The following is a 54901-nucleotide window of genomic DNA, read 5'->3' as shown; positions in this document are numbered from 1 at the left end:
TCTTCGAAATGATCGAGGATGACGTCCTCGCGATGGAGAAACGGTCGTTAGACGATTTTCTCGGACGGGCAGAAGTCGCCCGCATCTTCGGGCTGAGGGCCGAACTCACGCGCTTCCAACGCACGCTCGGCGCTATGGCCGAACTGGTCAGAAAACTCGTCCGCGGGCATTTCCCCTGCATCAGCGCCGAAGTGAGGCCGTACTTTAACGATGTCGCGGATCACGTCGATCGGGTGCAGTCAATGGTCGACGGCCTCCTTCAGGTCCTGTCTACAGTCTTTGAGGCCAGCAGCCTTTTGGAAGCACAAAGGATCGGGGTGATCACCCGTCAGCTTGCCGCTTGGGCGGCAATACTCGCAGTCCCGACGGCGATCGCTGGAATATACGGCATGAACTTCAAGCATATGCCGGAACTGGACACGGCCTACGGATACTTCGTCGTACTCGGGGTGATGGCGATATCCTGCCTTTTCCTGTTTGTGCGCTTCAAGATGGCCAAGTGGCTGTGAATACCGCGTCTCGCAAAACTCGCCGTCATCCGACCGGTCACAGCGCGCCCGACGCCGGGGCGGGCTCAATACGACACCAAGCATAGGTGCAGCCGTGACATCCCAAGTGACCGACGTTCTAGAAACAGTGCAGTCCTTCGTCGCCAAGGGCTACAACCGCGAGTACCGCGTCAAAGACGGCAATCTCGTCGATCTCGATCTCGGATCAACACTGGACCCTTGCGCCCTTCGCATCGACGCGGCGTTACGCCTCGAAAGCGGGAGTGACGCAGAAGACGCCTCCAACATCTACGCGATCACCGATCCAGCGACAGGGCACAAGGGCCTGTTGATCGACGCGTTCGACGTATTCGACGAAATGTGTCACCGCGACCTCTCTGAGCGCCTCGTAGCGCATCGGGAAACAGTCCCGCAGGTGACCAGGATGTGCCGAGCAAGCACGGACTGCGCAAAGTCTACAAGAGCGAGTTTGACCGCGATCCCGAGCGTTACGTTGTGCGGCAGGGCTTTCCAGACTTCCCAGCATGCCCCTTCGGCGGAGCCTTCAGCATTCTCGGCTTCGATACCGCCGAGCGGTCATATGTCTGGCTCGTCACAAGCATCATCCGAGATTCACGGCTGATTAGAATTCCTTATCAGGGAGAGGACGTCATCAGCGATGAATAGCAGGATCAGCGAGCCCCTGTGGTCCCCTCCCGAAGAGGTCGCGGACCAGTCTACCGGATATTTGTATTATCGAAACATAACGAGGTGATTTATGGATTGGAATAAAGACCATATTCGGGAAACTATGCTTTCGCTGGAAACTGCAGCCTTGCATAGCGCTCGCGACAATTATCTGGATTATGTCTCCACCGCTCGGCTCGATCGGAGCGAACCGATCGAAAACGACGAACTAGCTCAGGCCGAGGTCGCAAGCGACTTCGCCGAAGCGCTCGATGACACGCTCCATGACTATGCTGATAAACTCGAAAAACTCAGGACGATCGATTTCGGTCCCAAGTTGGCCGTCAACGAAGGCGCAGTCGTCAAGCTGTCTGGCCGCCACTTTGTGATCGCGGTGTCAACGAGCAAGTTCACCTGTCAGGGGCGTGAGCTCATGGGCATTTCCACGATGGCGCCGATCTTCGAAGCAATCGAGGGTGCCCGAGCCGGGGAGACCGTGCAGTTCAACGGACGGGATCTCACAGTAGAAGACGTAGAATAAGGCACCCCACCGCCGCCCACACTAATGCCGAACGTCCTGGGTCTTTCCTTGCATGCATATCATCGTATCGAGAGATCCCGTGATCATCGGCGTGCTCGGACAACGGGCGCCGGCCTTGGCCTGGTTTGGGGGACTCGGCTGCCTGCGTGTGACGGCCAGCACCGCCAGGATGATGAGCAACGCCGCCGCATAAAGGAACAAGCCGCCTGGACCTACGATAGCCATCGCCGCTCCCCCGATGAGGGGGCCCGCGGCTGTCCCGATCCCGTTGAGTAGCAGAAGCCCGCGCGCGGTGCCCAGTAGCCGACTGGCCGGAAGATCGTCGTTCGCGACCGCGAGGCACAACGAATAGATCGGTATGCCAAAGCCACCAAAAAGAGCACCCGCCGCGAGGAGCAGGGGCAGAGGTGCTTCCGCGGCCATCGCTACGCCGACGGCAGCCGCCGCGGACGCCAGTGCCGCACCGGCGATGACAAGATTTCGGGACACTCGATCCGAAAGCCAGCCGAGTGGCCACTGCAACGCCAGCGTTCCACCAAGAACCGCAGCCATGAAGGCGGATATGCCGCCCACATCGAGTCCGATCCTCTGGCCAAAGTTTGGGCCCATGCCCCAGAAACCGCCGATAGCCAGGCCGGCCAGGAACGCGCCAGCAGCAGCGAGGGGCGATGCGAGGACGAGGTCCCTGAATACGACCCGCTCCTGTTCGACCTGGGCCGGCGGATGACTGGGCAGCAAGGTGATCGGAACCACAGCCGCCGATATCAAGAGCGACACGATGAGGAACAGTGTCACGTCGGCGGGCGGTGCGATGTTGAGTAGCGCCTGCCCGATTGCCCATGAGCCCATCGAGACGACTCCGAATATCGACAGGAGTTGCCCGCGCGTGGATTGCACTGCGTGCGCGTTGAGCCAGCTCTCCGTTGCGAGGATCATGCCTGCATAGGCGAAGCCGGTAATCAGGCGAAGCGGCATCCAGGCGATCGGCTCCACGAACGCCACATGGAAAAGTGCGGTCATCGAAGCGATGGCCGCAAAGCCGGCGAAGGTTCTCTAAAGGGAGAGAGAACGGGTCTGGTGTCAGCGCTGCTGTTGGTAGAGAGTGGTGCATCAATGCCAGTTCAAGTTTAGCAACCGAAGGTGTTTTAAACGTGGGACATACTGAGTTTCTTGTCGTCGGTAACGGGCGAGGTTTCTCGAACATTGAAGATGCCATTGAAAAACTTGAGAATCTTTCAATGATCTTCAAAGGTCGCTGGCAGAGTAATCAGCTTCAGCAAGCTGGCAAGGCAAGTGAAGAAGCAATGATCTGCTTCGATCATGTTATCGGTGAGCTGATGCGCATTCGGGATAGCCGCAAAGTTGACCCGAACTATTCAAGCTCGAATTTCGCGAATTCCATGGCGGCAGTTTCTGGTCGATCAAAACCGAATGCATCTCCATCCGACGTTGCCTGCATCACTGCGGCTCCGGGAAATGCAATTCTTCCTGCATCAGCGTTGATTACCGACATCAGCCTTGAAAAAGCGCTGAACAAGGTGAAGCATCGCCACCCCTCCGCAATGAATTTCAGAATTGATGCCGATAGGCATATCTTTGTCTTCTGTGCGCTAAGCACGAATGGCTCGCTGGAAAGTATCGTAGAGTTGGATGTTCTATCCTTCTGCGAAAAGTGTCGGGACGCGGCGAAGGCCATCTAATAAGTCTCGAGTTGCAGTTCACGGCTTGGTATCCCGCCACTGAAGCCCATACACCGTTCCCCTGCCTACTGCCTTTTCGGCCGTGATGGGCAGCCCAAGCTTCTTCTTCAGGGCGCCGGAGATCGAGCCGCGGACGGTATGGGCCAGCCATCCGGTGGCCTCGACCATCTCGGCGACCGTCGCGCCCTGGGGACGCTGGAGCATGGCGATGATCTGCGCCTGCTTAGTGCCGACGCGAATGGCGACGGGCTTTGGCGCGTCGGTCTCCCCGGTCGTTGGCACGGCTTCCGCGTCCTTCTGCGGCTTCCCCTTGCGCGCACTGGAAACGGCGCTGGCCGCCACGGGCTCGATCCCGATGGCTTGCAGCCCGGCCTCAGTCGCGATCAGCGTGGTGCCGTGGCCGTCGCCGGTTTCACGCCACATCGGCTCGCCGCGCCGCAGGTTGGCCTCGACCTCTTCCAGCCAGCCGCGGGTGATCATCGCGGTGACCGCCTTCTGGGCGGCGGCGCCATGCAGGCCCTCGGGCAGTGGCATGGCGAGATTGCAGGGGCGGGTCGCGGCGCGGCTGAGGACGACGGTTTGGGTGTCGGTGAGTTTGGGCATCTTGGCCTCCTGTCATGGAATGGGGTGTCGTGGATGATCAGTCGCTCTCGGCCATTGCAGCGGCGACGGCGAAATGCTGAACCCAGCCGGTCAGATATGGCAGGCCTGCAGGGATCCCCTCGTCGCGCTCAAGCTGGCGCGAGATGCGCCATTCCTGCCATGTGCGGATCGAGGATTTGATCGCGGTTTCGCTGTCGATATTGCAGCCCACCATGTTGCCGACCACATCGTCGGCGAAATGGCGGCCCATGCGGCCGTCGAGAAAGTCGCGAATGCCAATCATCTCGTCCTCGCTGTTGGCGCGGATGGCGGTGGCGATCAGGGTTGAGGCCAGCACCCAGACCTCAACACTGCGGCGGTCGCGCTGCGGGCAAGTGGTCAGGGTGCCGAAGAAGCCGTGGTCAGGGTTGCGGCTGGGCAGGATGGGGTGCGTCATGGCGGTGGTCCTTTGGGTAAGTTGCATCGTTTTGCTGTGACAACCATCGCTCCGGCCCGCCGATTATCGTAGGCAATTCAGAGCAATATCATTGCTTTATGATCGCACCCGCTTGGCTCAGGCGATTCGATCCGGATCAGTCAGCGCCGCCTGTTCCGCCTCGTGGCGCTGGGCGGCGTCGGGCGGGTCGCGGCGGGCATTGACGATGGCGACGAACAGCGCGCGGGCGATGGCGGCGACCTCGTCTGCCCCGGCGCTGGTCAGGTTGGCGTCGTGGATCGCGATTGCCTCACCTAGATCGGTCAGAGCATAGAGCGTTGCAAACTCGGCCTCGGTCGGATCGCAGGTCTCGGTATCGAGATCATGTTCGGACACCGCCACGCTGCGGCAAAAGCGCAGATCAAACCCGATGGCGCATTCGCGGCGGGCCAGATCGGCGAGGGTTTCGCCCTCGGAAAGGCAATTGGGGATCATGGGGTCGCTCCTTCGGGGGCGTGGGTTTCGCGGTCGAGTTCGATCCACCCGCCGTCCTGCCAGATATACAGGTGGCAGAACTGGCAGGTCGGGCGCGGCAGGATCACGGGGTCGCGGGGCCTCTCAAACGCCGCGATCCCCTCGGCGCTGACCTGCCGGATCTCAATGGCCGCGAGGATGTCTTCGGGCGTCCAAGGCGCCAGCGAGGGCAGCATGTGTTCGGGGTAGCCGTCATAATGGCTGTAAACATGCGCCCATTCTCCGGGGCCCACTTCGATGGCGATCTGGGCGCGCGTGCTCATGATGCAGCCCTCAGTTCAGTTTTGACACGGCCTGCGCGGCGTCCGGCCTCGAATGCCTCCTCCAGCGCGGCGCGGATCGCCCAGACAGCGACATCGTGGAAATCAAGCCGGTCCCAGTTGCGGGTCTCCAGCGTCTCGAGGCGAAACTGGCGCTGGGCGATCTCAAGGATCAGGGCATCGCGCTGGGCGTTGGGGTCGGTTTTGGTGCAGCGTGGCATGGTTTTGCTCCTTGTAGCTTAGGGGCGCGCAGGCTCAGATCAGCCCGTGCTGCTTCAGGACCGGGACGACATCCGCCAGCTCGATGGTCAGGCAGTCGATTCCGACCCGGCCGGCCATCTCGAAGACCTCGGCATTCAGGCTCTGGTCATTGAGGTGGCGCTGCAGCGTGGCGGTGCTCATGGCCTGAACGAAGCGTGCGCGGTCGATGAAGATGCGGGTCGTGTCGGAGGGGATTGCGATGGTCATTGTCTTGTCTCCTTGCGGTGGCTTTGGGGATGCGATGCACCCGTTTTCCTGTCCACAGAGTCGCTCTTTCGGGAAGTGTAATCAACTGAATAAGCAGATCATTTCCGTTTAATTACAATGTCTTGAGGAAAAACACGGCGCTATGGAAGGCATGTCCGAACGCGCCTATTCCGCCCATTCCGGCCTGTCGCGCGGGGCGGTGCAGAAGGCGCGCAAGAACGGTCGGCTGGTGCTGTTTGGCGATGGATCGATCAACGCAGCCGCCTCGGATGCGCGGCGTGGGGTAATGACCGATCCCGATCAGCAGATGCGCTCGCGCGGCGGGTATGGCGCGGGTCCTGATGGTCCGGGGATGGGCGGCAGCGGCGTATCCGGCCCCGGCGACAGCACGTCCTACCTCAAAGCCCGCACGGCGCTGACCGTCTACCAGGCGCAGGAACGGCAGCTCTCGATCCAGCGCAAGAAAGGCGTACTGATCGACCGCGCGCGGGCCGAAACGCTGGTATTTCGCCTTGCGCGGCAAGAACGCGACACATGGGTCACCTGGCCCACCCGCGTGGCGGCGCTGATGGCAGCGCAATTATCCGCAGAGATGGAGAAGGCATCAGGGGTGCCCGTGACAATCGAGACTGCGAACCTGCAAAGGGTGCTGGAAACCCATGTCCGAGAGCAGCTCGACGCCTTGGCCGACCTCCGGGTCTCGCTTGAATGAAGGAGAACACAACAACGACCTGACCGAGGGTCTGGATCTCGGCTTTGACGGGGCCGAGGATGTGCTGCGCGCTTGGCGGCGTGGCATGCGGCCCGATGCTGATCTGACCGTTTCGGAATGGGCGGACGCGCATCGCTGGCTATCCTCCCGCGCAGCAGCTGAACCCGGGCGCTATCGCACGGCCCGCGCGCCCTACCTGCGCGCGATTATGGATGCACTCTCTCCCAGCCACCCGGCGCAGCGGATCAGCTTCATGAAAGCCGCACAGGTCGGCGCGACCGAGGCTGGCAACAACTGGATTGGCTTCGTGATCCACCACGCGCCGGGGCCGATGCTGGCGGTGCTGCCCACGGTCGAGATGGCGAAGCGCACGTCGCGAGGCCGGATCGACCCACTGATCGAAGACAGCCCGGCCCTGAAGGAACGCGTCAGCCCTGCCCGCTCGCGTGATGCTGGCAACTCGATGCTGTCCAAGGAATTCCCCGGCGGCATTCTGGTGCTGACCGGCGCGAACTCGGCCACTGGCCTGCGCTCGATGCCCGCCCGCTATGTGTTTCTGGATGAGGTCGATGCCTATCCGGCCTCTGCCGACGAAGAGGGCGACCCGGTCACGCTGGCCGAGGCAAGGACCACCACCTTCGCGCATCGGCGCAAGGTGTTCATGGTCTCGACGCCTACGGTGCGGGGGCTGTCGCGCATCGAGCGGGAGTTCGAGGCCAGCGACCAGCGGCGCTACTTCGTGCCCTGCCCCCATTGCGGTCACAGGCAGTGGCTGCAGTTCGAGAGGCTGCGCTGGGGCAAGGGAAAGCCCGAGACGGCCATGTATCACTGCGAAGGCTGCGAGAAGCCCATCGCCGAGCACCACAAGACGCAGATGCTGGCCAATGGCGAATGGCGGGCGACTGCGGTCTCGGCCAATCCACATGCCATCGGCTTCCACCTCTCGGCCCTCTATTCGCCGATCGGCTGGAAGAGCTGGGAGCAGATCGCACGGGACTGGCTGGCCGCCCAAGGCTCGGACGAGATGCTGCGTGCTGCGCGCAACACGCTGCTGGGCGAGACCTGGATCGAGAGCGGCGAAGCGCCGGAATGGCAGCGCCTCGCGGATCGGCGCTTTGCTTTCCCGGCGCAGATCCCCGCATGCGGGCTGTTCCTGACGGCTGGCGCCGATGTGCAGAAGGACCGGATCGAGGTCGATATCTGGGCCTGGGGCCGGGGTATGACCAGCTGGCTCGTGGATCACATCGTCATTCCGGGTGGACCGGATGACCCGGCGTGCTGGGATAGGCTGACCGCGCTGCTGGGGCAGACATGGGTCCATGAGCACGGCGCGGTCATGACGCTGGCGAAGCTCGCCATCGACACCGGCTACGAGTCCGCCGCAGTCTATGCATGGGCCCGCAAGCAGGGCATCGCGCAGGTGGCGCCCGTGAAGGGCCTCGAGGGGTTCAACCGCGCCACACCCGCGTCGGGCCCGACATATGTCGACGCGACGGTGAATGGTCGCAAATTGAAACGCGGCGCGCGGCTTTGGACGGTGGCCACGGCCACGTTCAAGGCGGAGACCTATCGGCACCTGCGGATCGAGCGGCCGTCGGAACAGGACACGCCCGTCCCTGCTGGTACGATCCACCTGCCCGACTGGGCCGACACTGAATGGCTCAAGCAGCTTGTGGCCGAGCAGCTGGTCACGATCCGCGACAAGCGTGGCTATGCCCGACAGGAATGGCAGAAGATGCGCGAGCGCAACGAGGCGCTCGACGCCCGCGTCTATGCGCGCGCGGCGGCGTGGATCCTCGGCGCGGACCGTTTCGACGAGCGCATGTGGCAGCAGCTGGAGAAACAGGCGGGGGTGGAAACTGCCGCTGTGCCTATGGATGCCGCGCCGGAGAAACCGACAGCCCCGCAAGCCGGGCAAGTAACCGCCCCAAGGCGGCGCGGCTGGAAGATCAGCACGCCGCGATACATGGAATGAGCAAACCGCGATGACCCTCGACCAACTGAAATCCCGCCACAGCGCGCTGCTGGCCGCGCGCTACAGCGGTACGCGGTCGGTCAGCTATGACGGCAAGACCGTGAATTACGGCTCGGACGCGGAACTGGCCGCAGCAATCGGCGATATTGAGCGCCGCATCGCCAAGCTGGAACGTGGCGCTGGGCGGGTGCTGCGTCCGTACGCTGTGAAGGATCTGTGATGGGCGGCGCAATGAACTGGCGGCAGCGCCTCGGGGCCTTCATCGGTGGGTTCGACGCCGGCCAGCACCACCGGCGCCTGCGCGGGTTCCGCGCGACGCGCGCGCATGTCAACGCGCTGATTGCAGCCGCTGGTCCCGACATCACCGCCCGCGCCCGCTGGCTTGTGCGCAACAACGGCTATGCGGTGAATGCGGTCGAAAGCTGGGCCGCCAACACCGTCGGCGACGGGATCAAGCCGATCTCGAAAATCGTGGATGCCGCGCGCAAGGAAGAGCTGCAGCGCCTCTGGCTCGCCTGGACCGACGATGCAGACGCGGAGGGACTCACCGATTTCTACGGGCTCCAGCGCCGCGCCGCCCGTGAGGTGTTCATGGCAGGCGAGGTGTTCTTCCGGATCCGGATGCGCCGCCCGGGCGATGGGCTGAGCGTGCCCCTGCAACTGCAGATGCTGCCGGCCGAGATGCTGCCGTTGGAACAGACCGGGACGGCAGCGAACGGCAACGTCATCCGTCAGGGCATCGAATTCGACCGGATCGGCCGCCGCGTCGCCTATCACTTCCTGCGCCGCCATCCAGGCGACAGCACCGATCCGGGGCTGGCGGGCGAGATCGTCCGCGTTCCCGCCGCGGAAGTGATCCATGTCATCGACCCGGTCGAGGGCGGCCAGCTGCGCGGGGTGTCGAAACTGGCCCCCGCCATCGTGAAACTGTTCCTGCTCGATCAGTACGACGATGCCGAGCTCGACCGCAAAAAGGTCGCGGCGATGTATGCGATGTTCGTGACCTCGCCCGCGCCGGAGAACCCCCTTGCCCCGCCCGAGGACGAGGACGGACCAGCCGGTGTCGAAATAAGCCCCGGCCAGGTCGTGCGGCTGGACCCCGGTGAGGATGTCACCGTGGGCCAACCTGCCGACAGCGGCGCGACCTATGAGCCGTTCCAGTACCGGACGCTGCTGCAGATATCTGCCGCGCTGGGCATCCCCTACCCCTACATCGCCAATGACATGGTGAAGGGCAACTTCTCCAACTCGCGCCTTGCCCTGATCGAGTTCCGCCGCCGCGTCTCGGCTTGGCAGCATTCGGTCATGGTTTTTCAACTCTGCCGACCCGTCTATGCGCGCTGGATGGATGCGGCGGTGCTGTCAGGTGCCCTTATCCTGCCCGGCTACGAGGCCAACCGATCTAGGCTGCTCACCGCCGATTGGCTCCCCACGAAATGGGACTGGGTCGATCCGCTCAAGGACGCCAATGCCGAGATCGCACAGATCGAAGCAGGCCTGAAGTCCCGCACACAAGCCATCGCCGAGCGCGGCTATGACGCCGAACAGGTCGACCGCGAGATTGCGGCGGAACGGACGCGCGAGCGGTTGCTCGGCCTCGACTTCCGTCGGCCGGGCTCACCCGCGCAAGGCGTGCAGGCAGTGCCGCAGGGCGAGGACCAAGCAGATGCAATTGACGACGCGGAAGACCACCCCCGCAAAGACGAGGACCAACCCTGATGCTCCATGCCCGTATTGCCGCGCGCGCTTTCAACACGCCGCTGCTGGTTGAACCCTCCAAGGCCACGGCATTTCTATCCGGGCTCGGGCGGCGCATCTTGGGGCGGCGGGTCGAGTTGGCGGACAGTGGTGACGGGTTTGAAAACACCGTCCCCCTGCCGGCGCGCGCCAGCATTCTAGCAGGTGGCTTGACCGAGAGCTTTCGCCAGCACGGCGACGCACCCTACCCGGTCGTGGACAGGATTGCGGTGATCGAGATTTCTGGCGTGCTGATCCATCGCGGTGGCTGGATCGGCCAATCCTCAGGCCAGACCAGCTATGAGGGGATCGCCGCGCAGATCGAGGCGGCGGCTGAAGACCCTGCTGTGCGCGGCCTTGCATTGGAAATTGACAGTTTCGGGGGCGAAGTGGCGGGTGTCTTTGACCTCGCAGATCACATTCGTGCCATCCGGGGCAGCAAGCCAGTCTGGGCTTTCGTCGCCGAACACGCCTTCTCGGCAGGCTATGCCCTCGCGTCCCAGGCCGATCGTATCCTGCTACCGCGCACCGGCGCGCTGGGCAGCATCGGCGTGGTGGTACTGCATGCCGACTTGAGCGGCCAGTTGGATCAGGACGGGGTGCGCGTCACGCTGGTGCATTCAGGTCAGCACAAAGTCGATGGGAATCCCTACCAGCCCCTGCCCGAAGCCGTGCGCGACGACATCCAGCGCGAGATCGATGTGTTGCGGTTTCTTTTCGCGGAAACCGTGGCCGCCGGGCGCGCTGGGCGGCTTAGCCAGGAGGCAGCTCTGGCGACCGAAGCTGCGACCTTCCGCGGGGTCGATGCCGTCGCCGCAGGCCTTGCCGATGAGGTCACCGATCTGGCCCGGGGCTTTGCCGCGTTCCGCCAGATGCTGACACGCACTCCGATCCTTTCGCCCACGCGCAGCCATCGCGTGGCAGCAACTAAATCCCGCACGTCAACCCACCCCAGACAGGAGGTAATCATGGCCACCGAGAATGACCCCGACGACAGCCCGCAAGATACCGAGATCGGTGTAACCGATACTGAAGATGGTGAAACCGACGCCGCCGATGACGTACCTGCTACTCCGGTCCCGGCCCCCACTGCACCTGACGCTCCAGCTGCTGCGGCACCGGCCCCAGAGCAGACCGCCACGCAGACCAACAATCTGGCCGAGCTCTCGGTGCAGCTGCGCGAGGCGGCGGCGGAAATCACAGAGATCGCGGCACAGGCGGGCCGCCTTGGGATCACCATCGACGCGGCCAAAGCGCTGCGCGACGGCACCGCACCCGAGGCCTTGCGCAAACTGGTGCTGGAGCGCGCCAGCGCAGCTGCGGACGCCCGAGATATCGTCGCCGCACCGCCGTCGTTGGTCCTGCCGCTGGCAAAGGAAAGCCCGATCGTTGCAGCTGCGAAACGCGCAGCCGCTTCACCGCGCGGTTGATACCTCCGACCAGCCAACTGGACTGCCCTCTCTCCCCCGCCGCATCGGCGGGGGATTTCCATTGACCCCTGACACAGGAACCCCGCCATGACCGTGCTTTATCAACCCGCCACAATGGGCGATGTCCTCAAATACGAGGTCAACCCGAACTTCACCCGCGAGACCGTCACATTGCTGGCCGGGACAGCCTATCCGGTCGGCTCGGTCTTGGGCCGCATCACCGCCAGTGGCAAATACAAGCTGGCCACCAGCGGTGGCAGCGACGGCGCGCAGACCGCAGGCGCCGTCCTGCTTTACGCTGTCGATGCCACACTTGCAGATGCAGTCGGCATTGTCGTCGCACGCGGCCCCTCGATAGTGTCGCGCGCGAGCCTCGCCTATGACGCCACCGTCGATGATGCGCCCAAGATCACCACCAAGCTGGGCCAGCTCGCGGCCATCGGCATTATCGCGCGCGATACGGCCTGATCTGGCCGCGCATTCTTCCTTCCTGCCCATCCCCTGTTTCCCCTGGAGTACCCCATGACCATCACGCGCAACCCGTTTGACGCGGGCGGCTATTCGCTCGCCGAGATGACGCAGGCCATCAACATCCTGCCCAACCTCTACACCCGGCTGGGCCAGATCGGCCTCTTCCGCTTCGAAGGCGTCAGCCAGCGTTCCATCGTGATCGAACAGCGCGAGGGGGTTCTGAGCCTCCTGCCCTCGGTCCCGCTCGGCGCGCCTGCCACCGTCGGCAATCGCGAGGCGCGCTCGATGCGCAGCTTCGCCCTGCCGTGGATCCCGCATGACGATGTGATCCTGCCTGCCGATATTCAGGGGATGCCCGCGCTGGGCCTGTCCGACGCCGCCGATCCGCTGGTCGAGGTGATGAACCGCAAGCTCACGCTGATGCGCCGCAAGCACGCCCAGACCCGCGAATACATGGAGATGAATGCGCTGCGCGGCATCGTGAAGGATGGCGCGGGCACGACGCTTTACAACTACTTCACCGAGTTTGGGCTGGAGATGATCTCAGTCGACTTCGTCTTCGGCACCGCTGGCACCAATGTGCAAGGCAAGGTCCGCACAGTCCTGCGCGCCATCGAGGACAACCTCAAGGGCGAGACCATGACCACCGCACATGCGCTGGTCAGTTCCGAATTCTTCGACAAGCTGATCAGCCACCCCAAGACCGAGGACGCCTACAAGTTCTTCTCGGCCACCGGCGGCCAGCCCCTGCGCGAGGACATGCGCCGCGCCTTCCCTTTTGCGGGGATCCTGTTTGAGGAATACAACGGCTCGGTCACCCTCTCGAACGGCACGTCGGAACGGCTGATCCCCACCGGCGAGGGCATCGCGTTTCCGATGGGCACCTTCGACACCTTCACCACATATGGCGGGCCCGCGAACCTCTTGGAAACCGCCAACACCATCGGACTGCCGCTTTATGCGCGCCAGATGATGGACGCCAAGGGCCGCTGGATCGATCTCATGACCGAGGCCTCGATCTTGCCGGTGAACAAGCGTCCGCGCCTCGCGATCCGCCTGCACAGCGGCAACTAACGCCGATGTCGGTCTTTGCTACCGCCATCGACAACCTTTTTGCCGATCCCAACATCGCCCGCGATGCGACCTACATCGCGGACGGTGGCGCGCCCCAGCTCATCCGCGTGGTCCTGCGCCGCGCGGATGACATCACGGACTTCGGGGCTGCGCGCGTCTGGTCGGAAACCACGCGCATCGACCTGCGCGTGGTCGAAGTCCCCAACCCGCGCCCCGGTGATCGGATCGAGATCAATGGGGAGGCTTTCGTCATTCAGGGCGAGCCGGTTCGTGACCGTGAGCGGCTCGTCTGGACCTTGGATTTGCGCCCCGCATGAAACTGAACATCGAGTTCAACCCCGACATTGTCGCCCTGATGAAGGCCGAAGTCGCCGCCGGGGAAAAGGCAGTGTCGGCGGCCATGCGCGAGGCAGGCACTTCCCTCAAATCCGCTTGGCGCGGCCAGATCACCGGCGCGGGGCTTGGCACGAGGCTGGGCAACTCAATCCGCCTCGCCAGCTTCCCCAAATCCGGCGACAGCCTGAACGCGGCGGCACTCGTCTGGTCAAATGCCCCGGTCATCATCGGCGCGCATGACACCGGGCCGCTCATCCGGTCCAGGGACGGGTTCTGGCTGGCCATCCCCACCCCGGCCGCCGGGAAAAGCACCAAAGGCGGCCGGATCACCCCCGGCGAATGGGAACGCCGCACCGGGTTGCGCCTGCGATTTGTCTACCGCCGACGCGGGCCCAGCATGTTGGTGGCCGAGGGGCGGCTAAATTCTAAAGGCCGAGCCGTGGCGTCCAGGTCGAAAACCGGGCGTGGTGTGGCGACCGTGCCAATTTTCCTGCTGGTGCCGCAGGTCAAGTTGCGGAAGCGGCTGGATCTGGCGCGAGATGCAGAGCGGGCGGTTGACGGTGTGCCCGGTTTGATCGTGGCGAAGTGGGTGGAGGGAAATTGAACTGAAAGCCGTTACGCCGGCCAACATGTTGACCACGTTCTGACTTGTGAGCAGCAAGAAACTGCAGGGTCAAATCAGTTCCTTCGTGCGTTTCGACTGTTCATTCCCGGCGGTTAAAGGGATTGTGTAGGTTCTAGCGGAGACCAGCACGATGGAAATCACTCAGCAACAGGCTCTCAGGAATAATGTCGTCTACGACATGTTCGTAGATTCCGCTGATCAGAATTACGTGGTCGCAAGGTGGTGCTTCCAGCAGAACTTGGCTCTGGATTTTCTGTGGAATGCGACCCATTGCCTAGAAAAGATGATGAAGGCTGTGCTGCTACTCAACGGTCGATCAGGCTTGAAGCCAGCATCGGGTCAGCCGCCATACGGGCACGATCTTGAGCGTCTTTTTCCTGAGGTATCCACACTAGCTGGTGATCTCTTGCCTGATCTACTGATTAGGCCGAGCGAGATAGATATGCATTGGCGCGTCGAGTCGACACAGCAGTTTATCGCCAGAATTTCATCAAATGGCGACGCTAACAATCGCTACCAGATCTATGGATTTGTGCTGCATGGCGAAGACCTGTACAAATTCGACCGCGTCCTCTACGCCATTCGCCGCCTATGCTGTCCGCTCGATTATTATCTCTTTGGCAATGTCCGCCATGGTCAACCTCGCTTCACTTTCCGGGATCAGCTTTCCCGGCAGGCGGACTACATGCCGCATATGGCCGGTTCGCGTTTCGCGAAACTCACGAACAGCAAGTCATCGCCCGAGCTGCGACACGCAGCACTCAATCACAATCTGATTTTTGCGCCTGACTACGACCACGGGGACCTTCAATGTGGCAGTTCCGCCCTGAATCCAGTCCTCGGCCGTCGCATTCTTTTGGCTGATGAACAGGGCGCGACTGGAGAGCGTGCGGCCGAAGTGGTTGCGTTGGCTAATTGGGTCATTGAAAGCATATCTCTGCCAAAGAGTGTTCGTGACCAACTCAGGGATGCTCGGGATAGGCTTGCGGCACGTGTGTAACGCGTCTCTCCGATCTGTCGGTGCAAAAGATCAACTTTGATCGTAAGAAGATTTTTTATCGTATGATGGATTTTGTCCATTTTCCTCAATGACTGCATCGAGTTTCGCTCCGTGCCCATCGGGGCGCCGTTCCCATTTATTCAGTTCTGAAACCTAGACAGCGACCGCCTTGATTGCGTCGCAATACTTTGAACACAGCAAGCTACGGTAGCCGAGCCTTTCAACTTGGAACAAAAGTGACAACCACTCGCGAATCCGTCCTCGCCGCGCTGCGCGCGCGGCTTCAGCCGCTGGCCGCCCTCACTTTGCGAGACGAGGTGCTGCCAGAGCGGATCCCAGCGGCTGGGCTGATCATCTTACGTGATGGCCAGCCGGGCGAGCCGGAGGTGACGCTGTCGCCTCTTCGCTACCATTACCAGCACCGCGCTGAGCTGGAGGTCGTCGTTCAGGCCCCGAATGGCCGGGCCAGCGCTTTTGATACCCTGATCGCCAGTATCGGCACCGCGCTGGAAACCGACCGCACACTTGGCGGCCTTTGCGATTGGGTCGAACCCGACGCCCCGGCCTCGGTTGACCTGCCCATCGAGGGCGCGGCAGCGCTGAAGGCGGCGGTGATCACCGTCGTGTTGCACTACACCACCACCGGCCCTCTGGCCTGACACCCCCAACATCGAGGAGACCCCCATGGCACGTGCGCAAGGCGCGCGGGCGCAGATGGCGCTTGCTTATGAGACGGTTTACGGCACCCCGCCAGTCAGTGGGTTCCGGCTGATGCCCTTCGCCCGGGCGACACTCGGGTCAGAACAGCCGTTGCTGGAATCCGAACTGCTGGGCTATGGCCGCGATCCGCTAGCCCCGATCAAGGATGCGGTTACAGCTGACGGCGAGGTGGTGATCCCTATCGATGTCGAGGCCTTCGGGTTCTGGCTGAAGGCGGCCTTCGGCCAGCCAGTCACCACCGGCACCACGCCGAAGACCCACACCTTCCAGTCGGGCAACTGGATACTGCCCAGCATGGCCATCGAAACTGCCATGCCGGAGGTGCCGCGGTTCGCGATGTATTCCGGCTGTGTGCTGGATCAGTTGTCGTGGCAGATGCAGCGATCCGGCCTGCTGACAGCGACAGCCCGCCTCGTTGCCCAAGGCGAAACCATCGCAGCCGCCACTGCCGCTGGGACGCCCACCGCGCTGAGCCTGCAGCGCTTTGGCCATTTCAACGGCACGGTGAAGCGCAACGGCACCGCGCTGGGCAACGTCGTCTCGGCCGAGATCACCTATTCCAACAACCTCGACCGGATCGAGACCATCCGGGGCGATGGCCGCATCGATGGCGCTGATCCGACCATGGCAGCGCTGACCGGCCGGATCGAGGTGCGGTTCTCGGACAGCACTCTGGTGACCCAAGCCATCGACGGCAGCCCCTGTGAGTTGGAGTTCGTCTACAGCCTCAGCGCCAACGCCAGCTTCACGTTCACAGCGCATGCCGTCTATCTGCCGATCCCGCGCATCGAGATCGCCGGGCCGCAGGGCGTGCAGGCGAGCTTCGACTGGCAGGCCGCGAAGGCCACCAGCCCCGCCCGGATGTGCACCGCCGTCCTCGTCAACACCCTTGCAGGATACTGATCATGATCCGACTGAACCTGACCGCCACGCCCGAATGGCTGGACCTGGCCCCCGGCCTGCGCCTGCTGGTCGGCCCCCTGACCACCGCGCTGATGGTGTCCGCCCGCGCCGATCTGGCGGTGGAAACACTCCCCGAAGGTGCGACCCAAGAGGAAATGGCGCTGGCCATGGCCAAGTCTGTCGCCCGGCACGCGGTGCTGGATTGGGAGGGTGTTGGCGACGGCGCGGGCAACATCATCCCAGTGTCGCCCGAGGGCATCGACGCCCTCCTCGAAATCTGGCCGGTCTTCGAGGCTTTCCAGACGCAGTATGTCGCGCGCGGTCTGCTGCTGGACGCGGAAAAAAACGTCTCCGCGCCCTCGCCGACTGGTCCTTCGGCGGGGGCGACCGGTATTGCGCGGCCTGCACACCCTGCGAGGGCCGCGGGGGCATCTGCCCCGACTGCCCCGCAAGACTGAACCGGCCAAAGACGCAGGAGGGTTGGCAGGTCTGGGACCTGGTCGGCCGTCTTGGTGGGCAATTGCGCGTCATCCCCGGCGCGGTGCTCGGCTGGGACATGGGCGCGGCGCTGGCGATGGCCCGTGCCCTTGGGATCGACGCCTTGATCGCCGCCGAACTGCTGCCCGAGATCGAGGCGGTGATGGTGCGCAAACTGAACGAACAGATGGAAGGGGGCCGCGATGGCTGAAAAAAGGGTCAGCGTTCGTCTGGTCGCCGAAGGCGGCCGCCAGGTCCGCGCCGAGTTGGAAGGTGTCGGAGAGGCTGGCGCAAAAGGCCTCGGCCGCCTGTCACGCGAGATGGAATTGGCCAACACCCGCCTTGCCGGTTTTGCACGCCGGGCCGGGATTGCCATGTCTGCTGCCGCCGCCGCTGCCACGGCCTCGCTCGGCCTGATCGTCCGTTCCACTGCCGAGAGTGCCGCGCAAATCCGGCAGTTCGCGCAGGTCGCCAATGCCACGCCGGAAGCCCTGCAGCGCTGGTCGGCCGGGGCGCGGACGGTCGGGATCGAACAGGAAAAGCTCGCCGATATCTTGAAGGACGTGAACGACCGGGTCGGGGATTTCCTCCAGACCGGCGGCGGGCCGATGGCGGATTTCTTCGAGAGCGTCGCCCCGCGCGTGGGTGTAACGGCCGACCAGTTCGCCCGTCTCTCGGGGCCGGAAGCCCTGCAACTCTATGTCGACACGCTTGAACGCGCTGGCCTTAGCCAGCAGGAGATGACCTTCCATCTCGAAGCCATGGCCTCGGACGCCACGCGCCTCCTGCCGCTCCTGCGCAATGGTGGGGCCGAGATGGCGCGGCTGGGCGACCAGGCCTCCGACCTCGGCGCGGTGCTGGACACGGATGCCATCGAGGCCCTTCGGCGCACCCAAGTTGCTCTTGGCACCATGTCGCTGGTATTCGAGGGCCTGCGCAACCGGATCGCCGTCGCTGTGGCACCCTCTGTCGAGGCGCTGGCCAACGCTTTCGTCTCCCTCGCGTCCGATGGCGGGATCCTGAGAACAGCCATCGACGCGCTGATCGGAAATCTCGGGCGGCTGGCCTCCTATGCTGCCACCTTCGCAGCCGTTATGGCCGGGCGCTGGATCGCAGGGTTGGCGGCTGCAGCGCTCTCCGTTCGTGGCCTCGCCACGGCGCTGGTCATCTTGCGCGGGGCCCTGATCCGGACCGGCATCGGCGCGCTGATCGTCGGCGCGGGGGAGCTGGTCTATCAGTTCTCGCAACTTGTCGCCCGAGTCGGCGGCGTAGGTGAAGCCTTCCGCCTGCTGGGCGATCTGGCGCGGGAGGTCTGGTCGCGCATCGGTCTTTCGCTCGACGCCGCATTCGCAAACATGGCCGCTGGCTGGGAACGGCTGAAAGCGGCCGGGCTATCGGCACTGGAAGGCACCATCGGGGGCGTGGTCAGCTTCGGCGACCGGACGGCTGCAATCTTCCAGGGAGCCTATGATGCGGCCGTCGCAATCTGGGGCAGTCTGCCCGGCGCTATCGGCGATTTCGCCTTCCAGGCCGCAAACGGGCTGATCTCGGGTATCGAGGCGATGCTGAACGGTGTTGTCACGCGCATCAACAATTTCATCAACGGGCTGAACGCCGCGCTGGCCCTGCTGCCGGAATGGGCGACCGGCGAAGGCGGGGTGCGGATCGGCACGCTGGATCCAGTAGAACTCAGCCGGATCGGTAACCCGTTCGAGGGAGCAGCGACGGCTGCTGGCGCAGCCGCCGCCGATGCCTTCTCGGCGGCACTGTCGCGCACCTATCTGGAACCGCCTGACCTCGGGCTTGGCGCGATGACAGACGATGCCCGCGCCCGCGCTGACGGCTATCGCGAGGCCGCTGGCATGCTTGCCGATGCCGCCGGTCGTCCGCTGGCCAGTTGGCAGGCGCTGAAGGATGCAATGACCGGCACCGGAGCGGAGGCCGAAGCGGCGCTGGCGGATGCTGCCGGATCAGCCGACGCCCTCACGGCAGGACTGAACAACACCGCGACCGCAGCCGATGGCGCGGGCAGCGCTGCGCGCAACGCCGGGGCAGCGGCCGCTGAGGGTGCGGAAACGGCACTGACCGGTTGGGCCGCCGTCACTGCGGCGCTCGCCGATTATGCCGCCAAGGCGCGCGATATCGGCGGCGACATCGGCAGCACGCTGGTCAGCGCCTTCACCTCGGCCGAAAACGCCGTGGCCGACTTCGTGAAAACCGGCAAGCTGGATTTCCGCGACCTGGTCACGTCGATGATCGCCGACCTCGCGAAACTGGCAGCGCGGCGCTTTATCCTCGGCTCCATCGCCAACGCGCTGTCGGGCGCGCTGGGCGGAGCGGGTGGCATCTTCGCCAATATCCTGCACGCCGGTGGCATGGTCGGCGCGCCGGGTCCGGGCCGCATGGTCCCGGCACTCGCCTTCGCCAATGCGCCACGGATGCACGCGGGCGGCTGGGCCGGGATCAAGCCCGACGAGGTTCCAGCGATCCTACAACGGGGAGAGCGGGTTCTGTCGCGCCGGGAAGCTGCTGGTTATGGCCAAGGGCAAGGCTCTGCCCCGAACATCTCCGTCACGATCAATGCCCGCGACGCCGAAAGTTTCCGGCAATCCCGGACGCAGGTCGCAGCCGATATCGCCCGCGCGGTGTCCTTGGGTCGGAGGGGCATGTGATGGCGTTTCATGAAGTCAGGTTCCCCGACAACATCAGCCGCGGGGCACGGGGTGGGCCGGAACGGCGCACGCAAGTGGTCGAACTGGCCTCAGGCGATGAAGAGCGCAACGCAAGCTGGGCCAATTCGCGCCGCCGCTATGATGTCGCCTATGGCATCCGTCGCGCCGATGATCTCGCGGCGGTGGTGGCGTTCTTCGAGGCCCGCAACGGCCGCCTACACGGCTTCCGCTACAAGGACTGGGCCGACTACAAATCTGCCCTGCCCTCTCAGGGGATAACCTCAACCGACCAGCAGATTGGCACCGGCACCGGTAGCCTGCAAACCTTCCAACTGGCCAAACGCTACACCTCCGGCCCGCAAACATGGGTCAGGACCATCGCAAAACCCGTGACCGGAACCGTTCGCGTGGCGCTGGGCATGGTGGAACAGTTGTCGGGCTGGACGCTGGATGCCCCCACCGGCGTCATCACCTTCACCACCGCACCCGCCAATGGCGTCATCGTCCGCGCTGGCTTCGAATTCGATGTGCCGGTCCGCTTCGACAGCGACACCCTCGACGTGACCCTCGACTTTGAGCGGCTGGGGTCGATCACCGCCATCCCCCTGCTGGAGATCCGCAGATGAAAAACCTCTCCCCTGCGTTGCAGACCCATCTCGATGACGGCACCACCACCCTGTCCTGGTGCTGGCGGATCAGCCGCGCCGACGGCATGGCGCTGGGCTTCACCGATCATGATCGCGCCCTCAGCTTTGACAGCACAGACTTTGAGCCAGAGAGCGGATTTGCCGCCTCGGAAATCCGCGCTGGGTCAGACCTTGCCGTCGACGCGCAGGATGCCACCGGCGTGCTGACCTCGGACAGGATCACCGAAACCGACATTCTCGACGGCCGCTGGGACAATGCGGCGGTCGAGCTGTGGCGCGTCAATTGGGCCGACACCAGCCAGCGCGTTCTGCTGCGCCGGGGTGCGGTCGGGCAAATCCGCCGTGGCCGCATGGCGTTTGTCGCCGAAGTCCGGTCGCTGGCGCATGTCCTTGGCCAGACGGTCGGGCGCACGTTTCAGGCGGGATGCGACGCAGCTTTGGGCGATACGCGCTGCGGCATCGATCTGGAAAACGCCATCTACAAGGGTACGGGTGTCGTGACGGACCTTTTGCGTGACCGGGCCTTCATGGCCTCGGGGCTGTCCGGGTTTGATGCGGGCTGGTTCACGTCTGGCACCTTGACCTGGACCAGCGGCGCAAATGCGGGGCGGGTCGCTGAAGTGTTGTCGCATGGTGTGGATGGAAGCATCGCCAGCCTCACACTGCTGGAAGCGCCGGTGCGTGCCATCGCCGAAGGGGACAGCTTCGTCGCGCGGGCAGGCTGCGACAAGCGCCTCGCGACCTGCAGCGCCAAGTTCGCCAATGTAGCCAACTTCCGGGGCTTTCCCAATATTCCGGGTCAGGATGCGGTCCTGCGCTATGCCAGCCAGGACGGCGGTCATGAAGGGAACGTGCTGTGATAACAGCCGATCCGGCTTTGGTCATCACCACTGCCCTCAGTTGGCTCGGCACGCCGTACCACGATCAGGCCAGCCTGCGCGGTGTCGGCTGCGATTGCCTTGGCCTGGCACGTGGCATCTGGCGGGAGATGGTGGGCAACGAGCCTTTCCCCATTCCGCCTTACAGCCGGGATTGGGGCGAAACCGGGCCGCGCGAGGTGCTGGCCGAGGGTGCGCGCCAGATGATGCCAGAAATCATGCCCACTGAGGTGGGGCCAGGCACGCTGATCCTGTTCCGGATGGCACCCCGTGCCATCGCCAAGCATGTCGGGATCCTGACCACGCAAAACCAGTTCATCCACGCCTATGAACGGCTGGGCGTCGTCGAGGAAACCCTGACCACGGCATGGCGACGGCGCATCGCCTTCGCCTTCCTGTTCCCGCACCCCAGCAGCATCTGAGATTTTCATCCATGGCAACTTTGGTTCTCGGCGCCGTCGGCTCCGCGATTGGCGGCGCATTTGGCGGGGCCATCCTCGGCTTTTCCGGAGCGGCAATCGGCGGTTTCATCGGCTCGACCATTGGCTCTGTGGTCGACAACTGGATCGTGTCGTCCCTCGCCCCGGCCCAACGGATCGAGGGCGCGCGGCTCGACAGCTTGCGCATCACCTCCTCGACCGAAGGCGCGGTGATCCCGCGCCTGTTCGGCCGGATGCGCATCGGCGGGAACATCATCTGGGCCACGGACTTCCGCGAGGAGGTCAACACCACCAGCCAAGGCGGCGGCAAGGGCAGCGGGCCCAAGGTTACCACCACCGAGTATCTCTACTTTGCGTCCTTCGCCGTGGCGCTGTGCGAGGGCGAGATCACCGGCATTGGCCGGGTGTGGGCCGACGGCAAGCCGATGGACATGACGGGCGTCACCTGGCGCTGGTATCCCGGCGACGAGATCCAATCCCCCGATCCGTTCATCGCCGCCAAGATGGGCGCAGCCAGCACTCCGGCCTATCGCGGCACCGCCTATGTGGTCTTCGAAGAACTGAACCTCAGCGCGTTCGGCAATCGTCTGCCGCAGATCAGTTTCGAGGTGTTCTGGCCGCTCGCGGATCCCGACACCGCCGAGGGGCTGGTGAAAGCCGTGACGATGATCCCGGCCTCTGGCGAATTCACCTATGCGACTGCCCCGGTTAAGAAAACCAGCGGCTCCGGCGGTGCAACCGTGGCCGAGAACCTGAACGCAATCACCGACACCGCTGACATCGTCGTTGCGCTGGACCGGTTGCAGTCGCTCGCTCCGGCTGTGGAAAGCGTCAGCCTCGTCGTGGCCTGGTTCGGCAATGACCTGCGCGCAGGTTCCTGCAAGGTGAAGCCCGGCGTCGAGGTTGCCTCCAAAGCCACGACGCCCGCAAACTGGTCGGTGAATGGTGTCAGCCGGGCCAGCGCCCATCTGGTCAGCCATGACGCCGAGGATCGCCCGGTCTATGGCGGCACGCCCGCCGACTTCGCAGTGGTGCAGGCAATTCAGGAGATGAAGGCGCGCGGGCTGCGCGTCACCTTCTATCCCTTCATCCTGATGGATGTGCCGCCGGGCAACACAAAGCCGAACCCCTACAGCGCAAATGCGGCCACCTCGGGCCAGCCGACCTTCCCCTGGCGCGGCCGCATCACCTGTTCCCCGGCGGCGGGCTTTTTGGGATCGGTGGATAAAACCGCCACCGCTGCCACGCAGGTTGCTGCCCTGTTCGGCACGGCGACACCAGCCAGCTTCAGCGTTTCCGGTACCACTGTCGGCTGGACTGGCCCGGTCGGCGAATGGTCGTTGCGGCGGATGATCCTGCACTATGCGCATCTGTGCAAAGCGGCAGGAGGCGTCGATGCCTTCCTGATCGGTTCGGAAATGCCCGGCCTGACCACGATCCGCTCGGGCGCCAGTACGTATCCCGCCGTCTCTGCCTTCAAATCCCTTGCTGCCGATGTGCGTTCCATCCTCGGCGCTGGGCCCAAGATCGGCTATGCCGCCGACTGGTCGGAATACTTCGGCCACCATCCTGCCGACGGCTCGGGTGATGTGTTCTTTCACCTCGACCCGCTCTGGTCGGACGCCAACATCAACTTCATCGGCATCGATAACTACATGCCGTTGTCGGACTGGCGTGACGGGTTCGATCATGCCGACGCCGCGCTGGCGCCTGCAATCTATGACCGGGACTATCTGCAAATCAACATCACCGGCGGTGAGGGGTTCGACTGGTTCTATGCCAGTGCACTTGATCGAACCGCGCAAACCCGGACGCCGATCACAGACGGATCAGCGGCAAAACCATGGGTGTTCCGCTTCAAGGATCTGCGCGCCTGGTGGCAAAACCCGCATTTCAACCGCCCGGGCGGTGTCGAAAGCGGCACGCCTACCGCATGGGTGCCGCAATCGAAGCCGATCTGGTTCACGGAACTGGGCTGCCCGGCGATTGACCGCGGGACCAATCAGCCCAACGTGTTCTTCGATCCGAAATCGTCCGAGAGCTTCACGCCCTACTTCTCGCGCGGCTGGCGCGATGACGCGATCCAGCGTGCCTATCTCGAGGCCAGCTATCTGTTCTGGGGTGTCGCGGCGAACAACCCAACTTCCTCGGTCTATGGCAACCGGATGGTTCATGTCCCCGAATGTGCCGCCTGGACATGGGACGCCCGGCCCTATCCGTTCTTCCCCGGGCTGACGGAAGTCTGGACCGATGGTCCGAACTGGCGTCTGGGCCATTGGCTGACCGGACGGCTGGGCGGGGTATCGTTGGCTGCCCTCGTGCGCCACCTCTGCCTGCGCGCCGGGATGCCAGAAGAACTGATCGACGTCTCCGGCCTCTGGGGCGCGGTCGAGGGCTATGTGATTTCAGCCTTGGAAGCCCCGCGCGCCTCAATTTCCACGCTGGCCAGGCATTTCGGCTTCGATGCGGTCGAAAGCGAGGGCCGCATCAAGTTCCTGATGCGGGGCCGGATTGCCGGTCTGACCATTACGCCCGACAGCATGGTGGCACCCGCCTCCGCGCAGGGCGATGTGATGGAACTGACCCGCGCGCAGGAAACCGAACTGCCGCAGGCGCTGAAGTGGCAAGTCGCGCGGGCCGACGAGGACTATGACGCGGCACAGGTCGAAGCGCGGCGCATCACTGTCGACACCACCCGCATCGCCTCTGAATCCTTCCCGATGGCCATTCCGCCCGAAGAAGCCGAGCGCCGCTGTCGCCGCGCTCTGATGGAGGCGTGGGTTGGCCGCGAAAGTGCCGTCTTTCGCCTGCCGCCCTCGCGCCTGGCGCTGGATCCTTGCGACGTGATCCTCTTGGACCACAATGGCCGCCTGACGGAACTGCGCCTGGTGTCCATCGCGGACTCCGACCTGCGCAGCATCGATGCGGTGCGGCAGGACCGGGCGGTCTATGATCTGCCGCCCGGCGAACCACGCCCTGCGTCCTTGTCGACGCCCACGGTCTTTGGCGCACCAGACATCGTGCTGCTGGACCTGCCGCAGCTGCGCGAGGATCAGCCTGCACACCGGCCCTTGGTCGCGGCCCATGCCAAGCCATGGCCCGGCGAAGTGGCGGTCTACCGCAGTGCCGCGACGGATGGCTTTGCCCTACTGACCACCTTTGGCACCCGGGCGCGCATGGGTGTGCTGGCGGCAGATTTCTACGCGGGGCCGGTCTCGCGCTTCGATCTTGGCAATGCGCTGGTCGTCGATCTCAATTCTGGCACGCTGGAGAGCGTCACGGACATCACCTTGCTGGGTGGAGCCAACGCGCTGGCCGTCGAGACCGGCGCTGGGCAATGGGAAATTGTCCAGGCTGGTGTGGCCGAGTTGATCGCGCCCGGGCGTTATCGGCTGACCCGCCTGCTGCGGGGCCAGCGCGGAACAGAAGGTGCCATCGTCAGCATGGTGCCAACCGGCGCGCGGGTGGTCGTGCTAGACACGGCCGTGACACCCTTGCCGATTTCCGAGGCCGATCTGGGTCTGCCATGGAACTGGCGCATCGGCCCTGCGTCGCGCCCGGTCAGCGACGAGACCTTTGTCGCCACCACCTTCACGCCCGAGGGCGCGGGGCTCCGGCCGTTTTCGGTCGCGCACGTCGAGCAACCGTGGCGCATCGCCCGCAGCCCCGGCGATTTGACGATCCGCTGGACGCGCCGGTCGCGATCACTTGCCGCTGACACCTGGGGCGCGGGCGATGTGCCTTTGGCCGAGGACAGTGAAGCCTACGAGGTGGAAATCCGTGATGGCAGTACCGTCAAGCAGACGCTGACCACCACCACAACGAGTGTCCTCTATACCGCTGCCCAGCAGTCTTCCGATTGGGGCGCGCCCCTCGGCCCCGGCCAATCCCTCGCTATCCGCATCTACCAGCTCTCGGCCTTGATCGGCCGAGGCGCTGCACGATCCGTCACGCTCACCTTCTGAAAGCGTACCCATGTCCGACATCACCACCCACCTCCTGCTGCCCTACATTCTGGCATCGCAGGCGCAGAAGCATGTCACCCACAACGAGGCGCTGCGGCTGCTGGATGCCATGGTGCAGCTGTCGGTGCTGGATCGCACTCATACCGCGCCGCCCGCCAGCCCAACCGATGGCGACCGGCATATCGTGGCATCCGGGGCGACCGGCCTTTGGACTGGCTGGGATCTGAACATCGCCTTCTGGGTCGATGGGGTCTGGATGCGTCTGGTGCCACGCCCCGGCTGGCTGGCATGGATCGCGGATGAGGCGGTCTTCGCCGTGTGGAATGGGTCGACCTGGGATCCAGTCGGCGAACCGGTGGATGTGTCGGATGCCGTGTTCAGCTTGGTGAACGACGCCGATCCGACAAAGAAGGCACTGTTTTCGCTGTCCGGGATCTCCACCGGGACGACCCGGACCTTCGCCCTGCCGAACACATCGTCGGAATTGGCAATCCTTGCGGGCACCCAGACCTTCACGGGCAACAAGACCTTCTCCGGCACTCTGACCGCCTCGGGCACCGTCACGGTTTCGGCGGCCGCGGCCACCATCGGCACGGCGACGACGACCGCCACCTACGGCATGGGCACCGGGGCCACGACCAGCGGCGTCACCAAGACTGTGAACCTCGGCACCGGCGGGGCGAGTGGATCCACGACTATCTTGAACATCGGGTCGGCCACCGCTGGGTCGGGCGGCACGACCGTGGTGAACACCCCCACAGTCACCTTCGCCAATGCCGTCACGCAGGTCGGCATGCCGCAAGCCAACCTGACTGCGCAATTGCTGGGCCTCGGCGGAGCGACGGCCGACAGCTACAACCGGCTGTCAATGAACACACCGGCGGTGCTGATCAACAATGCTGGCGCCGGGATCGAGGCGACAGTGAACAAGGCGGCGGCCGGGAACGATGCGGCCTTCGCCTTCAAGACAGGATTTTCGGCAAGGGCGCTGATCGGGCTGCTCGGCAACGACGATTTCAGCTTCAAGGTCAGCCCGAACGGATCGACCTTCTTTGATGCGATCCGGATCGACCGTAGCTCGGGCCGGGTCGAACTGCCCGAACCGATGGTGATGCCCGCCCTGGCCGCCGCTCCCGATCCGCCCCCTGCGGGAAAGCTCGCCGTCTATGCCCGCGACCGTGCCGGGGCCGGGTGGCTGGATGTGCAGCGCCCCTCGGGCCGGTTCTTTCCGCTCCAGCCACACTTCGGGGTCAACCGGATCGCCACTTGGGCCCCGTCCACCAGCACGACGGTGAATACGAACGGCATGCCGCGCACGGCTGTTGGCACCGTGGCGACGCCAACGCTGACCACCACAGGTCTGGCCGACAGCATGCGGCGCTGGCGGGTGACCAGCGCAGCCACTGCCAACGCCGTTGCAGAGGAACGCTCCGCAGGATGGGTTTGCTGGCGTGGCAATGCCGATGGTCTGGGAGGGTGGAACTACGTTAATCGCCTATCGCTGACCACCGTGCAGGCAACGGGCATGGGGTTCTTTGGCCTCTATGGATCGGTGGCGGCGCTGGCGACGACGCTGACGCTCGCCACCGTCTTGAACTGCATCGGCATCGGCTTCCAGCGCGGCACCCATACCAACTGGCAGCTGGTGCACAATGATGGCGCGGGCGCGCCGACGCTGATCGACCTTGGGGCCAGTTTCCCGGTGGCCAGCATGACCAACGTGCTGACGCTCTACATCGCCGCCGCGCCAAACGGGGCCGACATCGGCGTGCGGGTGGTCGAGGAGGTCAGTGGGGCGGCCGTCGAGTTCACCATCACCACCGACATGCCCGCTGCCACCCAACTGCTCAGCCCACGCAACTACATGAACACCGGCGCGACAGCGGCCGCCGTCGCCTACGACTGCGCGGGCGTCTACGTCGAGACCGATTATTGAACCGCAGGTCCGCGAAAGCGAAGGATATCAACATGACTGAACGAACGTCGCTTCTGCATGAGGTCGGCCAGGCCTTCCGCGAAAACGGCCTGACAGCCGCCATCACTGCGCTGGTCGGTGGAAGCCTGGCCGTCGCCGCCACCGTCACCCGCAAAGCCTTCACCAACGAAGCGATGCTGGAACGCCTCGACAGGGAACTGCACCTCGAGCGCGAGCGGATCGACAAACAGCGCGCCGAAGACCGCAAGGCCGATGCTGACCGGCTGGAGCGGATTGAGACGGACATCCGCGCCATGCGGGATGTGATGTTCGAGGCCTTCCAGCGCGGCCGCACCGACTGAACAAACCACCAACCACTGAACCTGTCCCCCACCCGCCCCCGAGGCGGGTTTTGCATTTCTGGAGACCATCATGCCAACCACGACCTATACCCATTTCCGCGACGTGCCTGAATCCGCTTGGCGCTGGCCCAGCTTTTCCCCGGCCGAGATCGCCTGTCGCGGCACCGGAGCGATCAAGATCAACACCGAGGCGATGGACAAGCTACAATCCCTGCGCAACCGCCTCGGCAAACCGCTGATCGTTCGGTCGGGCTATCGCAGCCCCAGCCACAACCGCGCCGTCGGCGGGGCCCCGGCCTCAAAGCACATGCTGGGCACAGCGTTTGACATTGCCATGTCGAACCACGATCCCGTGGCTTTCGCCGAGGCCGCTCGCGCGGTCGGTTTCCTCGGCTTCGGAACATATCCTCGGTCGGGCTTCATGCACATCGATCTCGGACCAGCCCGCAGCTGGGGAGAGCCGTTTCCAGTGCGCCGGGTGCCCTTTGTCGTGGAGACGCGCCCAGCGCGCGAGGCGCTTGCCGAGAGCCGCACCCTGCGCGGCACCGGGGCCGCGGGCGTGGCAACTGTGGGCGCAGCTGGCGTCGAGGTCGCGCAGGAGGTGCTGGCCGAGGCGCAGGGCGCGGTTCTGCCGCTGCTGCCCTATCTCGACACGCTACGCTGGCTCTTTATCGCGCTGGCGCTGGGCGGGATCGCGGTCGCCGTCTGGGCGCGGGTCGATGACTGGAAGAAGGGCCTGCGCTGATGTGTGGCTCTTTGCTGATCGGAGCCCTCGCCCGGCCATGGGCGCGGCAAATGGTGGCCCTCGCCCTTGCCGCACTCACCATCACCCTGTTCATCCTCAACTTTCGCCGCACAGCCGAGCGCGCTGGCCGCGCCGCCGAACGGATCGACCAACTGGAGCGTCACGATGCCGTTCACCGCCAGATGCTGGACGCAGCCGCGCGCCGCCCTCGCAGCCGCGACGATCTTCTTGACCGCCTGCGCGGCGGGGAATTCTGACACCCCGCGGCGAGCCTGCCCGCCTCTGGTGGAGTACAGCCGGGCCGAGCAGGCGCGCGTCGCGACAGAAGTGGCCGCGCTGCCCGGGGGGGCCGTGATTGCTGAATGGCTGGCCGATTATGCTGTGCTGCGCGCGCAGGCGCGGGCGTGCCAGACACCTTGAACCCCGACACATCAAAATCGCCTTGGCCGGACGGCCCAGCGCGCACTAAGCTGGCCACATGGACCCCGACGATGAGAAGCGTATTGCGGCAAAGCTGGCCAAGATCATGGCCATGCTTTGCGTGCGCAACACGCAGCTCGAAACGCTGCATGCCGGCCTGACCCCCATCACGCGGACCGGCGACTACTCTGACGTCGTTGTTCTGGATGCCGATGGCCGCCGCATCCCTTGGACCGAAGTCTCGCGCTTCGATGAAGATGAAATGCGCGCGCTGATGCGCGACATCGTCAACCGCCTTTATACGTTTCACCTGCATGCAGACGAACCCAAGCTCCAAGCGACCATCGAACGCTGGATGGGCGTTGCGGACAAGTGGGATGAACCGGAGATCGATCCAAGGATGATCAGCAGCAGCGCGAAGCCTCTATAAGGCGCGATGAACCCTGCAAGTGCGGCTGTTCATGGCAGGACGGCCGGGCATGGTTCACGCAGGCACGAATTGGGAAAGGCAGTGCTTCAGTTAGGACCTACAGGCACAACTTCGGCCTGGTTCCAACATCCTGAAATTCGTGCCTTGCCTGCACCTTGCGATCACGCGCTGCCCGGGAAGCCAGCTTTGCCCGAGAGCACTCAGAGTTCGAAACGTTTCAGATAGGCTTCAATCTCTCCGACCAATCCCTGATCAACCCCTGCCTTTGCGCGCAATTCACCCAGAGCGGCCTGCGCTTTCGCCAAGCCCGTCCATTCGATGTCCGGCGCATTGGGCGCAAACCAGCGTTCACGAAGCCAGGCATCAAATTGACCGCGCTCTTTCGGGGAGAGCAGAGCAGGCGCATGGAGCGCCACAAGGCGTCTACCCAGCTGACGCAGACGCGCGTCTGTGAGGGTCGCAGCAATCTCCTGACGCCGCAACCAGTCAGCGCGCTGGAACTCGGTTAGCAGGGCTTTGTCTGCGTGGCTGTAGAACCCGCCGAAGATCTGCTTTTCAACCGGGGGCGGTGGGGCTTCCGGATCCTGCGGGAAGCGCGCGGCCAGCGCATTGCCCACGCGGCCTCTGAAATCGGGTGACTGCGCGATGACCTCTGCGCGTTGGATTTGCACGGGGCTCGGGGTGTGCACAGCGAGAAGCGCGGGCGATTTGTTGGTGGCAAGAGAGCGGATGATCTTCGGCGTTGCGTCCACTGCTGCAAAGATCGTGGCATCATCGGCGGCCAGCAGATCGGCGGGGTCGGCAGCGTCGAGGTCGAAGAACGCAGCCTGATTGGCATTACTGGCCGACGTGCCGCAAAAGCAGCCGATCGTGGCGCGGGGCGGGCCGCCGCCAAAACGCTCGACCAGCGCCATGGGCTGGAAGCTGGCAAGCCGGGTCTGCACGGCAGTTTTGTCCCGGTTGGACAGGATCTCTGCCCAAAGCTCTGGCGCGCGCTGGGCGATCAGCCGTCCGAGATGAATTGTCGCCTCAACATCACCAAGCGCATCATGGGCGTTATGAGCGACGAAACCGTTCAGCGGGGCCAAAAGGTCAAGCTTGAAGCGCACGCGACCCGTCTCATCCACCGGCCACTCGAACAGATCAGGATGTCGGTACCAGACGACATAAAGCGATGTCAGCACATCAAGCCGCGTGTTGCCATTGAATTGGGTCGCGAAAATATCCGGCTGCAAGTTCTGGAAAAAAGCCTGGCGCAGCATCTCCTCGTCGAAATGGATGCTGTTAAACCCGGTCCATGTCGCGGGCGACCACCGCTCGATCAGAGCGGCGATCTCTTGGGTGAACTCAAAGTGGCTCGGTAGGGTCGGATCAACGAGTTGCGCTGGGCGCAGGCCCGTGACTGCCAGCGCCCAAGGCGATGGAATGATATGCGGCGCGATCCGGCACCGCAGATTGACCCGCTCGATCTCCCGGAATGCGTCATCCGTCAGAATGGCCGCGAATTGCAGGGGCTGGTCGAATGCGGGCGAAATGCCGGTGGTTTCGAGATCGTAAAAGGCGAAATGCATGGCGGCAGCCTAGCGTATGACGTGTGAGCCGTCATCCGGCAAACGGTAAGGATCGGTCGAACACTCGACGCACCCGGCCCAAAGCTGCCTTTGGGCGAGAGCTGATATCGCTGCAATGCGGCCCATCGAAGGAGATATTCGCTGCACAAGCTTAATCTAAACCTAAGCAGATGACTGGATCGCGGGATTTTGCCGACATTCCTGTTTAGCCACGCTGCCGACGAAGCATTTGCTCGCAGTTGCGGCACAAGAGTTGTTTCGAGGCGGCGCGCGTAGAAACGGACGGACCTGCTCGGACACTGGTGGGAAGGCTGGGCGGAGTTCGCCAATGCACGGCTCGCCGGACTCGACATCGACGCATGGATCGATCACTGCAGCCTCAACGCGCAGAGCATCTTACTGAAGCCGCAGGACAAGATCGGCGCGCCCGCGCAGCGGATCGTGCGAGCAGGTGAAAAGGCCGACCGCGCCGAGTTGAACCGCGCCATCGCGCGCGAGAACGGCCCCCGGATCATCGCGGACCCGAGCCTAGCGCTCGACGTGCTCGCCCGGCAGTAAGCGGCCTTCACCCGCCGCGACATGGCCGCTTGCGTATACCGTTACGGCGAAGGTCCGGGCCAGTTCAACGCGGTGCTGGGCGCCATGCGCAGGGCACCCGACCCGGTGGCGCAGGGGTAGGATGTGCGCGGCGGCGAGCGCTTCACCACGCGCGACTTGCTCGAGGTCGAACAGCGGCTACACCGCGCGGCGATGACGATGACGTCCGCGACCGCGATACAGCCCTTGCCCGCGCCGAGGCGCAGGATCTGATCCTGTCCGCCGAGCAGGCCGAGGCGCTTGCCCATGTCACCGACGGCTGTAGTCTCGGGATCATCATCGGCCATGCCGGGACGGGGAAGAGCGCTATGCTGGACGCGGCCTGTAAGACCTGGGAGGCGGCGGGGTTACCTCACCGCCATTCCCTCTTCAGCCCTTGGAAGAAAGGCTTGGGTGGCCGCCGAATTTATTGCGCAGGGCCGACAGGAAACGATTGCCCAGTTCATTTTTTTCGCGCGACGAAAAACGGGCAAACAGCGCTGCGGCGAGCACTTGCGCCGAGGTGCGCTGGTCGATGGCCGCTTCAATCGTCCACCGACCTTCACCACTATCAGCGACTTCGGTAGAATACTGATCCAGCGTCGGATTGCTGGCCAGAGCGTCGGCCCCAAGATCCAGCAGCCATGAACTGACTACGCTGCCACGCCGCCAGACTTCTGCGATAGCGGCGAGGTCAAGGTCATAGCGGTAATCTTCTTCCACCACTGCATGACCTGCCGAGGCGAACAGCGCGAAACCTTCGGCCATGGCCTGCATCATACCGTACTCGATCCCATTATGGATCATTTTCACATAGTGGCCGGAGCCGGGCTTGCCACAATGGAGCCATCCAGCCTCACCCGGAGCTTGAGGTCCACCATCGCGGGCAGGTGTTCTTGCGGCCGCATCTATCCCCGGTGCGAGCGTGTCAAGAATAGGCACGATCCGCCCGATTGCCTCATTTGCCCCGCCTAGCATCAGTGAGTATCCACGAGCCAACCCAAAAACACCTCCGCTGGTTCCGCAATCAACCATCAGGATGCCTTTAGCGGCCAGCATCTGGGCGCGCGCAACGCTCTCTTTGAAATGGCTATTGCCTCCATCGATGATGACGTCGCCTGATGTGCAAAGTTGGCCCAGCTCGGTCAACACCTGCTCGGTTACTTCACCGGCGGGAACCATCAGCCAGACTACACGAGGCGCTGCCAAAGCTGCGACCAAAGACCCGATGTCGGCATAGCTGACTGTGCCGACTTCTTTTGCCAACGCCTCCCTCGTCGTCTGGTTTGCACTGTGAACGTGACATTGATGCCCGGCCTTCGACAGCCGCCGGACCATGTTGCCGCCCATTCGTCCGAGACCGATAAATCCCAGTTCCATCGTTAAGTCCTTTCTTGATTTCCAATGCGTATTTGGGCCGGTCCGGCTCAGCTCACCTGTACGCGGCGCCAAAAGGCGACCATGCCCCTTATTTGCGCTGCCGCCGACCTGGGAGATGGGTAATACCAAGCCGCATCAGGGTTGGTCTTTCCGTCCACCTCTAGTGAGTAGTACGATGCAGTTCCCTTCCAGGGGCAAACCGTTTCGCGCGTGCTTTGCGATAGGTACACTGCCCGCACACTTTCGATCGGAAAGTAGTGATTGCCTTCGACAACAACGGTAGCGTCGCTTTCTGCGATGACTTTGCCGTTCCAGATTGCCTTGACCATTTGGCGCCCCCTTTTGTCAGTCTGTCTGATCCATGACCTCGCGGACACGCAGACGGAGTGCCGGAAGGAGTTCTGTCCCGAACCAGGGATTGCGGCGCAGAAACGCGTTGTTGCGCCAGGAAGGGTGCGGCAGCGGCACGACTACCGGCGCCCAATGGCGCCAGTCAGCAACAGTGGCTGTTACGCCCGCCTTGCGTGCGTCTGCGCCCAGGTGCCAACCATGGGCGTAACCCCCGATCAAGATAGTGAGCCTTACCTGATTGAGCGCGTCCAGCGCCCGGCTTCGCCACGTTGCCGCGCAGCGTGGTGGTGGCGGCAGGTCGCTGCCATTCACATGATAGCCGGGAAAGCAAAATGCCATGGGTAGGATACTGATCCGGTCGCGATCATAGAATTCATCGCGCGTAACCCCCAACCACTCACGCAACCGGTCGCCCGAGCGGTCATCGAAGGGGATGCCGGATTCGTGCACGCGCAAGCCAGGCGCCTGCCCAACAATCAGAATCCGTGCGCGTTGCCGCAGCCAGACGACTGGCCGGGGTTCGTGCCTTGTGGCAGTGGCTGCGAAATCTGCTGCGCACATACGGCAGGGCCGTATTTCCTGTGCTATCGCCGGCTCGCCAGCACTCATCCTCTGTACCTTTGTTCTTTCCAGGGATCACCGTAGTTATGATACCCCAGCTTTTCCCAAAAGCCCTTGTAGTCATAGGGACTGAAATGGAGGCCACGAAGCCACTTGGCGCTTTTCCACAGATATAGGTCCGGCACCACCAGTCGTGCCGGGCCACCATGTTCTACGCTCAGCGGTTTACCGTCGAATTCTGTGGCCACAAAGGCTTTGTCACTTAACATATCGACCAAACGCAGGTTCGCGGTGTAATTGCCGTCCGCACGCGCCTGAACATAAACCGGATCAGCTACTGGGCGAACAAGATCGGCCAGTACAGAAACTGCCACCCCGCGCCAAAGTGTGCCCAGTTTGGACCATCTGGTCACGCAGTGCAGATCGGCGCTGAATTCGCGCTGTGGGAGGGCCTGAAAGCCCGCCCAATCCAGTGTGATCGCCTGTTCGACGTCACCGTCGAGGGTTAGTGACCATGTTTCCTTGTCGGCCGTCTTGGGCGTACCCGCCGTCATTACCGGGAATTTCTGAGTTACCACCTGATTGGGCGGAATGCGCGGGCGTCCATCTGGGCGAAGAGTACTCATCGTCAGCTCCCGATTGTCAGTAGACCTCAGTGACCTTCAGCTTGCGGCCGCGGAACTCACAGAATTCACCGGCTCTCTTGCCTTCCAGGGCCTCGTAGATTGGCGCCGCTTGTGAGACACCGATAAATTTCTGCCCCTGACATGAAAACTCTCCTGTCGAGACGCCAATGACCAGATAGCGATCCCCGATCCGCACTGCTGCGCCCGGCGCCACTTCGGTTTTCGGTCCGAAATCAAGCACGTTCAACGCTGAGATTTTGGCTTCCACTTGATGCTCGCGGTCATCGAACGCCTCAGCAAGATCGGCGGCGGTTTCTGCTTGGCCCTGTTCGTCATTTTCAATCGGCTCCGTGCGATCCAGCCGCGCGGCGCTGAGAAATCGCTCATAGGTTTTATGGGCTTGCTCAAGTTCGGCCTCTGTCAGGGCCAGCATCGTGTTGCGCAAGTGGTTCTTGTCGATCATGGGTTTTCCTTTACGATAGTTGGAGTTGTTAAGTTGGTGATTTTGCGGGGCTTCTGATCCCGCTCAAGCGTGGGAAAAAGATTTGGGCGCAGCACTTTCCATCGTTATCCTGTTCACGATCTCGTCCACGATCGTGCGGGTCGCGGCTGTGGTTCTAGAACACACGGGCATTTCACGCGACGTTGCCAGAGTTCAGGCCATGTCGGCACTTAGCGGCACGGGGTTCACCACGTCTGAATCCGAACTGATCCTCCAAACACCGGAGCGCAGACGTATCCTTGTGATCTTGATGATTACCGGTTCCGTTGGTCTGGCCTCGGTGGTTGCCACTGTTGTGGTTGGGGCCTTCGGGATCAAGGAAACGGCCAGCGGGTTGTTGCTTCAGCTTACGGCGATCATCACGGCAATCGCCTTTGTGCGCTACGTGCTCTTTTCCTCTGTCGTCGATGAGTTCATTTGCGGCATGGCACATGCGTGGCTTGTCAAACACATGGCGCATGTTCCGTTCACGGTTTTGTACCAGTTGGATGCGGACAGGGTGATTGCCCAACATAGTTTGGCGAAGGCACCTCCTTCGAACAATGTGGAGTGGCCCGGCGACCTGACCCTCATCGGTGTGCGCAGCGCCTTCAACGCCGAGATAAACCCGTGGGACGGAACGCCGTTGCCTGAAGGATCGGCCATGGTCTTGGCGGGGCCAAGGGCGTCCCATCATAAGTTTGCCGCCGCCCATGGATTGACCCCAGATACAGGAGCGCACTGAGGCATGACAGACGTCAAAACATCGCCGGGGTTTCTTCACCTGCACGCACTGAACGGGGGCGGGGAATGGCTCCATATGTGTATCAAGCATCGAGAGACCAGCGCCTATCTCATGGAGGTGGCCATGCTCGACGACCTGGTTGTCGATGCGATGATCGAAGAGGACACACGTTCGCGCGTGCGCGTTCTTGATGACGGGATCATGGTGCTTTTGAAGGCCATGCATGTCGGTCAGGACATGGCACGCCCTGAAGACATGGTGTCGATCAGGATCTGGATCGACAAGACGCGCGTCATTACTACACGCGAGGCCGATGTTGACCCGATCCTGGCCCTTCATCAAAAGTTGTCCGCAGGTGCAGGCCCAACCACACCGGGTGAGTTTCTGGCTGATCTTATCGAAGAACACCTCGATGAGGTCGATGACCACATCGAGGAACTGGAAGACGCGGTCAACAGGATCGAAGGGCTTGTGGGCACTCATCAGACCGAGGCTGCCTGCCCCAATATGGCACAAACCCAATCGCGTATCAGCGGCTTCTTGCGCCACCTCGGGCCACAAAAACCTGTGCTGGAACACTTGTCGCGCTGCAAGCACTCCCTTTTGAGCGAAAGAGAGCGCACGCGGATCGATGACGGGCTCGATCAGCTTTTGCGGTATCTTGAAACCCTGCAAAACCTGCGGGACCGCGTTGATATCCTCAACGATCAGGTTGCCCGCATTCAAGACAGGCAACTGACGCGCAGCTCCTTTGTCTTCTCGGTCGTGGCGACGCTGTTCCTTCCGCTTGGGTTTATTGTCAGCGCGTTCGGTGTGAACCTCATGGGGGTTCCCTTCGAAGGGCATGCAAATGGTTTCACCATACTGATGGTGATCTGTTTGGCTCTGGTCGCAGGGATGCTGGTCTTGTTCCGCTGGCGAAAGTGGTTCTGACGGAGGTGGCGGCTGCATTTTCATGCGCCGGTGAAGTTCATCGCGTGATGCTCAACGACCTCGGCAACAACCACATCATACTCCAAAAAGACACCGTTCTTGCCGCGGTCTTTGGCGTATTTGTGCTCGGGGTGGACATCCCATTCCTCGATCGCCTCGAAATCTTCGAAGTAACCGATAAGCACCTTTTCTCCGTCCTCTGCGGTAAAGACCTTGTGGCTCATATACCCCTTTAGCCCCTTCACCACGGTCACCATGCGGGCGTAAAGCTCGTCAAACTCGCCTTGGAAGTCGGGATCAACCCGGTGGCGAAAAACCTCTACATGCATTGCCATTATAGTCTCCTTTTCTGGTTCAAGATTTCATGCGCCCGATGCGGGTCGCCAAGGGGGTTGAACTGAGGCCGTGCAACAGGATGGACAGGCCAACAGTCAGCGAGACACAAGCCAGCAGTTCCTCTTCATTCGGGAAATCGAATTGATCCATCATCAGCAATGTGAAGAGGATCGAGGCCAGACCGCGTGGACCGAACCAACCAAGGAAGAGCTTCTCACGCGCGGGTAGCCCGCTTCTTGTCAGAGAAACGAAGATTGGCAAGACACGGACCAGCGTGAGGAAGACCAACGCAAGAATGATCGTATTTGGCCCTGCGTGCGCCAATCCGTCGGGCAGCAGAAACGCACCGAACACCAGAAACGCCGCCATCGTCAAAAGTTGGCCAGCCCCCTCCATGAACTCGCTGATAAAGTGGATGTCATGACGGTAGGTGTTGCCAAAGACCATGCCCGCAACAAAGGCCGCAATGAACCCGTTTCCGTGGATGGCAACAGCAAACCCGTAAGCTGCGAAGGCGGTCACGAGAAAGACCACCGCCCCCGCCGCCTCTTGCATCAAGTCGCGGTTTTGCGCCCAGTCCATCGCCTTGGCCGCCACCCAACCGACGGCAATACCAGCGAGCGGACCGAGCACAATCTCGGTGGCGGCCTCCAGCGCCAAACCATCGGTCTGCGCGCCGCCAACCGACGACGCAAGGACTGCACCCAAAAGAACGAAGGGTAGCACCAGCCCATCGTTCAGCCCGCTTTCCACATTGATTGTCTGGCTGAGGTGGTCTGGCACCTCTGGGTTCGAAACGACAGATTGCCCCAGCGCGGCATCCGTCGGCGTCAATACTGCGGCGGTCAGCAATGCAACGGCAAACCCAGACGTAGGGTTGAGCCAAAGCGCGACAAGTGTCCCAAGCGCGATCGTCAGCGGCAGCCCGATCACCAGCATCCGTGTCGGGATCTGCCAATCCATCACCAGTTTCTTAAAGCGCACATGGCTAGCGTCAGAGAACAGGATCAGGATCAGCGTGATCTCGGCCAGAATTTTTTTACCTTCGTGGATCACATCCGGCGACAAGCTGGCGCTCAATGGCACGGACAATGCAAAGCCAAGCGCTGTGAAGATGATTGGCAGGGTAAGCAAGCTGCGCGAGATTGCTTTGCTGAGCAACGAGTAAATGGCAAAGGCCACAAGCACGAGAAGGACTGCGGGGGTCATGACGTTGTGTATTCCTTCTTGAGCAATGCACTGTGCCGGGCCCGAAGCTTGGCAAGTTTCGGCGCGATATAGGTGCGGCAAAAGGGCCGTTCGGGGTTGGATTTGTAGTAATCGTGAAATCGGCTGTCCGAAGGCTTGAAGCCCCGGTGCATAAGGCTGCGCGTAACAAAATGCACCTCCGCCTCTGCGGCAAGGTCCCGTATATGCGTCGCGCACGCGTTTTGCTGCTCCGCGGTCATACTGTAGACCGCGCTTCGATACTTGCCACGCATCTTGTGATCGGCCTCGCTGGCATGGGTGCTCAGGTGGACCGCGATCAGGTCTCGCAAGCTCACGCGATCAGGATCAAAGGAGATTTCCACCGCCTCGGACCACGCCTCGTCAGGGCCGTCGGAGCGGATAAAGCCTTGCCGCACCTCTGACACGCCCTCAAGCGGTTGGAAAACTGCCTCGGTGCACCAATGGCACCCGCCTCCAAAGCCGATGGTTACCACAAGATCACTCCGCCACTGGAACCTGACCTTGGGCCAGTTTCAGGCGGGTCCAGAGGTTCATGTTGATGACGATGGCCGCGATTTCGGCGATGGCTTTTTCGTCGAAATGTGACGTCAGGCTTTCATGCCGCGCTGCAAAGGCCGCCGGATCATAGGCCGTGAGCGCCTCGCAATAAGCCAGCGCGCAGCGTTCTGCCGGGGTGAACATCGTGCTTTCGCGCCAGCTTGCCAGATGCGCGACCTTTTCAACCGCGATTCCCTGATCATGGGCCGCTTTGGTGTGCAGGATCAGGCAATAGGAACAGGGGTTCATCTGGGCGACGCGTAGACGCAAAAGCTGGGCCAAACGTCCATCTACCGACAGATCGGCAGTATACCCAACCGAGGCCGCCATTTGCTTAGCGATCCCGTGAAACTCGATCAAATCGGGATCAAATCGGGTATTCTCGAATGTGACAGGCATTTTCAATCTCCCAGATTGAATTTCTTGCGCCAGTTTGCGCGTGTCCCACCGACCTTGCGCAGGAATGGGCAAGTCAGACGGATTTCATGGGAGCGGGTTTCAATTTCTTCAAAGACCTCGGCCGCAAAACGTGCGCCAAGGCCGCTGCCACGAAAGGATGGATCGACCTCGATATGCGTCAGGATCATCCGGTCGCCTTGCCAGACATAGCTGACGAACGCGTCAGATGGGGCCATGTGCCGGACAAAACGTTGCGCCCGTTCTTCGTGAATAAGGCCGGGGTCGTAAAGACCCGCGCGGGCTAGTTCCTTTTCAAGTTCAGGCAGCTTTGGGTTGCGCAGTTTGCGGCCCTTGATCTGGAAGGTCGGGAACTTATCTGCGCTGCCCGCCAACTTGGTCAGGCGCACGGCCGCGCGCGGGTCCTTATCAACTTCGGCCAATTCATAGGCCAGCCCGCGTTCTTCCAGGGCGGACTGATAGAACCGCGTCTTGTGGCAGCGGACCTCGCCAAACAGGGTGATGTCATGCATTGGCGGCCGCCAGCGGTTTCAAGCCTGCAAGGATCGTCGGGATCAACTCGGCGACGGTCGGGTGAACGGGCAGCGCCTGTTGCATGATCTTGTAGCTGGCACCCGTGGCCATGAAGTTCGAAAAGATCGCGATGATCTCATCGCCCGCGATGCCGAACACTGTGGCACCCAGAATAGCCTCGCTGTCGCCGTCCACGATGATGCGAATCAGGCCGGTTGTCTCGCTTTCTTCCTTGGCGCGGCTGATGTCGGCCATCTTCATGTCGGCGATTAGGATATTGCGCCCTTCGGCAGCAAGTTTTCGCGCCTCGGTGCGGGACAGGCCGACGCGTCCCAGCGGTGGGTCGGTGAACATGGCATAGGTCGTTGGCCGCTGATCGGCGTCCTTCCATTGATAGCGGTCTTTAATCTTATCGAGATCGGCCAGCACGATTTCGTGGTCGTGATAGCTGGTATGGGTAAAGGCACCACGCCGGTTCACATCGCCAAGCGCCCAGAGGTTGGGCACCTTGGTGCGCAGCTTGGCATCGGTCGGAACGTAACCGCGTGAATCGGTCTCCAGCCCGACCGCCGCAAGGTTCAGCTTGTCGGTGTTCGGGGCACGCCCCGTGGCAAACAGGACATGACTTCCCGCGATCTCGGTACCATCCTCGAGCGTCATCAGAACGCCGCGCATGCTGCGCCCGACACCTGCGATCTTGGCGTTCAGGTGCAGCGTCACGCCCTCATCCTGAAAAAACTTCGCGATGATTTCCGAGACATCCTCATCCTCGCGTTCGGCCAAACGGTCGGAACGGTGTACCACCGTGACCTTGCTGCCGAGGCGGCGGAAAATCTGACCCATCTCAAGGCCGATGTAAGAACCTCCCACAATGATGAGGTGATCAGGCAATTCATCGAGCGCCAGAAGTGATGCATTATCGAGCGCATCGATGTTTTCAAGGCCGGGAACTGGCGGGGTAAACGAACGAGTCCCGGTATTCAGAAAGACCTTGTCAGCCGAGAACTTGCTTTCGCCTACAGAGACGATGAACCGGCCGTTTTCATCGAACCCGGCAAGACTGCCCCAACCGTGGATCACCTCGACACCTTTGGTGCGCTTTAACCATGCTGTCAGTCCCCGGCGGGCGGTATCGACACGCTCGCGCATCCGCGCCATTGCGGCGGGAAAATCCACAGTAACCGCGCCCGTGGAGACGCCAAAATCCGCCGCGCGCCGCACCATATGCGCAACGCGCGCCGACTTGCGCAACGTCTTGGTGGGTGTGCAGCCGCTATTGACGCATGTCCCGCCCAGCTTGTCGCCCTCGATCAGGGCAACGGATTGCCCGCGATTGGCCAACCCAACCGCGAGCGAAGGTGCCGCTTGGCCAGAACCGATGATTACGGCGTCAAAATGATTCATGTCTTCGTCCTCTGCCATTCTCACGCTTCGCTGTTTTCGCCTTGGAAAGGCACCCGTTGGAGGCGCTCATCCCCGATAATCTTGGTGACCAGCCAAACGTATTCCTGCCTGGCCGTATCGAAGCCAAGCATCGTAAAACCCTGACCAAAGGGGCATTCCGGGAAGTCAGGGAACCCAAGCCTGAGAACATAGCGTCCGGGGTCGGCGTTGAACTCGCTCTTGCGGACCTTGCGGACACCGTATCGGTAATCCTCGTCCTCGGTCATCTCGCTGCGCGTATCCGGTTCGGCAGTTTTCAGTGACTTGACCAGATCTTGCGGGGCACCATCCCCCTCAAGATCAAGCGCATCGACAAGAAACCCTTTGACGCCCGTATCTGCGATCTCAAGCGCATAGATATTCGAGGCGTCGCCCGAACCCGGCTCGGTCTCAAAGCGGAGTTTCATCCGGACCGTCACTTCCGCCGGATTTACAGCGAGGCCTGCGCTTACATCCACGAGTTTTCCGTTCTGAATGCGGAAGTCATGGGTGAACCCGGCGTCTACGAGTTCCGACAAAGCGGCCACGGCATCAGTTGCATCAATTTTCATGGGTCGTTCCCTTCGGATTTGGGTAAGGTTAGGTGCCGCAAAACGTGACGTGACGGTGCGCGTCGACTGGGGCGGGTAGCGCATAGGTTTCTGACCCGTCTTGCTCGGTGAACGGATGTGCCAGCACAGCCAAAAGCTTGTGAAACGGCTCAAGATCGCCACCCACGGCGGCCTTCAGGGCCTCTTCAACCAGATGGTTGCGCGGGATGTAGATCGGGTTGATCCTGTTCATCGCTTCCGCCCGCAACTCCGCGGCAATATCTTCCGCCGCAAGCCGCGTGTGATAGCGGGCCGCCCAAGCGTCAAATACCGCGGGATCATCGAAATTGGCACGCGCCAGTTCGTCATTGCCACGAACAGACCCCGCCAAAGCGCGGAACAGGTTGGTGAAGTCAACATCCTGCCCTTCACAGGCCTTGAGCAGATCATTTGCCAAATGCAGATCTTCGGGCAGTTCCTTCAGCAGACCCAATTTGGCCCGCATGCCCCGCAGCCATTCCTGCTGGTAGTGCGCGGGAAAGGCATTGATCTCATTGGTCAACTGCCGGATCGCGTCGTCGCTGTCCTCGGGGTTCACCAGATCAATCAGCGTCTCGGCAAAGCGCGACAGGTTCCATTGCATGATCACCGGTTGGTTGCCATAGGCATAACGGCCGTGCTGGTCGATCGAACTGAACACCGCTTTAGGGTCATAGTTGTCGATGAAGGCGCAGGGACCGTAATCGATGGTCTCGCCCGAAATCGTTGTGTTGTCGGTGTTCATCACACCATGGACAAAGCCGATATTGACCCATCTCGCGACCAGCGACGCCTGTGCATCCCTGACGCGCCGGAAGAATTCCAGATATCGATCTTCGCGGCCCACGATGTCTGGAAAGTGGCGGGCGATGGCATAATCGGCCAGCTTGCGAAGCTTTTCGGTCTCGCCGCGCGCTGCAAAAAACTGGAAGGTTCCAACCCGCAGATGCGAGGCCGCGATGCGTGCCAGAACAGCGCCTTTCTCCAGCCCATTGCGCGCGATTTCTTCGCCCGTCGTGACCGCAGCCAAAGCGCGCGTTGTCGGAACGCCGAGGGCATGCATCGCCTCGCCCATCAGGTATTCGCGCAAGACGGGGCCAAGAACGGCCTTGCCGTCTCCGCCGCGTGAAAACGGCGTGCGGCCTGAGCCCTTCAGGTGCAGATCGCGGCGGCGGCCTTCGGTGTCGATCAACTCACCCAACAGGATCGCGCGGCCATCGCCCAGTTGCGCCGAGAAACCGCCGAACTGATGGCCCGCATAGGCCATGGCCAAAGGCGATGCCCCGGCGGGTGCCATCGCGCCGGACAGGGCGGCGGCGCCTGCGGCCGAGTTCAAGACGGTGGGATCGAGCCCCAGTTCTGCCGCCAAGGCGATGTTCAGAACGACGATCTGCGGATCGGGAACCTTGTCGCCTTGCCAAGGGACAAAGAAGCCCTCCATTTCGTCGGCAAAGCTGTTGTTGAAGGGGAACGAAAGGTCATCAAGCATGGTCATTTCCTTTCTACGATGGGCTAAACAAGGGCCAGCGCATGATGGTGTGCGATAGCAAGGCAGGCGACGAGCAAGCCAAAATCCTTCATCAGGAATTGCCCACGCGAGGACAGGAAAAGACGGCCTGCTTCTTCCTCGAAATACTGAACATAAGGGAACAGGCTGAGTGTGACCAAGAAGGTCAGCACGCCAAGCAAACCGCCCAGAAGGCCAAAACTGGGAAAGAAGATGCCAAGTACCAGAAGCAAAGCGGTGCTCAACTCAACAATCCCCAGAAATATGCTGAAGCCCGCCGGCGTCATCAGTTTCGGGCCAAACCGCAAGATCGGATGCCCCGCGACCAGCGTCTTGACAGCGTCCTGTTCATAGCGGGCAAATTTGGCGATGCCGAAGGCAACGAAGATTGCCGCAAGCGCCAGTGACAAAAGTTTCATTGCTGGCACCCAGTGGGTGATTTCTGCGACCAGTTCCATTTTCGTCCCTCGTTATTGATTGTTTGGCTCCGGCGATCTGGCCGCCGGAGCCAATGGTCAGGCGCGCTTCAACTCGACATCGTCGGCCCCGAGCGCGGCAAGAAATCGCTGCGGATCAAGACGGAAGTCCGCGTGGACAACGTTCCCTTCCGGATCGATCACGGTGAACCACGGCGTGCCGCCAGAACGGTAATCCTCCATGAAGGTCGGGTAGCGTTCACCTGCGGGCGGGGTGTCATGACCAAAGGGCATTTTCAGCCCATACTGCTCCTGATTGATGCGCAGCTTATCGCGGGTGTTTGTCTCGGCACCCTCAAAAACGGTCTGAATGACGGCGAAATCGAACCCTTTGTCCTTCAGTTTGTCATGCAGAAAGCGCAGCGTCGGAAAACCGCGCGAATGACAGCCAGGGCACCAGTGCTGGAAGCAATAAATGATCTTGTAGCCGTCTTTCATATCCGAAAGTCGAAGCGGCTTGTCCATCGGCTTGCCATCCGCATCGATCCAATCGTTGACGCGCAGTTCGGGCGCCGTGTTGCGAAGTTGTCCAAAGTTCATGACTGAAACCTTTCATATATGGCGATTTGGTTCGCTGCTTTCGCCCGCGCCGCCAGCGCACTGACGTCTTCGAGCGGAAACGCCAGAACCTCCGCGCCGATTTCGGTGACGGCGGGCGAGAGATAGCGAAGCCCCTCAACCTCCGTTTCAAGTCCGGGCCCGACGATCAGGCCCGTCTTCGTTTCGTTCATCCGCAACCAGCCGTTGCGGATCAGGCCGCTGGTTAGCAGGTCCATGGCAAGCTGGTCTCCCGGACCGGATGTGTTGATCACGACTGAGGTCGTGATTTCTTCGTTCGTTCTTGTGCCAGCCCGTTTCAGACGGATGCGGGTCTTGCCCTCGGTTTCGGCATAGACCCAAGTTATCTCGCCGTGCTCCTCCACGATCTGGCCTGCCGCTTGGAGCCGTGCATAGTCGGCAAGGCTGTTGTGCGTTGCGCGCCTAAACCGCCGCTCCAGTTGTGGCATGACCTTGCGGCGCTCCGAGAGGGAGGGCAGCAGGGTTTCAAGCCCCCTTTCGGCTGCCCAACCCAGATAGCCTGGTCTGAGTTCGGCCATGCTTGCCCCCTTGGCACGGAACGCGGCAATTTCGGCGTCGACCGCAGCCAGAAGCGCGTCTGCATCGCGGTAAGGGCCCGTCAGTTTGGGCGTCACCGGCTCTTTACGCGGGCGCGCCCAGATCAGCTGCTCCGGCTTGGACCCACGGGTGATCACCCGAAGCCGGATGTCCTGCTCGTCCATGACGGACTGCATAAGCCGCAGGACATCCAGCATCGCGGCGTTGCCTCCTAGGCAGGTCACTTCCTGTCCAGGACGCAGGACCTCGGCAATCGTTTGCTCGTTGCCATAAAGCGTCGTGAACGCCGTGGGGCCGCTATCCGCCCCAAATCGTTGAGGCGATGGTCCCCCGGTGGCCACGTCCACCCGGTCCGCCCGGATCACCTCGCCTGTGGCAAGCGTGATCCGAAACCCGTGTTCATCCTTGGCCAGATCGGTGGCCAAAGCCGTCCGCTGCTGCACCCGCACGCCTGCTTCGGCGTGCATGGCCAGAATGCCCTGCCCGATCTCGGCGAGATAGTCGCCAAAGACCGCGCGTGGGGCAAAGACAGCGCCGAAATCGCCTGCATCCAGATGATCCGCCGCGAAGTCCAACCAGCGTGGTTGGTAGGCGGCAATCCTTGAGCGAATATCACCCCAGTTTGCCTCGAACCATTCGACGAAACTCTCACCAAAGGCACCTGACGGCGAATTCAACAGATAGGCATATCGCCAAGGCGCGGCGCTCGGATGATCCGCATATGCCATCCCTTTGCCGAATTGACCCGCGTTGGCCCCAAGAATGGTCAGTTGGTCACCAGACGTAAGCACCAATGTTTCCGCAAGCGCCGCTGCGCTGGCCCCATCGCCAATAATCAGATGGTGATGAGGCCCACGCATGGCTTATTCAGCCGCCGTCGCCGCACGCTTGGGCAAAACCCAACTGGACCGCGGGAAGTGGCAAGTATAGCCATTCGGGATACGCTCCAGGTAGTCTTGATGCTCTGGCTCAGCTTCCCAGAAATCGCTCACCGGTTCTACTTCGGTCACGACCTTGCCTGGCCAGATCCCAGATGCGTTCACGTCCGCGATCGTGTCTTCGGCAATCGCTTTTTGTTCGTCATTCACATAGTAAATGGCGGACCGATAACTGCTTCCGCGGTCGTTACCTTGGCGGTCTTTCGTTGTCGGGTCATGGATCTGGAAAAAGAACTCCAGAAGCGCACGATAGCTGGTTTTCGAGGGGTCAAAGAGGATCTCGATCCCTTCGGCATGGGTTCCGTGGTTGCGGTATGTGGCAAATTTCACGTCACCGCCGGTGTAGCCAACCCGGGTGCTTTCGACGCCGGGCAGCTTGCGGATCAGGTCTTGCATCCCCCAGAAGCAGCCTCCGGCCAATACGGCACGTTCAGTCATACTTTTTCCTCCACTTGATCGAGGTATGCGCCATACCCCTCGGCTTCCATTTGGTCTTTCGGCACAAAGCGCAGGCTGGCCGAGTTGATGCAGTAGCGCAGGCCGCCCATTTCGCGCGGGCCATCATTGAAGACATGCCCCAAATGGCTGTCGCCGTGTTTCGAGCGGACTTCGACCCGGACCATGCCATACGAGGCATCACGATGCTCGGTCACGTTATCGATGGGTTTCGAGAATGCGGGCCAACCGCAACCGGAGTTGAACTTGGCTGAGGATGCGAAAAGCGGCTCGCCGGAAACGATATCGACGTAGATACCCGGTTCGAAATGCTTGTCATACTCACCCGTAAAGGCGCGCTCGGTCCCGCTCTCTTGCGTAACGTGATACTGTTGGGGTGTCAGCTTGGAGAGCGCATCCTGTGATTTTTCGTAGGTCATTTGTATCTCCTTCTTCTTCCGTTGAGAGGAAGATGGAGACTTTCGATCCGTTTGTGAAATTCCTGGCGGGAATAGTTTTTATAGCCGCGCGCGTGTGCCTATTACCAATTGAAATCTTTGGATAATCCAAGGATGACACGGACTTCGCGCGGGTTGGCAGAACCAGAAACGGCGACCATGCTGATGTTGCGTGACAGGGTCAGGCCCTTTACCGCGCGCAGGACGATTCCATCAACAATCGCTGAATGTTCCGGCAAGGAACACACACCCGCACCTTGCGCCACCATCTGCTGCACCCAGTCTTCCCGCTCTGACTGAAAACGCGGACGCATGACAATGTTCCGATCCATGAAATGCTTGATCAGTTGCGTGCGAAATTCGCAGTGCATCCTGTCGATATAGGGCTGCTCCATCATCTGCTCTGGCGTGATTTCATCTGTCCCGGCGAGCGGGTGATGACTTGCCAAGGCCAAGCGCAACCGCTCTTGGAACAGCGGTTGGATCGTCAGTTTGAAATTCGGTTCCGGCGGATTGGTCAGCAGACACATGTCATACTTGCCCGACAATACCTCCGCCTCCGCCTCGCCGGGGTTCAGAGGATGAAGAAGAAGCTCGACCTCGGGCAATTCCTTCAGAACGAGCGCCCAGAATTTGGCAAAGACCCGCGGCGCAATGGTGCTTGCGACGCCAATATTGATCTTCCGGCTGCGCCCTGCGACCGAGTTTTCCGCAAGCTCGGTGATGTTTTCGAGCGCTGATTGAATGCGCATGAACTCTACGATCAGATCACGGCCCAAGGCCGTCAGGCGCGTGTCCTTGCCGTCGCGATACAGCACCGGACCGCCAAACTCATCTTCCAGACGTTGAATCGCCTTGGTGAGACTGGGCTGAGATATCCCACTCACCCGGGCCGCTTCCGTGAAATTCAGGGATTCGGCGAGATTCAGGAAGTACCTGACCTGATTAAGATCCATTTGCCTGCGTCACTCCACAAGGTAGCCGACTTCCTTATGCCCACAAGTGCCTGAATTGATCAAGTTTTTCAACCTGATAGCGCCCATCTCTTGTGAGTTGTGGGTTTCGGATATGATCGTGAAACGACCGGGCAGGCCTGCAAGCCCGGCCGCGACAGGTTCCGGGCGCGGATGGAACGGTTTGTTCGAAACGCCGTCGATGTCACTGAGCGCCCGGTGCTGGATCTCGCCTCTTGGGCCAAAATGGATCGGTGTGTAGTGAAAATGTGTCGGCGTATCTGGGTTGGACCGCTGGAACTCGTCAATCCTTGCAAACACTTGCGCCATCGCGTCGGGCGTCTCAAGCTCGCCGAGCGAGCGCGCATGAACATGCCCGAAATCAATGCAAGGCCCGACCCCTTTGACCGTCGAGGCCACATCAAGAATCATATCGACAGACCCCATCTGCCCGACCTTGCCAGCGGTTTCGATCATAAGGCTGATGTCAGTCTTGCCCAATTGCGCCATGAATCGCTCAAGGTTTTCGGCAAACCGGCGAGACACATCGGCTTCGGGCGCGCCGTAGAGCGACCCGGGATGCAGCACGATTTCGCGCGCGCCCAGAATGTCGGCTTGCTCATAGGTCCGTAGAAGCGTGTCGACAGAGCGCAGGACCTTGGCCGGATCGGGGCTGGCAAGAACGATGTAGTAAGACCCGTGGATCGATAACTTGATGTCGTCTGCTATTGCCAGCGCGCGGTAGCGACGCCCCTGTTCAGCCGTCATTCGTGGCCCATACGTCATTTGCAATTCGATTGCGTCGAGCCCGACTGAGCGCAGCCACGCGAAAACGGCACCCCGATCCTTGGCTTCCGGACGTTCAGTGAATGCCAAAGGAAAACCGCCAACGCCGAAACGGATATCGGGCGGAATGGCAAGCCTTGTCATGTTTCCAAAGGTGGATTGAATCTAGAATATGCACCCAGTTTCCAAGCCGGTTCAGGGCGATGCGGCGTCAATTGCCAAGCCTCTATGTCGAAGGTCCAATACCGGCCATCGGCACCGTCATGAGCCATGCGCCCTTCCAAGTTGAGCGTGGCGTGACCTGTCAGGTTCAGCTGAGCGCCAGTGTCGAAATCGACGAAGGTAATGCCCGCTCGAGGCTCGAGCGCCAGATTGCCCAATGTCATGAACATCGAATTACCGAAGTAGTCGGGAACGATAAGCTGATTTCCCTTCACGTTTACAAATCCCGGATACCCACCACGATGGCTTGCATCATGATCTCCGTCCGGGTTTTTGCTGGCCACGAAAAACGTGTCGGCCTGTCGGATCAGGTCCGCAAGGTTATCCGGCAGATCAGATCCCGAAGCGGGCGAAACACCTTGATAGCGATTGTCTGCCACAGGCAGTCTTTGCTGGATGTATTTCGGACAATTCGGACAGGTCTGCGCAACATCGATTGTCACCCGCTCAGGCGTAACCTCATTAACCGAACCATTGATGCGAAACCGCCGCGCGCTGGTCAGGTCCATTGCAACAAGGCCTATCGGCGCTCCGGCACTGACCATCGTCCATAGCGCGGACGGAACGGTCATTTCGGTCCGATTCAGGTAAACCGTCTTGTCATCAGCTCGGGCAACAAGCCCTTCTGGACCGTTGGCCAGAAAAGACCAGACACGCCCCTCAGCATCACTTACGGCGATATTCAGGGTTGTCGCGATACCCAGCATCCGTTCGCTGTTTGCAGACAGTGTCGTGCTGATGAAACGCCCGTTCCGAAGGGCCAGCACGTCCTCCCCCGTGGCTTTCTGGACAAGGCGTTCACCATCGTGAAAAGGGCCCCCGCTCATCCTCACAGTCCCAATTCAGAAAGACTTGACGTGTCATCAGGACGGCGTCCCAAAGGCCAGTGGAACAGACGCTCGCTTTCCTTGATCGGCAGATCATTGATGCTGGCGTGCCGGTTCGTCATCAGGCCATTCTCGTCAAACTCCCAATTCTCGTTGCCATAGGCGCGGAACCAGTTTCCATCAGCATGGTGGTATTCATACGCGTATCGAACCGCGATGCGGTTATCCGTGAAGGCCCAGAGTTCCTTGACCAGTCGGTAGTCCAATTCCTTGGCCCATTTGTCCGCTAGGAAAGCTACCACCTCATCGCGACCATTCACAAATGTCGCGCGGTTGCGCCATTTGGTGTTTACTGTATAGGCTTTGGATACTGCCTCTGGATTGCGACCGTTCCAGCCATCTTCGGCAAGGCGGACCTTCTGAATTGCTGTCTCACGCGTAAAGGGCGGGAGAGGTTGGCGTTGTTCCATTCATTGATCCTTTCTGGGAATGTTTATGTAAATCTTGGCTGGCGGTCGCTTTCGACACTCATGGCGAGCACGCGGCTGATGTATGTCAGCGACTTGCCCGACTCTTCTTTCCATCCGTCAAAGGCGTTCTGTATGGCGCGCCGCTGTTTCGACGACGCTGGCAGAGTGTCAGCAACCCCTTCGAGTGACAGGCGTTTCAAGACATCAAACGACAAAACATAGGAATCTACACCGGCTTCGCGCAGGAAATACTGGGCGGTCTTGTCGCCCAGTCGATCACCATGCTTGCGCAGATAATCAAGAACGTCGGCGAAATCCTTGTGCTGCCACGCGGCGATGAAAGCGCCAAAGCTGGCATGTCTTTCTGTCTCGTCCAGAATGAACATCGCGTTGCGCTGAACGGATCGGATCCGCGCCCCGTTGCGCACGATGCGCGGATCTTTGAGCAGCATATCGAACCAGTCGTCATCCATTATTGCGCAAACGCTTGGGTCAAACCCTTTGAAAGCTGCTTCGAATCCCGGCCATTTGTCGCGGATCACCTTACGGCTGAAGCCCGCGTTGAAGACGTGTCGTGTCATATCTGCGAGCCATCGATCGTCACTGCGTGCAAGCAGGTCTGTGATGGGTGCCGGGTGTTCAATGCGCGCCTCAACGGCCTCAAGACTGCCGTGTCTCTTCACAGCCATCGACAGAATTTCGCGGAAAGGTCTCATCAAGCCTACTTCAAGAATGTGGTTCCGGGGATGTCGAGAGTGGCCACTTCCGGTGTGCCGGGCGGTCTCCACTAGACTAGGGAAAGGCCTCAGTCTTTTCCAATAGAACGCAGGCATAGTTTCAATAGCTGCCCGTTCGTCGGCAAATCTCCGCAGCTTAGGTTCGGCGCATCGAGTGTGTCCCGTATCCACTGGGTTCCAGGACAATCGTTGTCACCCAGTCACGCACAAGGCGCCCATGTTGACTTGCCCTGATATGCGGGCGGTCACCCCAAGGGCCGACATTAGCCTCCGTCGTAAACGGCGGTTCTGTCCCGCGACTTGTAGGTTTAACACGTGACCCATATTGCGCCACCCACGAATAAGCGGCTTTTCTTTGAGCGACGGAGCCAGTTTTCTCACTATCGCGGCATTTTTCGCGTTGTGCGCGCGTGCAGCACGAAAATCCAATCCACAGGTTGGGCCCCAAGCCGCCTTGCGGCAGTGCCGAGAAGAAACGGTTCAACCTCGTCCCAATGTCAGCTCCCGCTGAAATCGCTCGGTCGCTTTGCACCCGCAGCGGATGGCTGGAATCCGCCCTCCACGTCGATGGCGCAACATATGCTGCGATCGGCTCGGACGTCTGCACTGCGGTTGAGCCGGAAATGCTACTGGATCAATATCGGCCGCAGCATGTCATCGGTGTCCAGTTTCAGCGCACTGCGCCAGAGCGGGGTCTTGAAAACATGGCACACATGCTTGCCCGGGCTGAGTTCGCGGGTCTCCACCAGTAGCCCCGCCCACTCCAGGGGCAGACGAACGCAACATGAGAACGCGGCCATCTCGCGCCAGCCGGCAGTGTGCCAATCTTTCGGCTCACCGTAAAAGGCTTCGAACAAGGCGGCCTCGGTCGTGCCGTGGTCGGCTTCGACATTGATGACGTTCATCCAGACATCCCACTTGCCGGAGGGGCGATCATCGAACCGCGCATAGGAGGCGTGATCGATGCGCAGGACGAAGTGTGGGATCAGTTCGGCAAACAGGCGGCCCGGGGCGTGCGCCAACTCGGCGCCCCGCTTGGTCAGCCGGAACTCGCCCTTGAAGTGCCGCCCGAGGCGCAGGGAGATCAGCAGGTAGTGCAACACCTCGAGCGGCGGGAACTCGTATTCGTTGATGACTTTATTGTAGCGGAACATTTCTTCGGCGCTTTTGCCCGGCCAGGCGAAGTGCTCGACGGCCCAATGGACGAAGACCCGCTTGAACGCCTTGGTTTTGGTGAGGCCGATCGAGCCATGATCCTGCGCGTATTGCAGGGTCAAGAGTGCTGCGCGCAGCATGGGCGAATGCGCGAGATCGGGATGGTCATCAGGGAGTTGGCGAAATTCGATCATGTGCCCTTCATGGCACGAGCTGAACGTCGCTGCCAAGCGCACCGAGAGGGCTGCTCTGCGGGCGGCGCACAAGATCACGGGCAATTCTGCTCAACACCGGCGAATGTCATCAGCTATTGTTGGGCGCGGGTGATTGTCGATGATTACGACTGTCGTGCGGGGGTCGACTCTCAGAACGTTGACATGGCGTTGACATGGAATGCAACGCACAAAACCCGACTGTTTAGGTCGGGCTCTAAGTATCTGATGTATTGTAATTTTTTGGTTGCGGGGACAGGATTTGAACCTGTGACCTTCAGGTTATGAGCCTGACGAGCTACCGGGCTGCTCTACCCCGCGTCCGTTGCATCGCTTTGCGTTGCTTTCATCGTTCTGAGAGATGTTTTCGCTTCTTTTCAGGTCTGGCGGTGACCTACTCTCCCACGTCTTTTGACGCAGTACCATTGGCGCGACGGCACTTAACGGCCGAGTTCGGGATGGGATCGGGTGTTTTGCTCGTGCTTTGGCCACCAGACCGGAAAAGGAGCGAGATCGGCGTTATCCCGCAGGATGAAGTTGTCCAAGGATGCTTTTGGAAGAAGGTCTGTCTTCTTCCGGATCAAATCAAGCCAATCGAGCCATTAGTACCGGTCAACTGAACGCATTGCTGCGCTTACATCTCCGGCCTATCGACGTGGTGGTCTTCCACGGCTCTCAAGGGATACCTTGTTTTGAGGGGGGCTTCACGCTTAGATGCCTTCAGCGTTTATCCTGTCCGTTCATAGCTACCCAGCACTGCCGTTGGCACGACAACTGGTCCACCAGTGGAACGTTCACCCCGGTCCTCTCGTACTAGGGGCAACTCCTCTCAAGTATCCTACACCCACGGCAGATAGGGACCGAACTGTCTCACGACGTTCTAAACCCAGCTCACGTACCTCTTTAAATGGCGAACAGCCATACCCTTGGGACCTGCTCCAGCCCCAGGATGAGATGAGCCGACATCGAGGTGCCAAACGATGCCGTCGATATGGACTCTTGGGCATCATCAGCCTGTTATCCCCAGCGTACCTTTTATCCGTTGAGCGATGGCCCTTCCACTCGGGACCACCGGATCACTATGGCCGACTTTCGTCTCTGCTCGACTTGTCAGTCTTGCAGTCAGGCTGGCTTCTGCCATTGCACTCAACGAGCGATTTCCGACCGCTCTGAGCCAACCTTCGCGCGCCTCCGTTACTCTTTGGGAGGCGACCGCCCCAGTCAAACTACCCACCACGCAGGGTCCCGGACCCGGATAACGGGCCGCGGTTAGACATCAAGAGTGCGAAGGGTGGTATCTCAAGGATGGCTCCACGGGAACTGGCGTCCCCGCTTCAATGCCTACCACCTATCCTGCACATCGCAATCCTGATGCCAGTGCGAAGCTATAGTAAAGGTGCATGGGGTCTTTCCGTCTAACCGCGGGAAGTCTGCATCTTCACAGACAGTTCAATTTCGCTGAGTCCACATTTGAGACAGCGGGGAAGTCGTTACGCCATTCGTGCAGGTCGGAACTTACCCGACAAGGAATTTCGCTACCTTAGGACCGTTATAGTTACGGCCGCCGTTTACCGGGGCTTCAATTCAAGGCTTGCACCTCTCCTTTTAACCTTCCGGCACCGGGCAGGCGTCAGACCCTATACGTCGCCTTACGGCTTCGCAGAGCCCTGTGTTTTTAGTAAACAGTCGCCACCCCCTGGTTTGTGCCCCCGACCGATGCTTGCGCACCAATCGGGCCTCCTTCTCGCGAACTTACGGAGGTATTTTGCCGAGTTCCTTAAATGTGGTTCTCTCAAGCGCCTTGGTATTCTCTACCAGTCCACCTGTGTCGGTTTAGGGTACGGTCTTGTGGAGGGCTATTTCCAGGAACCGCTCAGCAGCCCCTCCAATCCGATAAGGAGGAACTACACCTGCGATCCGTCACCATCTCCTGGCCCAGGAATATTAACCTGGTTCCCATCGACTACGCCTTTCGGCCTCGCCTTAGGGGCCGGCTTACCCTGCTCAGATTAGCTTTAAGCAGGAACCCTTGGACTTTCGGCGACAGGGTCTCTCACCCTGTTTGTCGCTACTCATGTCAACATTCTCGCTTCTGATCACTCCACCGGATGCCTTACAGCCCGGCTTCACAGTCAGAACATTGCCTCCGTTGCCCTGACGAGCAAAAGAGGCAGCGTTCTCTATCACAGAACGCTCCGCTACCGCGTGCATAAATGCACACCCAAAGCTTCGGCTCGTGGCTTGAGCCCCGTTACATCTTCGCCGCAAGACCTCTTGATTAGACCAGTGAGCTGTTACGCTATCTTTAAAGGATGGCTGCTTCTAAGCCAACCTCCTGGTTGTTTTGGAAGTCTCACATGCTTTCCCACTTAGCCACGAATTGGGGGCCTTAGCTGTTGGTCAGGGTTGTTTCCCTCTCCACGACGGACGTTAGCACCCGCCGTGTGTCTCCCGGATAGTCCTTCTCGGTATTCGGAGTTTGCTTAGACTCAGTAAGGCTGTGGGCCCCCATCATCCATGCAGTGCTCTACCCCCGAGAGGATACGTCCGAGGCGCTACCTAAATAGCTTTCGCGGAGAACCAGCTATCTCCAGATTTGATTGGCCTTTCACCCCTAGGCACAAGTCATCCCGACCTTTTTCAACAGGTGTGGGTTCGGACCTCCAGTTGGTGTTACCCAACCTTCATCCTGCTCATGCCTAGATCATCT

General features: G+C 61.4%; 62 protein-coding genes, 1 tRNA gene, 2 rRNA genes and 3 pseudogenes (2 of these 68 cut by a window edge). 32 read left to right on the top strand and 36 right to left on the bottom strand.

Annotation, left to right across the window (positions count from 1 at the left end; all coding sequences use genetic code 11):
• The 3 genes from BU28_RS0117995 to BU28_RS0117985 all read left to right on the top strand — a co-directional run.
• Nucleotides 1–509 carry the 3' portion of a magnesium and cobalt transport protein CorA gene (locus BU28_RS0117995; RefSeq protein WP_028720649.1) on the top strand. It extends 460 nt beyond the left edge of the window, so only the last 509 of its 969 coding nucleotides appear in the window; its start codon lies beyond the left edge, outside the window; it ends in the stop codon at nucleotides 507–509.
• A gap of 106 nt (nucleotides 510–615) precedes the next feature.
• Entirely contained in the window at nucleotides 616–1131 is a 516-nt protein-coding gene (locus BU28_RS23725) for a hypothetical protein (RefSeq protein ID WP_226341216.1), read from the top strand.
• 135 nt (nucleotides 1132–1266) lie between these two features.
• The gene (locus tag BU28_RS0117985) at nucleotides 1267–1716 is read left to right on the top strand and encodes a hypothetical protein (protein WP_028720648.1); all 450 of its coding nucleotides are present in this window, start codon (nucleotides 1267–1269) and stop codon (nucleotides 1714–1716) included.
• 21 nt (nucleotides 1717–1737) lie between these two features.
• Here the strand turns inward: BU28_RS0117985 and BU28_RS23720 are convergent, their stop codons facing one another.
• Complete coding sequence (locus BU28_RS23720) at nucleotides 1738–2736, bottom strand: MFS transporter (RefSeq protein ID WP_233144939.1); 999 nt, start codon at nucleotides 2734–2736, stop codon at nucleotides 1738–1740.
• A gap of 131 nt (nucleotides 2737–2867) precedes the next feature.
• Here BU28_RS23720 and BU28_RS25725 point away from each other — a divergent pair, with 131 nt between their 5' ends.
• A complete protein-coding gene (locus tag BU28_RS25725) occupies nucleotides 2868–3416 on the top strand; it encodes a hypothetical protein (RefSeq protein WP_143809680.1) in 549 nt (182 codons plus the stop codon).
• A gap of 18 nt (nucleotides 3417–3434) precedes the next feature.
• Here BU28_RS25725 and BU28_RS0117975 read toward each other — a convergent pair whose 3' ends face one another.
• From BU28_RS0117975 to BU28_RS0117950, 6 genes are all read right to left on the bottom strand, one after another.
• Nucleotides 3435–4019, bottom strand: a complete 585-nt coding sequence (locus BU28_RS0117975) for a DUF3489 domain-containing protein (protein ID WP_028720647.1) — start codon at nucleotides 4017–4019, stop codon at nucleotides 3435–3437.
• A gap of 37 nt (nucleotides 4020–4056) precedes the next feature.
• Nucleotides 4057–4455, bottom strand: coding sequence for a hypothetical protein (locus BU28_RS0117970; protein ID WP_028720646.1), 399 nt, complete (start codon nucleotides 4453–4455; stop codon nucleotides 4057–4059).
• Nucleotides 4456–4572: 117 nt separating this feature from the next.
• Nucleotides 4573–4929 (bottom strand): hypothetical protein, encoded by a 357-nt coding sequence (locus BU28_RS0117965; RefSeq protein WP_028720645.1) that lies wholly within the window; start codon nucleotides 4927–4929, stop codon nucleotides 4573–4575.
• The gene (locus BU28_RS0117960; RefSeq protein ID WP_028720644.1) at nucleotides 4926–5231 is read right to left on the bottom strand and encodes a hypothetical protein; all 306 of its coding nucleotides are present in this window, start codon (nucleotides 5229–5231) and stop codon (nucleotides 4926–4928) included. Before BU28_RS0117960 ends, BU28_RS0117965 begins: the two co-directional genes overlap by 4 nt.
• Nucleotides 5228–5449: a DUF6900 domain-containing protein gene (locus BU28_RS0117955; RefSeq protein WP_028720643.1), complete on the bottom strand. Its 222-nt coding sequence runs from the start codon at nucleotides 5447–5449 to the stop codon at nucleotides 5228–5230. Before BU28_RS0117955 ends, BU28_RS0117960 begins: the two co-directional genes overlap by 4 nt.
• Nucleotides 5450–5483: 34 nt before the next feature.
• Complete coding sequence (locus BU28_RS0117950; protein WP_028720642.1) at nucleotides 5484–5696, bottom strand: hypothetical protein; 213 nt, start codon at nucleotides 5694–5696, stop codon at nucleotides 5484–5486.
• A gap of 142 nt (nucleotides 5697–5838) precedes the next feature.
• On the opposite strand from BU28_RS0117950, the gene BU28_RS0117945 reads away from it, so the two are divergent.
• The 24 genes from BU28_RS0117945 (at nucleotide 5839) to BU28_RS0117830 (ending at nucleotide 29630) form a co-directional block, all read left to right on the top strand.
• Nucleotides 5839–6408, top strand: coding sequence for a hypothetical protein (locus tag BU28_RS0117945; RefSeq protein ID WP_028720641.1), 570 nt, complete (start codon nucleotides 5839–5841; stop codon nucleotides 6406–6408).
• On the top strand, nucleotides 6356–8383 hold the full coding sequence (locus tag BU28_RS0117940; RefSeq protein WP_051578304.1) for a phage terminase large subunit family protein: 2028 nt from the start codon (nucleotides 6356–6358) through the stop codon (nucleotides 8381–8383). Before BU28_RS0117945 ends, BU28_RS0117940 begins: the two co-directional genes overlap by 53 nt.
• A 10-nt stretch (nucleotides 8384–8393) precedes the next feature.
• Entirely contained in the window at nucleotides 8394–8603 is a 210-nt protein-coding gene (locus tag BU28_RS0117935) for a phage head-tail joining protein (protein WP_028720639.1), read from the top strand.
• Nucleotides 8604–8614: 11 nt separating this feature from the next.
• Nucleotides 8615–10102: a phage portal protein gene (locus BU28_RS0117930; protein ID WP_028720638.1), complete on the top strand. Its 1488-nt coding sequence runs from the start codon at nucleotides 8615–8617 to the stop codon at nucleotides 10100–10102.
• Nucleotides 10102–11550, top strand: a complete 1449-nt coding sequence (locus BU28_RS0117925; protein ID WP_028720637.1) for a S49 family peptidase — start codon at nucleotides 10102–10104, stop codon at nucleotides 11548–11550. Before BU28_RS0117930 ends, BU28_RS0117925 begins: the two co-directional genes overlap by 1 nt.
• An 87-nt stretch (nucleotides 11551–11637) precedes the next feature.
• The gene (locus BU28_RS0117920; RefSeq protein ID WP_028720636.1) at nucleotides 11638–12018 is read left to right on the top strand and encodes a head decoration protein; all 381 of its coding nucleotides are present in this window, start codon (nucleotides 11638–11640) and stop codon (nucleotides 12016–12018) included.
• A 54-nt stretch (nucleotides 12019–12072) separates the two neighbouring features.
• Nucleotides 12073–13095, top strand: a complete 1023-nt coding sequence (locus BU28_RS0117915) for a major capsid protein (RefSeq protein WP_028720635.1) — start codon at nucleotides 12073–12075, stop codon at nucleotides 13093–13095.
• A gap of 5 nt (nucleotides 13096–13100) precedes the next feature.
• Entirely contained in the window at nucleotides 13101–13412 is a 312-nt protein-coding gene (locus BU28_RS0117910; protein ID WP_028720634.1) for a head-tail joining protein, read from the top strand.
• The gene (locus BU28_RS0117905) at nucleotides 13409–14035 is read left to right on the top strand and encodes a DUF6441 family protein (protein WP_028720633.1); all 627 of its coding nucleotides are present in this window, start codon (nucleotides 13409–13411) and stop codon (nucleotides 14033–14035) included. The genes BU28_RS0117910 and BU28_RS0117905 overlap by 4 nt, the downstream gene beginning before the upstream one ends.
• 151 nt (nucleotides 14036–14186) lie before the next feature.
• Complete coding sequence (locus BU28_RS0117900; protein WP_028720632.1) at nucleotides 14187–15056, top strand: HEPN domain-containing protein; 870 nt, start codon at nucleotides 14187–14189, stop codon at nucleotides 15054–15056.
• 236 nt (nucleotides 15057–15292) lie between these two features.
• Complete coding sequence (locus BU28_RS0117895) at nucleotides 15293–15715, top strand: hypothetical protein (protein ID WP_028720631.1); 423 nt, start codon at nucleotides 15293–15295, stop codon at nucleotides 15713–15715.
• Between the two features lie 25 nt (nucleotides 15716–15740).
• Nucleotides 15741–16679 (top strand): phage tail tube protein, encoded by a 939-nt coding sequence (locus BU28_RS0117890; RefSeq protein WP_028720630.1) that lies wholly within the window; start codon nucleotides 15741–15743, stop codon nucleotides 16677–16679.
• Between the two features lie 2 nt (nucleotides 16680–16681).
• Complete coding sequence (locus tag BU28_RS0117885) at nucleotides 16682–17137, top strand: hypothetical protein (RefSeq protein ID WP_028720629.1); 456 nt, start codon at nucleotides 16682–16684, stop codon at nucleotides 17135–17137.
• A 62-nt stretch (nucleotides 17138–17199) separates the two neighbouring features.
• Nucleotides 17200–17367 (top strand): DUF7697 family protein, encoded by a 168-nt coding sequence (locus BU28_RS25720; protein WP_155992585.1) that lies wholly within the window; start codon nucleotides 17200–17202, stop codon nucleotides 17365–17367.
• Nucleotides 17360–19828 (top strand): phage tail tape measure C-terminal domain-containing protein, encoded by a 2469-nt coding sequence (locus BU28_RS0117875; protein WP_028720628.1) that lies wholly within the window; start codon nucleotides 17360–17362, stop codon nucleotides 19826–19828. Before BU28_RS25720 ends, BU28_RS0117875 begins: the two co-directional genes overlap by 8 nt.
• A complete protein-coding gene (locus BU28_RS0117870) occupies nucleotides 19828–20454 on the top strand; it encodes a DUF2460 domain-containing protein (protein WP_028720627.1) in 627 nt (208 codons plus the stop codon). Before BU28_RS0117875 ends, BU28_RS0117870 begins: the two co-directional genes overlap by 1 nt.
• A complete protein-coding gene (locus BU28_RS0117865; protein ID WP_028720626.1) occupies nucleotides 20451–21335 on the top strand; it encodes a DUF2163 domain-containing protein in 885 nt (294 codons plus the stop codon). The genes BU28_RS0117870 and BU28_RS0117865 overlap by 4 nt, the downstream gene beginning before the upstream one ends.
• A complete protein-coding gene (locus BU28_RS0117860) occupies nucleotides 21335–21775 on the top strand; it encodes an NlpC/P60 family protein (RefSeq protein ID WP_169738993.1) in 441 nt (146 codons plus the stop codon). Before BU28_RS0117865 ends, BU28_RS0117860 begins: the two co-directional genes overlap by 1 nt.
• Before the next feature lie 11 nt (nucleotides 21776–21786).
• On the top strand, nucleotides 21787–25758 hold the full coding sequence (locus tag BU28_RS0117855) for a baseplate multidomain protein megatron (protein ID WP_028720624.1): 3972 nt from the start codon (nucleotides 21787–21789) through the stop codon (nucleotides 25756–25758).
• Between the two features lie 10 nt (nucleotides 25759–25768).
• Nucleotides 25769–27694: a DUF2793 domain-containing protein gene (locus BU28_RS0117850; RefSeq protein WP_028720623.1), complete on the top strand. Its 1926-nt coding sequence runs from the start codon at nucleotides 25769–25771 to the stop codon at nucleotides 27692–27694.
• Nucleotides 27695–27726: 32 nt separating this feature from the next.
• A complete protein-coding gene (locus BU28_RS0117845; RefSeq protein WP_028720622.1) occupies nucleotides 27727–28035 on the top strand; it encodes a hypothetical protein in 309 nt (102 codons plus the stop codon).
• Nucleotides 28036–28105: 70 nt separating this feature from the next.
• Nucleotides 28106–28780 carry a YcbK family protein gene (locus BU28_RS0117840; protein WP_028720621.1) on the top strand — a complete coding sequence of 225 codons (675 nt, stop codon included), beginning with the start codon at nucleotides 28106–28108 and terminating at the stop codon, nucleotides 28778–28780.
• A 50-nt stretch (nucleotides 28781–28830) separates the two neighbouring features.
• Nucleotides 28831–29037: a hypothetical protein gene (locus BU28_RS0117835; protein WP_233144938.1), complete on the top strand. Its 207-nt coding sequence runs from the start codon at nucleotides 28831–28833 to the stop codon at nucleotides 29035–29037.
• A gap of 221 nt (nucleotides 29038–29258) precedes the next feature.
• Entirely contained in the window at nucleotides 29259–29630 is a 372-nt protein-coding gene (locus BU28_RS0117830; protein ID WP_028720619.1) for a hypothetical protein, read from the top strand.
• A gap of 200 nt (nucleotides 29631–29830) precedes the next feature.
• On the opposite strand, the gene BU28_RS0117825 is transcribed toward BU28_RS0117830, so the two are convergent.
• Nucleotides 29831–31201: an exonuclease domain-containing protein gene (locus tag BU28_RS0117825; RefSeq protein ID WP_028720618.1), complete on the bottom strand. Its 1371-nt coding sequence runs from the start codon at nucleotides 31199–31201 to the stop codon at nucleotides 29831–29833.
• A gap of 288 nt (nucleotides 31202–31489) precedes the next feature.
• On the opposite strand from BU28_RS0117825, the pseudogene BU28_RS26730 reads away from it, so the two are divergent.
• Nucleotides 31490–31585 (top strand): annotated as a pseudogene (locus BU28_RS26730) (hypothetical protein); the annotation flags it as partial.
• Between the two features lie 203 nt (nucleotides 31586–31788).
• A pseudogene (locus tag BU28_RS26505) lies at nucleotides 31789–32094 on the top strand (hypothetical protein); the annotation flags it as partial.
• A gap of 73 nt (nucleotides 32095–32167) precedes the next feature.
• On the opposite strand, the gene gnd reads toward BU28_RS26505, so the two are convergent.
• Genes gnd through BU28_RS0117805 form a run of 5 tightly spaced genes read right to left on the bottom strand, consistent with a single transcriptional unit; the run spans nucleotide 32168 to nucleotide 35158 of the window.
• Entirely contained in the window at nucleotides 32168–33157 is a 990-nt protein-coding gene (gene gnd / locus BU28_RS0117810; protein ID WP_028720615.1) for a phosphogluconate dehydrogenase (NAD(+)-dependent, decarboxylating), read from the bottom strand.
• 47 nt (nucleotides 33158–33204) lie between these two features.
• Nucleotides 33205–33486, bottom strand: a complete 282-nt coding sequence (locus tag BU28_RS25085; protein ID WP_081791467.1) for a DUF427 domain-containing protein — start codon at nucleotides 33484–33486, stop codon at nucleotides 33205–33207.
• Nucleotides 33487–33502: 16 nt separating this feature from the next.
• Nucleotides 33503–34117, bottom strand: a complete 615-nt coding sequence (locus BU28_RS25080) for a uracil-DNA glycosylase family protein (RefSeq protein ID WP_081791466.1) — start codon at nucleotides 34115–34117, stop codon at nucleotides 33503–33505.
• Nucleotides 34114–34695: a molybdopterin-dependent oxidoreductase gene (locus BU28_RS25075; RefSeq protein ID WP_081791465.1), complete on the bottom strand. Its 582-nt coding sequence runs from the start codon at nucleotides 34693–34695 to the stop codon at nucleotides 34114–34116. Before BU28_RS25075 ends, BU28_RS25080 begins: the two co-directional genes overlap by 4 nt.
• Before the next feature lie 16 nt (nucleotides 34696–34711).
• Nucleotides 34712–35158, bottom strand: a complete 447-nt coding sequence (locus BU28_RS0117805; RefSeq protein WP_036763518.1) for a hypothetical protein — start codon at nucleotides 35156–35158, stop codon at nucleotides 34712–34714.
• An 82-nt stretch (nucleotides 35159–35240) separates the two neighbouring features.
• Between BU28_RS0117805 and BU28_RS24335 the strand changes: the two genes are divergently transcribed.
• Both BU28_RS24335 and BU28_RS0117795 read left to right on the top strand, forming a co-directional pair.
• Nucleotides 35241–35921, top strand: a complete 681-nt coding sequence (locus tag BU28_RS24335; protein ID WP_051578303.1) for a hypothetical protein — start codon at nucleotides 35241–35243, stop codon at nucleotides 35919–35921.
• Between the two features lie 3 nt (nucleotides 35922–35924).
• Complete coding sequence (locus BU28_RS0117795) at nucleotides 35925–36854, top strand: CorA family divalent cation transporter (RefSeq protein ID WP_028720613.1); 930 nt, start codon at nucleotides 35925–35927, stop codon at nucleotides 36852–36854.
• Between the two features lie 20 nt (nucleotides 36855–36874).
• Here BU28_RS0117795 and BU28_RS0117790 read toward each other — a convergent pair whose 3' ends face one another.
• The 23 genes and pseudogenes from BU28_RS0117790 to BU28_RS0117690 form a co-directional block, all read right to left on the bottom strand.
• The gene (locus tag BU28_RS0117790) at nucleotides 36875–37189 is read right to left on the bottom strand and encodes an antibiotic biosynthesis monooxygenase family protein (RefSeq protein ID WP_051578302.1); all 315 of its coding nucleotides are present in this window, start codon (nucleotides 37187–37189) and stop codon (nucleotides 36875–36877) included.
• A 19-nt stretch (nucleotides 37190–37208) separates the two neighbouring features.
• Nucleotides 37209–38399, bottom strand: a complete 1191-nt coding sequence (locus BU28_RS0117785) for a cation:proton antiporter (protein ID WP_028720611.1) — start codon at nucleotides 38397–38399, stop codon at nucleotides 37209–37211.
• Nucleotides 38396–38893, bottom strand: a complete 498-nt coding sequence (locus BU28_RS0117780; protein ID WP_028720610.1) for a peptide-methionine (S)-S-oxide reductase — start codon at nucleotides 38891–38893, stop codon at nucleotides 38396–38398. The genes BU28_RS0117785 and BU28_RS0117780 overlap by 4 nt, the downstream gene beginning before the upstream one ends.
• A 4-nt stretch (nucleotides 38894–38897) precedes the next feature.
• Entirely contained in the window at nucleotides 38898–39356 is a 459-nt protein-coding gene (locus BU28_RS0117775; protein WP_028720609.1) for a carboxymuconolactone decarboxylase family protein, read from the bottom strand.
• A gap of 2 nt (nucleotides 39357–39358) precedes the next feature.
• A complete protein-coding gene (locus BU28_RS0117770) occupies nucleotides 39359–39886 on the bottom strand; it encodes an N-acetyltransferase (RefSeq protein ID WP_028720608.1) in 528 nt (175 codons plus the stop codon).
• Nucleotides 39879–41309, bottom strand: a complete 1431-nt coding sequence (locus tag BU28_RS0117765; protein ID WP_028720607.1) for a mercuric reductase — start codon at nucleotides 41307–41309, stop codon at nucleotides 39879–39881. Before BU28_RS0117765 ends, BU28_RS0117770 begins: the two co-directional genes overlap by 8 nt.
• A gap of 2 nt (nucleotides 41310–41311) precedes the next feature.
• Nucleotides 41312–41881 carry a hypothetical protein gene (locus BU28_RS0117760; protein ID WP_028720606.1) on the bottom strand — a complete coding sequence of 190 codons (570 nt, stop codon included), beginning with the start codon at nucleotides 41879–41881 and terminating at the stop codon, nucleotides 41312–41314.
• 28 nt (nucleotides 41882–41909) lie between these two features.
• Entirely contained in the window at nucleotides 41910–43388 is a 1479-nt protein-coding gene (locus BU28_RS0117755; RefSeq protein ID WP_199416804.1) for a protein adenylyltransferase SelO, read from the bottom strand.
• A gap of 23 nt (nucleotides 43389–43411) precedes the next feature.
• A complete protein-coding gene (locus BU28_RS24330) occupies nucleotides 43412–43864 on the bottom strand; it encodes a DUF417 family protein (protein WP_051578301.1) in 453 nt (150 codons plus the stop codon).
• Nucleotides 43865–43921: 57 nt separating this feature from the next.
• Nucleotides 43922–44422, bottom strand: coding sequence for a peroxiredoxin family protein (locus BU28_RS0117745; protein ID WP_028720604.1), 501 nt, complete (start codon nucleotides 44420–44422; stop codon nucleotides 43922–43924).
• Nucleotides 44419–45858 carry an FAD/NAD(P)-binding protein gene (locus BU28_RS0117740; protein WP_081791464.1) on the bottom strand — a complete coding sequence of 480 codons (1440 nt, stop codon included), beginning with the start codon at nucleotides 45856–45858 and terminating at the stop codon, nucleotides 44419–44421. The genes BU28_RS0117745 and BU28_RS0117740 overlap by 4 nt, the downstream gene beginning before the upstream one ends.
• A gap of 3 nt (nucleotides 45859–45861) precedes the next feature.
• Nucleotides 45862–46374: a peptide-methionine (S)-S-oxide reductase MsrA gene (gene msrA, locus BU28_RS0117735; protein WP_028720602.1), complete on the bottom strand. Its 513-nt coding sequence runs from the start codon at nucleotides 46372–46374 to the stop codon at nucleotides 45862–45864.
• The gene (gene msrB / locus BU28_RS0117730; protein ID WP_028720601.1) at nucleotides 46371–46811 is read right to left on the bottom strand and encodes a peptide-methionine (R)-S-oxide reductase MsrB; all 441 of its coding nucleotides are present in this window, start codon (nucleotides 46809–46811) and stop codon (nucleotides 46371–46373) included. Before msrB ends, msrA begins: the two co-directional genes overlap by 4 nt.
• Nucleotides 46812–46912: 101 nt before the next feature.
• Complete coding sequence (locus BU28_RS0117725) at nucleotides 46913–47785, bottom strand: LysR family transcriptional regulator (RefSeq protein WP_028720600.1); 873 nt, start codon at nucleotides 47783–47785, stop codon at nucleotides 46913–46915.
• A 9-nt stretch (nucleotides 47786–47794) separates the two neighbouring features.
• Nucleotides 47795–48712 (bottom strand): TIM barrel protein, encoded by a 918-nt coding sequence (locus tag BU28_RS0117720; protein ID WP_081791463.1) that lies wholly within the window; start codon nucleotides 48710–48712, stop codon nucleotides 47795–47797.
• The gene (locus BU28_RS25070) at nucleotides 48709–49557 is read right to left on the bottom strand and encodes a pyridoxamine 5'-phosphate oxidase family protein (RefSeq protein WP_158212771.1); all 849 of its coding nucleotides are present in this window, start codon (nucleotides 49555–49557) and stop codon (nucleotides 48709–48711) included. Before BU28_RS25070 ends, BU28_RS0117720 begins: the two co-directional genes overlap by 4 nt.
• A 62-nt stretch (nucleotides 49558–49619) precedes the next feature.
• Complete coding sequence (locus BU28_RS0117715; protein ID WP_028720598.1) at nucleotides 49620–50087, bottom strand: nuclear transport factor 2 family protein; 468 nt, start codon at nucleotides 50085–50087, stop codon at nucleotides 49620–49622.
• Between the two features lie 23 nt (nucleotides 50088–50110).
• Nucleotides 50111–50803, bottom strand: coding sequence for a DNA-3-methyladenine glycosylase I (locus BU28_RS0117710; protein ID WP_036763516.1), 693 nt, complete (start codon nucleotides 50801–50803; stop codon nucleotides 50111–50113).
• A 160-nt stretch (nucleotides 50804–50963) separates the two neighbouring features.
• A pseudogene (locus BU28_RS26500) lies at nucleotides 50964–51071 on the bottom strand (integrase); the annotation flags it as partial.
• A gap of 379 nt (nucleotides 51072–51450) precedes the next feature.
• Entirely contained in the window at nucleotides 51451–52173 is a 723-nt protein-coding gene (locus BU28_RS0117705) for a hypothetical protein (protein ID WP_028720596.1), read from the bottom strand.
• A gap of 262 nt (nucleotides 52174–52435) precedes the next feature.
• Nucleotides 52436–52512 (bottom strand) — tRNA-Met (locus tag BU28_RS0117700).
• Nucleotides 52513–52572: 60 nt separating this feature from the next.
• A 5S ribosomal RNA gene (gene rrf, locus BU28_RS0117695) occupies nucleotides 52573–52687 on the bottom strand.
• Between the two features lie 85 nt (nucleotides 52688–52772).
• Nucleotides 52773–54901: ribosomal RNA gene (locus tag BU28_RS0117690) — 23S ribosomal RNA — on the bottom strand (it continues 702 nt past the right edge of the window).

Origin of the sequence: Paracoccus yeei ATCC BAA-599 (genome assembly GCF_000622145.1) — a bacterium.
GTDB lineage: Bacteria > Pseudomonadota > Alphaproteobacteria > Rhodobacterales > Rhodobacteraceae > Paracoccus > Paracoccus yeei.
This window is presented reverse-complemented; position numbering and strand designations above follow the sequence as displayed.

Excerpts from the sequence above, each read along its gene's own strand:
- BU28_RS0117985 (WP_028720648.1), top strand. The coding sequence starts at position 1,267 with ATGGATTGGAATAAAGACCATATTCGGGAAACTATGCTTTCGCTGGAA.
- BU28_RS23720 (WP_233144939.1), bottom strand. The coding sequence starts at position 2,736 with ATGACCGCACTTTTCCATGTGGCGTTCGTGGAGCCGATCGCCTGGATG.
- BU28_RS0117975 (WP_028720647.1), bottom strand. The coding sequence starts at position 4,019 with ATGCCCAAACTCACCGACACCCAAACCGTCGTCCTCAGCCGCGCCGCG.
- BU28_RS0117970 (WP_028720646.1), bottom strand. The coding sequence starts at position 4,455 with ATGACGCACCCCATCCTGCCCAGCCGCAACCCTGACCACGGCTTCTTC.
- BU28_RS0117965 (WP_028720645.1), bottom strand. The coding sequence starts at position 4,929 with ATGATCCCCAATTGCCTTTCCGAGGGCGAAACCCTCGCCGATCTGGCC.
- BU28_RS0117960 (WP_028720644.1), bottom strand. The coding sequence starts at position 5,231 with ATGAGCACGCGCGCCCAGATCGCCATCGAAGTGGGCCCCGGAGAATGG.
- BU28_RS0117955 (WP_028720643.1), bottom strand. The coding sequence starts at position 5,449 with ATGCCACGCTGCACCAAAACCGACCCCAACGCCCAGCGCGATGCCCTG.
- BU28_RS0117950 (WP_028720642.1), bottom strand. The coding sequence starts at position 5,696 with ATGACCATCGCAATCCCCTCCGACACGACCCGCATCTTCATCGACCGC.
- BU28_RS0117945 (WP_028720641.1), top strand. The coding sequence starts at position 5,839 with ATGGAAGGCATGTCCGAACGCGCCTATTCCGCCCATTCCGGCCTGTCG.
- BU28_RS0117940 (WP_051578304.1), top strand. The coding sequence starts at position 6,356 with ATGTCCGAGAGCAGCTCGACGCCTTGGCCGACCTCCGGGTCTCGCTTG.
- BU28_RS0117935 (WP_028720639.1), top strand. The coding sequence starts at position 8,394 with ATGACCCTCGACCAACTGAAATCCCGCCACAGCGCGCTGCTGGCCGCG.
- BU28_RS0117930 (WP_028720638.1), top strand. The coding sequence starts at position 8,615 with ATGAACTGGCGGCAGCGCCTCGGGGCCTTCATCGGTGGGTTCGACGCC.
- BU28_RS0117925 (WP_028720637.1), top strand. The coding sequence starts at position 10,102 with ATGCTCCATGCCCGTATTGCCGCGCGCGCTTTCAACACGCCGCTGCTG.
- BU28_RS0117920 (WP_028720636.1), top strand. The coding sequence starts at position 11,638 with ATGACCGTGCTTTATCAACCCGCCACAATGGGCGATGTCCTCAAATAC.
- BU28_RS0117915 (WP_028720635.1), top strand. The coding sequence starts at position 12,073 with ATGACCATCACGCGCAACCCGTTTGACGCGGGCGGCTATTCGCTCGCC.
- BU28_RS0117910 (WP_028720634.1), top strand. The coding sequence starts at position 13,101 with ATGTCGGTCTTTGCTACCGCCATCGACAACCTTTTTGCCGATCCCAAC.
- BU28_RS0117905 (WP_028720633.1), top strand. The coding sequence starts at position 13,409 with ATGAAACTGAACATCGAGTTCAACCCCGACATTGTCGCCCTGATGAAG.
- BU28_RS0117900 (WP_028720632.1), top strand. The coding sequence starts at position 14,187 with ATGGAAATCACTCAGCAACAGGCTCTCAGGAATAATGTCGTCTACGAC.
- BU28_RS0117890 (WP_028720630.1), top strand. The coding sequence starts at position 15,741 with ATGGCACGTGCGCAAGGCGCGCGGGCGCAGATGGCGCTTGCTTATGAG.
- BU28_RS0117885 (WP_028720629.1), top strand. The coding sequence starts at position 16,682 with ATGATCCGACTGAACCTGACCGCCACGCCCGAATGGCTGGACCTGGCC.
- BU28_RS0117875 (WP_028720628.1), top strand. The coding sequence starts at position 17,360 with ATGGCTGAAAAAAGGGTCAGCGTTCGTCTGGTCGCCGAAGGCGGCCGC.
- BU28_RS0117870 (WP_028720627.1), top strand. The coding sequence starts at position 19,828 with ATGGCGTTTCATGAAGTCAGGTTCCCCGACAACATCAGCCGCGGGGCA.
- BU28_RS0117865 (WP_028720626.1), top strand. The coding sequence starts at position 20,451 with ATGAAAAACCTCTCCCCTGCGTTGCAGACCCATCTCGATGACGGCACC.
- BU28_RS0117855 (WP_028720624.1), top strand. The coding sequence starts at position 21,787 with ATGGCAACTTTGGTTCTCGGCGCCGTCGGCTCCGCGATTGGCGGCGCA.
- BU28_RS0117850 (WP_028720623.1), top strand. The coding sequence starts at position 25,769 with ATGTCCGACATCACCACCCACCTCCTGCTGCCCTACATTCTGGCATCG.
- BU28_RS0117845 (WP_028720622.1), top strand. The coding sequence starts at position 27,727 with ATGACTGAACGAACGTCGCTTCTGCATGAGGTCGGCCAGGCCTTCCGC.
- BU28_RS0117840 (WP_028720621.1), top strand. The coding sequence starts at position 28,106 with ATGCCAACCACGACCTATACCCATTTCCGCGACGTGCCTGAATCCGCT.
- BU28_RS0117835 (WP_233144938.1), top strand. The coding sequence starts at position 28,831 with ATGGTGGCCCTCGCCCTTGCCGCACTCACCATCACCCTGTTCATCCTC.
- BU28_RS0117830 (WP_028720619.1), top strand. The coding sequence starts at position 29,259 with ATGGACCCCGACGATGAGAAGCGTATTGCGGCAAAGCTGGCCAAGATC.
- BU28_RS0117825 (WP_028720618.1), bottom strand. The coding sequence starts at position 31,201 with ATGCATTTCGCCTTTTACGATCTCGAAACCACCGGCATTTCGCCCGCA.
- gnd (WP_028720615.1), bottom strand. The coding sequence starts at position 33,157 with ATGGAACTGGGATTTATCGGTCTCGGACGAATGGGCGGCAACATGGTC.
- BU28_RS25085 (WP_081791467.1), bottom strand. The coding sequence starts at position 33,486 with ATGGTCAAGGCAATCTGGAACGGCAAAGTCATCGCAGAAAGCGACGCT.
- BU28_RS25080 (WP_081791466.1), bottom strand. The coding sequence starts at position 34,117 with ATGAGTGCTGGCGAGCCGGCGATAGCACAGGAAATACGGCCCTGCCGT.
- BU28_RS25075 (WP_081791465.1), bottom strand. The coding sequence starts at position 34,695 with ATGAGTACTCTTCGCCCAGATGGACGCCCGCGCATTCCGCCCAATCAG.
- BU28_RS0117805 (WP_036763518.1), bottom strand. The coding sequence starts at position 35,158 with ATGATCGACAAGAACCACTTGCGCAACACGATGCTGGCCCTGACAGAG.
- BU28_RS0117795 (WP_028720613.1), top strand. The coding sequence starts at position 35,925 with ATGACAGACGTCAAAACATCGCCGGGGTTTCTTCACCTGCACGCACTG.
- BU28_RS0117790 (WP_051578302.1), bottom strand. The coding sequence starts at position 37,189 with ATGGCAATGCATGTAGAGGTTTTTCGCCACCGGGTTGATCCCGACTTC.
- BU28_RS0117785 (WP_028720611.1), bottom strand. The coding sequence starts at position 38,399 with ATGACCCCCGCAGTCCTTCTCGTGCTTGTGGCCTTTGCCATTTACTCG.
- BU28_RS0117775 (WP_028720609.1), bottom strand. The coding sequence starts at position 39,356 with ATGCCTGTCACATTCGAGAATACCCGATTTGATCCCGATTTGATCGAG.
- BU28_RS0117770 (WP_028720608.1), bottom strand. The coding sequence starts at position 39,886 with ATGCATGACATCACCCTGTTTGGCGAGGTCCGCTGCCACAAGACGCGG.
- BU28_RS0117765 (WP_028720607.1), bottom strand. The coding sequence starts at position 41,309 with ATGGCAGAGGACGAAGACATGAATCATTTTGACGCCGTAATCATCGGT.
- BU28_RS0117760 (WP_028720606.1), bottom strand. The coding sequence starts at position 41,881 with ATGAAAATTGATGCAACTGATGCCGTGGCCGCTTTGTCGGAACTCGTA.
- BU28_RS0117755 (WP_199416804.1), bottom strand. The coding sequence starts at position 43,388 with ATGCTTGATGACCTTTCGTTCCCCTTCAACAACAGCTTTGCCGACGAA.
- BU28_RS24330 (WP_051578301.1), bottom strand. The coding sequence starts at position 43,864 with ATGGAACTGGTCGCAGAAATCACCCACTGGGTGCCAGCAATGAAACTT.
- BU28_RS0117745 (WP_028720604.1), bottom strand. The coding sequence starts at position 44,422 with ATGAACTTTGGACAACTTCGCAACACGGCGCCCGAACTGCGCGTCAAC.
- BU28_RS0117740 (WP_081791464.1), bottom strand. The coding sequence starts at position 45,858 with ATGCGTGGGCCTCATCACCATCTGATTATTGGCGATGGGGCCAGCGCA.
- msrA (WP_028720602.1), bottom strand. The coding sequence starts at position 46,374 with ATGACTGAACGTGCCGTATTGGCCGGAGGCTGCTTCTGGGGGATGCAA.
- msrB (WP_028720601.1), bottom strand. The coding sequence starts at position 46,811 with ATGACCTACGAAAAATCACAGGATGCGCTCTCCAAGCTGACACCCCAA.
- BU28_RS0117725 (WP_028720600.1), bottom strand. The coding sequence starts at position 47,785 with ATGGATCTTAATCAGGTCAGGTACTTCCTGAATCTCGCCGAATCCCTG.
- BU28_RS0117720 (WP_081791463.1), bottom strand. The coding sequence starts at position 48,712 with ATGACAAGGCTTGCCATTCCGCCCGATATCCGTTTCGGCGTTGGCGGT.
- BU28_RS0117715 (WP_028720598.1), bottom strand. The coding sequence starts at position 50,087 with ATGGAACAACGCCAACCTCTCCCGCCCTTTACGCGTGAGACAGCAATT.
- BU28_RS0117710 (WP_036763516.1), bottom strand. The coding sequence starts at position 50,803 with ATGAGACCTTTCCGCGAAATTCTGTCGATGGCTGTGAAGAGACACGGC.
- BU28_RS0117705 (WP_028720596.1), bottom strand. The coding sequence starts at position 52,173 with ATGATCGAATTTCGCCAACTCCCTGATGACCATCCCGATCTCGCGCAT.